The sequence below is a fragment of the Oleiphilus sp. HI0043 genome (genome assembly GCF_001634935.1).
This window is the reverse complement of sequence record NZ_LWEY01001345.1, coordinates 1-44,587: the sequence shown is the minus strand read 5'-3', so window position 1 is coordinate 44,587 and position 44,587 is coordinate 1. Positions and strand designations below refer to the sequence as shown.

The 44,587-nt window shown below is 44.6% G+C and carries 43 protein-coding genes; 25 read left to right on the top strand and 18 right to left on the bottom strand.

Going from position 1 to position 44,587, the window contains the following annotated elements:
• The coding region (locus tag A3729_RS34665; RefSeq protein ID WP_156498001.1) for a transposase at positions 1 to 146 on the bottom strand (146 nt) is incomplete at its 3' end.
• 38 nt (positions 147 to 184) lie between these two features.
• Positions 185 to 1,045 (bottom strand): hypothetical protein, encoded by an 861-nt coding sequence (locus A3729_RS18175; protein ID WP_068634165.1) that lies wholly within the window; start codon positions 1,043 to 1,045, stop codon positions 185 to 187.
• Positions 1,046 to 1,150: 105 nt separating this feature from the next.
• Between A3729_RS18175 and A3729_RS18170 the strand changes: the two genes are divergently transcribed.
• The gene (locus A3729_RS18170) at positions 1,151 to 4,171 is read left to right on the top strand and encodes a Tn3 family transposase (RefSeq protein WP_060994423.1); all 3,021 of its coding nucleotides are present in this window, start codon (positions 1,151 to 1,153) and stop codon (positions 4,169 to 4,171) included.
• A gap of 378 nt (positions 4,172 to 4,549) precedes the next feature.
• Here the strand turns inward: A3729_RS18170 and A3729_RS18165 are convergent, their stop codons facing one another.
• Positions 4,550 to 4,897, bottom strand: a complete 348-nt coding sequence (locus tag A3729_RS18165; RefSeq protein WP_068508599.1) for a hypothetical protein — start codon at positions 4,895 to 4,897, stop codon at positions 4,550 to 4,552.
• A 671-nt stretch (positions 4,898 to 5,568) separates the two neighbouring features.
• Here A3729_RS18165 and A3729_RS18160 point away from each other — a divergent pair.
• Positions 5,569 to 5,937: a hypothetical protein gene (locus tag A3729_RS18160; RefSeq protein ID WP_068553808.1), complete on the top strand. Its 369-nt coding sequence runs from the start codon at positions 5,569 to 5,571 to the stop codon at positions 5,935 to 5,937.
• A 193-nt stretch (positions 5,938 to 6,130) separates the two neighbouring features.
• On the opposite strand, the gene A3729_RS18155 is transcribed toward A3729_RS18160, so the two are convergent.
• From A3729_RS18155 to A3729_RS18145, 3 genes are all read right to left on the bottom strand, one after another.
• Complete coding sequence (locus A3729_RS18155; RefSeq protein WP_068515468.1) at positions 6,131 to 6,565, bottom strand: phosphate-starvation-inducible PsiE family protein; 435 nt, start codon at positions 6,563 to 6,565, stop codon at positions 6,131 to 6,133.
• 37 nt (positions 6,566 to 6,602) lie between these two features.
• Positions 6,603 to 7,544: a universal stress protein gene (locus tag A3729_RS18150; protein ID WP_068508639.1), complete on the bottom strand. Its 942-nt coding sequence runs from the start codon at positions 7,542 to 7,544 to the stop codon at positions 6,603 to 6,605.
• Between the two features lie 399 nt (positions 7,545 to 7,943).
• Positions 7,944 to 8,582, bottom strand: coding sequence for an HPP family protein (locus tag A3729_RS18145; protein WP_068554077.1), 639 nt, complete (start codon positions 8,580 to 8,582; stop codon positions 7,944 to 7,946).
• A gap of 256 nt (positions 8,583 to 8,838) precedes the next feature.
• On the opposite strand from A3729_RS18145, the gene nhaR reads away from it, so the two are divergent.
• On the top strand, positions 8,839 to 9,753 hold the full coding sequence (gene nhaR, locus A3729_RS18140) for a transcriptional activator NhaR (RefSeq protein ID WP_068554078.1): 915 nt from the start codon (positions 8,839 to 8,841) through the stop codon (positions 9,751 to 9,753).
• Here nhaR and A3729_RS18135 read toward each other — a convergent pair.
• A complete protein-coding gene (locus tag A3729_RS18135; protein WP_068515457.1) occupies positions 9,737 to 10,063 on the bottom strand; it encodes a hypothetical protein in 327 nt (108 codons plus the stop codon). The genes nhaR and A3729_RS18135 overlap by 17 nt on opposite strands.
• Positions 10,064 to 10,324: 261 nt before the next feature.
• Between A3729_RS18135 and nhaA the strand changes: the two genes are divergently transcribed.
• From nhaA to A3729_RS18115, 4 genes are all read left to right on the top strand, one after another.
• Positions 10,325 to 11,500, top strand: a complete 1,176-nt coding sequence (gene nhaA / locus A3729_RS18130) for a Na+/H+ antiporter NhaA (RefSeq protein ID WP_068554918.1) — start codon at positions 10,325 to 10,327, stop codon at positions 11,498 to 11,500.
• A gap of 175 nt (positions 11,501 to 11,675) precedes the next feature.
• Positions 11,676 to 12,350, top strand: a complete 675-nt coding sequence (locus A3729_RS18125) for a heme-binding protein (protein WP_068515449.1) — start codon at positions 11,676 to 11,678, stop codon at positions 12,348 to 12,350.
• Positions 12,351 to 12,390: 40 nt separating this feature from the next.
• Entirely contained in the window at positions 12,391 to 13,134 is a 744-nt protein-coding gene (locus tag A3729_RS18120; protein ID WP_197470016.1) for a MipA/OmpV family protein, read from the top strand.
• A gap of 87 nt (positions 13,135 to 13,221) precedes the next feature.
• Positions 13,222 to 13,965 (top strand): SDR family NAD(P)-dependent oxidoreductase, encoded by a 744-nt coding sequence (locus A3729_RS18115; RefSeq protein ID WP_068515443.1) that lies wholly within the window; start codon positions 13,222 to 13,224, stop codon positions 13,963 to 13,965.
• 348 nt (positions 13,966 to 14,313) lie between these two features.
• Here the strand turns inward: A3729_RS18115 and A3729_RS18110 are convergent, their stop codons facing one another.
• Positions 14,314 to 15,732: a fasciclin domain-containing protein gene (locus A3729_RS18110; RefSeq protein ID WP_068554920.1), complete on the bottom strand. Its 1,419-nt coding sequence runs from the start codon at positions 15,730 to 15,732 to the stop codon at positions 14,314 to 14,316.
• A 248-nt stretch (positions 15,733 to 15,980) separates the two neighbouring features.
• Between A3729_RS18110 and A3729_RS18105 the strand changes: the two genes are divergently transcribed.
• From A3729_RS18105 to folE, 3 genes are read left to right on the top strand one after another with little or no spacing between them, the layout of a single operon-like run.
• Positions 15,981 to 17,195, top strand: a complete 1,215-nt coding sequence (locus tag A3729_RS18105; protein WP_068515439.1) for a sigma-70 family RNA polymerase sigma factor — start codon at positions 15,981 to 15,983, stop codon at positions 17,193 to 17,195.
• Positions 17,196 to 17,247: 52 nt separating this feature from the next.
• Positions 17,248 to 17,643 carry a dihydroneopterin triphosphate 2'-epimerase gene (folX, locus tag A3729_RS18100; RefSeq protein ID WP_068515436.1) on the top strand — a complete coding sequence of 132 codons (396 nt, stop codon included), beginning with the start codon at positions 17,248 to 17,250 and terminating at the stop codon, positions 17,641 to 17,643.
• Positions 17,636 to 18,286, top strand: a complete 651-nt coding sequence (gene folE, locus A3729_RS18095; protein WP_068515433.1) for a GTP cyclohydrolase I FolE — start codon at positions 17,636 to 17,638, stop codon at positions 18,284 to 18,286. Before folX ends, folE begins: the two co-directional genes overlap by 8 nt.
• 86 nt (positions 18,287 to 18,372) lie before the next feature.
• Here the strand turns inward: folE and A3729_RS18090 are convergent, their stop codons facing one another.
• Positions 18,373 to 20,055, bottom strand: a complete 1,683-nt coding sequence (locus A3729_RS18090; protein ID WP_068515429.1) for an NAD(P)/FAD-dependent oxidoreductase — start codon at positions 20,053 to 20,055, stop codon at positions 18,373 to 18,375.
• Positions 20,056 to 20,387: 332 nt separating this feature from the next.
• Between A3729_RS18090 and A3729_RS18085 the strand changes: the two genes are divergently transcribed.
• Positions 20,388 to 21,584 carry a PQQ-binding-like beta-propeller repeat protein gene (locus A3729_RS18085; protein WP_068554924.1) on the top strand — a complete coding sequence of 399 codons (1,197 nt, stop codon included), beginning with the start codon at positions 20,388 to 20,390 and terminating at the stop codon, positions 21,582 to 21,584.
• A 232-nt stretch (positions 21,585 to 21,816) separates the two neighbouring features.
• On the opposite strand, the gene A3729_RS18080 is transcribed toward A3729_RS18085, so the two are convergent.
• Together A3729_RS18080 and A3729_RS18075 are read right to left on the bottom strand one after the other, a co-directional pair.
• Positions 21,817 to 22,461: a ChrR family anti-sigma-E factor gene (locus A3729_RS18080; protein ID WP_068515424.1), complete on the bottom strand. Its 645-nt coding sequence runs from the start codon at positions 22,459 to 22,461 to the stop codon at positions 21,817 to 21,819.
• Positions 22,428 to 23,021, bottom strand: coding sequence for a sigma-70 family RNA polymerase sigma factor (locus A3729_RS18075; RefSeq protein WP_082880582.1), 594 nt, complete (start codon positions 23,019 to 23,021; stop codon positions 22,428 to 22,430). Before A3729_RS18075 ends, A3729_RS18080 begins: the two co-directional genes overlap by 34 nt.
• 135 nt (positions 23,022 to 23,156) lie before the next feature.
• Between A3729_RS18075 and A3729_RS18070 the strand changes: the two genes are divergently transcribed.
• The 11 genes from A3729_RS18070 (at position 23,157) to zapE (ending at position 34,670) form a co-directional block, all read left to right on the top strand.
• The gene (locus A3729_RS18070) at positions 23,157 to 24,146 is read left to right on the top strand and encodes an NAD(P)/FAD-dependent oxidoreductase (protein ID WP_068515418.1); all 990 of its coding nucleotides are present in this window, start codon (positions 23,157 to 23,159) and stop codon (positions 24,144 to 24,146) included.
• Positions 24,147 to 24,231: 85 nt separating this feature from the next.
• The gene (gene phrB, locus A3729_RS18065) at positions 24,232 to 25,695 is read left to right on the top strand and encodes a deoxyribodipyrimidine photo-lyase (protein ID WP_068515415.1); all 1,464 of its coding nucleotides are present in this window, start codon (positions 24,232 to 24,234) and stop codon (positions 25,693 to 25,695) included.
• Complete coding sequence (locus A3729_RS18060; protein WP_068515410.1) at positions 25,692 to 26,684, top strand: acyl-CoA desaturase; 993 nt, start codon at positions 25,692 to 25,694, stop codon at positions 26,682 to 26,684. Before phrB ends, A3729_RS18060 begins: the two co-directional genes overlap by 4 nt.
• A 15-nt stretch (positions 26,685 to 26,699) precedes the next feature.
• On the top strand, positions 26,700 to 27,155 hold the full coding sequence (locus A3729_RS18055) for a nuclear transport factor 2 family protein (RefSeq protein WP_082880545.1): 456 nt from the start codon (positions 26,700 to 26,702) through the stop codon (positions 27,153 to 27,155).
• A 12-nt stretch (positions 27,156 to 27,167) separates the two neighbouring features.
• Complete coding sequence (locus tag A3729_RS18050; protein WP_068515403.1) at positions 27,168 to 28,007, top strand: SDR family oxidoreductase; 840 nt, start codon at positions 27,168 to 27,170, stop codon at positions 28,005 to 28,007.
• Positions 28,004 to 29,308, top strand: coding sequence for an NAD(P)/FAD-dependent oxidoreductase (locus A3729_RS18045; protein WP_068515401.1), 1,305 nt, complete (start codon positions 28,004 to 28,006; stop codon positions 29,306 to 29,308). The genes A3729_RS18050 and A3729_RS18045 overlap by 4 nt, the downstream gene beginning before the upstream one ends.
• A complete protein-coding gene (locus tag A3729_RS18040) occupies positions 29,308 to 30,114 on the top strand; it encodes a DUF1365 domain-containing protein (RefSeq protein WP_068634162.1) in 807 nt (268 codons plus the stop codon). Before A3729_RS18045 ends, A3729_RS18040 begins: the two co-directional genes overlap by 1 nt.
• 34 nt (positions 30,115 to 30,148) lie before the next feature.
• The gene (locus A3729_RS18035) at positions 30,149 to 31,417 is read left to right on the top strand and encodes a cyclopropane-fatty-acyl-phospholipid synthase family protein (RefSeq protein ID WP_068515394.1); all 1,269 of its coding nucleotides are present in this window, start codon (positions 30,149 to 30,151) and stop codon (positions 31,415 to 31,417) included.
• Between the two features lie 48 nt (positions 31,418 to 31,465).
• On the top strand, positions 31,466 to 32,011 hold the full coding sequence (locus A3729_RS34660) for a DUF2878 domain-containing protein (RefSeq protein ID WP_068515392.1): 546 nt from the start codon (positions 31,466 to 31,468) through the stop codon (positions 32,009 to 32,011).
• A complete protein-coding gene (locus tag A3729_RS18025) occupies positions 31,998 to 32,738 on the top strand; it encodes a hypothetical protein (RefSeq protein ID WP_068553425.1) in 741 nt (246 codons plus the stop codon). Before A3729_RS34660 ends, A3729_RS18025 begins: the two co-directional genes overlap by 14 nt.
• A gap of 438 nt (positions 32,739 to 33,176) precedes the next feature.
• Positions 33,177 to 34,670, top strand: coding sequence for a cell division protein ZapE (gene zapE, locus A3729_RS18020; RefSeq protein WP_197475904.1), 1,494 nt, complete (start codon positions 33,177 to 33,179; stop codon positions 34,668 to 34,670).
• 212 nt (positions 34,671 to 34,882) lie between these two features.
• Here the strand turns inward: zapE and A3729_RS18015 are convergent, their stop codons facing one another.
• Positions 34,883 to 35,611, bottom strand: coding sequence for an ABC transporter substrate-binding protein (locus A3729_RS18015; RefSeq protein ID WP_068634160.1), 729 nt, complete (start codon positions 35,609 to 35,611; stop codon positions 34,883 to 34,885).
• Between the two features lie 377 nt (positions 35,612 to 35,988).
• Between A3729_RS18015 and A3729_RS34265 the strand changes: the two genes are divergently transcribed.
• Positions 35,989 to 36,117, top strand: a complete 129-nt coding sequence (locus A3729_RS34265; protein ID WP_255374950.1) for a hypothetical protein — start codon at positions 35,989 to 35,991, stop codon at positions 36,115 to 36,117.
• Positions 36,118 to 36,727: 610 nt separating this feature from the next.
• Here the strand turns inward: A3729_RS34265 and A3729_RS18010 are convergent.
• Together A3729_RS18010 and A3729_RS34655 are read right to left on the bottom strand one after the other, a co-directional pair.
• Positions 36,728 to 37,711 carry a sphingomyelin phosphodiesterase gene (locus tag A3729_RS18010; RefSeq protein ID WP_068553477.1) on the bottom strand — a complete coding sequence of 328 codons (984 nt, stop codon included), beginning with the start codon at positions 37,709 to 37,711 and terminating at the stop codon, positions 36,728 to 36,730.
• The gene (locus A3729_RS34655) at positions 37,621 to 37,836 is read right to left on the bottom strand and encodes a CBS domain-containing protein (RefSeq protein ID WP_197475903.1); all 216 of its coding nucleotides are present in this window, start codon (positions 37,834 to 37,836) and stop codon (positions 37,621 to 37,623) included. Before A3729_RS34655 ends, A3729_RS18010 begins: the two co-directional genes overlap by 91 nt.
• A 229-nt stretch (positions 37,837 to 38,065) precedes the next feature.
• Between A3729_RS34655 and A3729_RS18005 the strand changes: the two genes are divergently transcribed.
• A complete protein-coding gene (locus A3729_RS18005) occupies positions 38,066 to 38,443 on the top strand; it encodes a PilZ domain-containing protein (protein ID WP_068553478.1) in 378 nt (125 codons plus the stop codon).
• A gap of 118 nt (positions 38,444 to 38,561) precedes the next feature.
• Here A3729_RS18005 and ccoG read toward each other — a convergent pair whose 3' ends face one another.
• Positions 38,562 to 40,034 carry a cytochrome c oxidase accessory protein CcoG gene (ccoG, locus tag A3729_RS18000; protein WP_231872288.1) on the bottom strand — a complete coding sequence of 491 codons (1,473 nt, stop codon included), beginning with the start codon at positions 40,032 to 40,034 and terminating at the stop codon, positions 38,562 to 38,564.
• A 211-nt stretch (positions 40,035 to 40,245) separates the two neighbouring features.
• Positions 40,246 to 41,691, bottom strand: a complete 1,446-nt coding sequence (locus tag A3729_RS17995; protein ID WP_231875519.1) for a sigma-54-dependent Fis family transcriptional regulator — start codon at positions 41,689 to 41,691, stop codon at positions 40,246 to 40,248.
• 213 nt (positions 41,692 to 41,904) lie between these two features.
• Between A3729_RS17995 and A3729_RS17990 the strand changes: the two genes are divergently transcribed.
• Positions 41,905 to 42,924, top strand: a complete 1,020-nt coding sequence (locus A3729_RS17990) for a putative solute-binding protein (protein ID WP_068553479.1) — start codon at positions 41,905 to 41,907, stop codon at positions 42,922 to 42,924.
• Positions 42,925 to 42,944: 20 nt separating this feature from the next.
• Here the strand turns inward: A3729_RS17990 and A3729_RS17985 are convergent, their stop codons facing one another.
• Together A3729_RS17985 and A3729_RS17980 are read right to left on the bottom strand one after the other, a co-directional pair.
• Positions 42,945 to 43,538: a class GN sortase gene (locus tag A3729_RS17985; protein ID WP_068634159.1), complete on the bottom strand. Its 594-nt coding sequence runs from the start codon at positions 43,536 to 43,538 to the stop codon at positions 42,945 to 42,947.
• Positions 43,532 to 44,587, bottom strand: a 1,056-nt coding sequence (locus A3729_RS17980; RefSeq protein ID WP_231877463.1) for a hypothetical protein, incomplete at its 5' end; no start/stop codon positions are given. The genes A3729_RS17985 and A3729_RS17980, both read right to left, overlap by 7 nt.

The following is a 44,587-nucleotide window of genomic DNA, read 5'->3' as shown; positions in this document are numbered from 1 at the left end:
GAACCTGGTAATTGAAATTTATCTCGCCAGGAATACAAGGTGGATAGGTTTATGTTTTCCTGGGCTGAAAACGTTCTTAATGATAACCCACTTTCAAGCCACTTCTTAACAATGGCTTCTTTAAACTCTTTTGAATAATGCTTCACTCATATTCTCTTACCGCCTCCTATTCAATTATTAAAAATTAACAGAGGCGACAACTATCCTGACACAGGGGGTTATTAATCCCTAACACATATTTAGCAGCGTCACTTATTGCAGTAAACGCCTCTTTATCAAATTCTTCAAGAGAATCTGGTAATCCTACTCTAATAATATCAGTAATTTCGCTCATTGCTTCCAATCTCCTTTCATAAGCGGGTCTGTTTTCGTCTGTCACCTGTGAATCGACATCTACAAACACCTCAGATTCGCCAGATTTAACAACGAGAGAAGGTAATACGGGCCGCTCAGAAGCCGGAGATATATAAGGGTATAAAGGACGAATGAACTGAATTTTTCTCCCCTTGGTAGCGTTATATTGAAAATTTGATATCGCTTTCGCAATCAGTACTCGTTCTAACTCACTACTAACCGGAATTAGAGTATCGGCAGAATGAATTGGAGTTACAAATACCTTTTGAGCTTCGCAGATAACTTCTTCATCTGGATCAGCGGTATTTATCACTGTATAAAGAGCAAAATATGGCCCTGACAGCTCCAGGCCTTGTTTTCCGTTAATCTCTATACTCGCATTACGTGGTAACGAAACTACATCATCATCATGCTTTAGTAGAATATTTTTCTTATCATCAACATGGATAGAGTCAACGATAGAAAACATTATGCCGTGTGGCGCTCCCTTTGGCATACTGGATGTTTCAGTAATGCGAGTAATTATCTCACAAAGCTCATCATGCTTACTCAAGCCCCACCGACTAACCTTAGCCATCGACACGCCACCAAGTCGCAGATCTCTTATTGTCTTTAGCGCTTCTCGTTTTCTAACTCCGTGACCAATTGCTAAACGATCACCAATCGGGGGTCCTAAGGATTTTGCCTCCATATATCGCAAAACCCTCTGAAGCTCCCGTCTGCCGTGGCCTGTAGAGGGCTATTAATTTCTAATTCACCAAAAATTTGTTATCTTCTTTGACCTTTAGGTCAAAGAATGAGCAGAGACAAACGGCTATCAATTCTCACTGCCGCGGAAATCGAGGATTTATACAGCGTTCCTTCCTTCAACGAGTCTTATCAGCGGTTTTACTTCGCGCTAAATGATAAAGAACTTGCGGAGCTATCCAGAATACGGCAACGCAAGTACCGTTGTGTTGCCGTTGCATTGTTGGGCTACTTCAAATGCAAACCGATCCTGCTCAACCCGAGTTATAAATCCATGCAGGATGACTTGGCATTTATTGCGCGATTTCACTTTAAAGACCTCAAGTTTCGGCGCTTTAGTTTGAAAGCGGACCAAAAATCCCGCATCTATGAGCGTGTTTTATCAATTGCTGGAGTCAACAGCTGGAAAGATAAGCAACATCAACCCCGGCTTGTTGAACATTTGCTGGTCTGCGCTGAAAGCTGGGTGGCACCCCGCGCACTCTTTGACGCAGCAATCGAGTACCTGGCCCACCAGAAGATCGCCATTCCTGCCTATAGTACCCTGCAGAAGATCGTCAGTCAGGTGATTAATCAACATCAGCAACGATTGTATGATCAGATCAATGCCGCTTGCAGCCAAAGCTTAAAGAATATGCTGCAGACACTGGTTTCCGATGAAGACCACTTTACATTGAAGCAGCTGCGCGGGAGCGCTCGCAACTTCACCGGTACCGAGCTGCAGAAAGAGCTGGCGGTGTATAACCATATTCAACCGCTAATGGAGGATGTGACGACTGTACTCGACTCGCTTTCTCTGTCCCAGAAAAACCAGCATCACTATGCCGAACGGGTTGATTATTACGGTGCTAAACTTAAGCGTCAGTCGCCTGCTAACCAATGCTTGTACCTGCTGTGCTATCTGCAGTCTCGGTACCAGCAGGGCTTGGAGCGCATTGCGGAAGGGTTCATCCATCACACTCGACAGGTGAAGCAACGAGCGCATCAGATGGCGCAGGAACGGGTTTATCAAGACTGGCAAAAGGCAGCCCGCAACGTGAGTAAAGCCGCTGAGATCCTGCACCTGTTCGTGGATGACCGCATCGACCCTAATACTTCCTTCCACGCGGTACAGCAACAGGCTTTCCAGTTTCTCAGTGCCAACGACCTGAACTCGGTCTGCCGATACCTGAGCAATCAGAAACAGTCAGCGGAGGAAGCGTTCTGGCAACACCTGGACACGGAATCCACATTGCGAACCGGCCTGTTACGGTCGCTCTTTTGCTGTCTGCGCATGGAAGGCACCGACAAAACGCAACGGTTAGCCCGGATCTTAGACCAAGCTCGGTTGGATCTGGTCGCCGGCAATATGCTCGGCGATGCCTGCATTGATCAGCGTCTACCGCCGAAAGCCACACGACCACTATTGCTAAAACCCGATGGCAGTATAGATAAAGCCAGGTATGAATGGTTCCTGTACCTGCAGATTCCCAACCGGTTAAACGGCCAGCTAATGCTGCCGGAAGTCATTCGATATCGGGCGTTAGAGGATGATCTGGTGAAGCCACAGACCTGGAAAAACCAGAAGCAGGTCTTGGTCGAGGGTACGCAGCAACCGAAAATCTCCAAGGATCCGACGCGACTGATCCCGCGTATGGCGGATGAGCTGACCCTTCGGTTACACGAGGTCAGCGAATACTTGGAACGTTCGGACAATCGGGACGTGATACTGCGCCCGAAAGGCGGCAAACACCTTTGGCGGTTGCCTACAGCCAGTAAGAAACACCTGGTGAATAATCCGTTCTTCCAACAAATGAGAGCGATCAGCGTTGCCGATGTCTTGCGCGTGGTGGATCAGGATACCGGATTCATTGACGACTTCGAGCATGTGCTGGGCATGAACTCGAAAAGCCGTCAATACGAAGTGGACCTGTTGGCGATCTTGATCGCCAATGCCACTAATCAGGGCATCTATGGCATCGCTCAGATCTCCGATCGGACCTATGATCAGCTCAGCACTATCCAGGCGAACTACCTTCGGCTGGAAACCCTGAATGCGGCCAATGACCGTATCAACAACGCTACCACACGACTGAGCATCTTCAAGCACTACAACATCCAGGATGACAGTCTGCATGCCAGTGCCGATGGTCAGAAGTTCGAAGCCAAGCGCGAGACGTTCCGTACACGGTATTCCTCAAAATACTTCGGTACCAGCAAAGGCGTCTCGGCGGTCAGTCTGAATGCCAATCATATGGCCATCAATGCCCGGGTTATCGGCGCCAACGAACATGAATCCCATTACATCTTTGACCTGTTGATGAACAACAGTACTGAGATTATCCCGGACATGCTCTCAACTGACACTCATGGGGTAAATCATGTGAACTTTGCCTTGCTCGATCTGTTCGGTTATCGGTTCGCCCCCCGATATGCCCGGGTTGGCAAGGTCATCAATGAGCTGTTCAACATCACCGAAGACGAAAATCAGCGCGTGAAACTATCGTTGCGCAAGCCGATCAACACGAAACGCATCATAGACCACTGGGACACCATCCAGCGGATCGCAGTCTCTCTAGCCCAGCGGAAAACCAGCCAAGCTACGTTGGTGCGTAAACTCTCCGGCTACAAGCACAACCACCCGTTACTGGAGGCTCTGACTGAATACAACCGGTTACTGAAGGCCCAGTATCTGCTGAACTACATCGATGACGCCAGCCTTAGAAACCATGTGCAGCGAGCGCTGAACCGGGGTGAAGCTTATCACCAGTTGCGTCGGGCGATCAGCAACGTCAACGGCGACCGGTTCCGAGGCAATAGCGATGAGGAGATCCAAATCTGGAACGAAAGTGCCCGACTGGTGGCTAATGCCATCATCTACTTCAACTCGAAAGTACTCAGTAACCTGCTGGACAGCTTCGAGGAACAGCGCAATGACAGATACCAGGAAACAGTCAAGCGGGCCTCACCGGTAGCTTGGGAGAACATCAACTTCCGGGGTACATACACGTTCGCGCCGACGGGCGAACTGCCAAAACTGGAGGACTTAATGGCACCGATTGAGGGCTATCGACCTAGAAATGAAAGTTGATACCCCTCTACAAGCCACGGCAGACGGGGGCTTCAGAGGTTTTTGCAATATATGGAGGCAAAATCCCTAGGCCCCCTATAAAAACCTAGAGATATTTTCTTTATATAACAGCACGTTATGGACAAAAATGTAAAATCTGCTCCCTATATTGTTGGGGAGCCAAGGTATAGCTATTCAAAGTAAACAGGCTTTGTACCTAACCACTTATGCTGTATTGCAGTAAAAGATCCGTCAGTTTTCATACTCTGAAACGCTCCCTTAAGTTGTTGATATCTAATCATGTCCAATTCTTTTGAAATGCCAATATAAGCCCCCGTACAGGAGCCTTCAACACGATAAGAAAGCAACGCCAAGCCTTGGTATTCATGGCCATACGTTTTAGGACCTAAGCATCTCAAACTCGTAGTCATCGTAGAAATACCCAACAATTCGACCGAGTTTCAGCATCTTACGATACTGTTCACTTCTCGGTAGGAAGTAGAGAATAGCATTCAAAGCCTCCTCATTTTTTAGGCGATCATCGAAGTACTCCGAATAACTCGCGCCCGAGAGGTAGCCTACTTTTTGCTGCCTTTGTTGCGCCAGCTTTACTAGATCATCCAATGCTTTGATCGGAAGGTATGCGTCTTGATCTCTCACAACCAAACCAATACATGTCGTTCGGATTGGGCTTAGCCAATGCATATTTAGAACGCACATTACTTTTAGTAAGGTTAGGAATAACATGAATCTCTCCACGTTCCATTTCGATCAAACTTCTTTTAAAAGGTTTAAAGACCACATCGTAGCTTAAATCGGCGCGAGCAAAGATTTCCTGTAGCACCTCCGTGTCCATACCATACCAGTGGTTTCCTTCTTTATACGTAACTGGGTAGTAGCCAGGATTGGCTTTTACTATGATTGAGTCCGCAAATGCATAAAAGGGAGGAACAAACCCCAGCAACGTCACACAAATTGTAAGCAGAAAACTCCGTCTAAAAAACAAATTCATATACTCACTAATTTTTAAAATTTCATCAGTATAAAACAGCCCTTTCCAAAGCTATCCATATAAGCCTTCAAATTAATTATGACTTTAAAAGTAATAATTCAATACTTTGATTAGATATTGGCCTCTTATATTAAACGCTAGTATTTCCCTTAAACAGTATAGGTGAGAAATACTTACCATGAGCACCAATATACCAGCAAATATCTACTTCAACCTTTCCGTCAACCACAAGATGCTGGGATCTATGACCTATAAAAAATATCTGAATTTCAAATAGTATGTTTTTAACGAGCATCCAGTAAATTTTTATCTGCTTTTTATATCACCAATTTTATTCAAAATAGATCGTGCATATATGGTCATACCGATTTTGGTAGGCATCTATTCAAGCTTATAGGAGAGTAATATGAACATCTCAGTCAACACACGAACAGCTTTTATTAGCCCTGGCGTTAGATTCGACCTTGAGCGAAGATTAGGACGAATGTATCGAAAGGCTGCAGGGTCTATTCAACGAATCAACGTTAACCTAGAAGATGTGAATGGCCCAAAAGGCGGCGTTGATAAACAATGCAAAGTTAAGGTTACACTGTTCGGGCTCCCGTCGATTCTTATTACTACTAAACGAGACAGCACAGAGAAAGCATTTGTAGATGCATTACAAAAAGTAAACCAGACCTTGTTTCGTAAGCTCAAAAAACATAATCGAGTTCGCAGAGCTACTCCCTTGCTCGACGTTACTGAAGAGGCCAATGAAGCCAAACTGGTTGTTTAACCTCTAGCAACAACAGGCTGCAGATCGATCAACCCTGACTGGGTGAATCGCTGACGCAGTCTGCTTTTGACGCTGCAACAAAACCTTTAATCAAGACACCGTATCCTCTCTCCGCGAAAACACCTTTAAAAATCAGGTCACAAAATAACTATACGAATTTACCCCTCCGCTCAGGATAGTTAGAGTCAATGATCTACTGTGATTTTTCAGGTAGTTTATGAACTACCCAGTATCCCACACTCATCGCGAAGACTAGTACTGCGGTGGCATAAACATACTCTGGTTGAACCTCTTTGTAATCCAGAATAATCACCTTTCGCGCTACCGCCATTAGGGCAGTAGCCATCACAATCTTTACATGAATCACATCATCACGTAGATAGACGGTAATATTGATAAGGATCTCAATGGCAATCAAGACTGCCATGAACGCCCCAAACGTTGCCAACATATCAGAGATAGTGAGTATAAACAGCGGCGGTGTTATGAGCTTTTGATACAGTGTCCAGCCAACATCAATAACGCCCATCACAATAACGACAGCCATCAATATTGAGAGTAACCGGACGCAGTACCGAACCAAGACATAAATACGAGAAATCAAAATACTTTCAGTGTCATTTTTCATCTTAAGTGTCCTATCTAATAAGGTATTGAATCACTCACTATTTAACAACAGGAGACTCAAACCCTTCTGGCTTCAAAGTCAGCACTGAGCAATTGACCTTACCCAAAATAGACTCTGCGGTATTGCCTATGATCATGCCAGCAACATTTGAACGGCACACAGTCCCCATCACCAAGATATCAATTGACTGATCATCGACGAATTTGGGTATTTCATTCTTGGGCTGCCCCTCAACTAAATGTATCTCTCGAATACGCCGCTTAGCATGCCCCGTTAGGGCGTCAACTCTCTCTTTCCTAGAGTGCTTTTCTTCTCTTGCCATAGCTCCGACCTCGAAGTCACTGCGCCGCCCCCAAGTACTAAGATACCCTTCACCCGCAAGGTGCCAGATATGAACAATATGCAGCTCTGCGCGATATAACTCCGCCAGGCTCAAAGCTGCATCAAGTATCTGCTGATTCAAGCCGCTATCAACATCAATGTTACTTACATCGATAGCTGCGGCTATTTTCATTTCAGGGCACATTTTTTGGTGGCCAATCGCGAAAGTTGGCGTGGGTGACTTACGCATCAGGTGCATCAAAGTGCTTCCCATAACACTACTATCTTTCTTGTTGGTACTAGGCTTAGAGATGGCAATACAATCATAGTGGCCCCGCAACGCACTTAATATAAGATTGATAAATGCCACGCCTGTTACAACTTCGCGCTCAAATAACACATCAGGAAGCTTTTTTTCTAAGAGCGCAATCATGGCATCCAGCCGCTCAAGCTCAACATTGATTGCGTGCTCTAGGAGTGTCGCAGGAGAGGCTCTCATATAACCCGAGATTCTAGAAAAGTCAGCGTCTTCGATTACAGTAATAAACTTAACCTCTAGCGGTTCATCATTGTCACTCCTCAAGCCGATAAGCTCACCCAAGCTTGGAGCAATTCCACCTCCTGGAGAAATAGGTACCATAATATGATTCAATTTCATTTTTAGTCCCTCTCATAATTTGGAAAATATAATCCAACACTTGACAGCACTAATCATCAACTAAAACGATTAAAAGCTAAGCCATTATTTCAACTATTAATGCTCGTAAAAATCAGATTTTAGCTAAATGATTACTCGATTTTAACGAACATAAAGTTATGCTAAGAGTATTGCAGAATATAAAAAAACCCCGCAATGCGGGGTGTCTCGAAAGTTCGCTCGAGCAAGGGAGTTAGAATGGTTTGTATTCGATAGCTTCATACAGCTACTTAATATAGCCTCAGTTTCTCAATGAACATTCCCTTAAAAAAGCAGTTTAATTCGTTCATTTAATAAGGAATTTTCTGACACAGATAAATCTTCGCCTAGATCTCTTTGGGGGCTTAAGTCTCTTTCGCGCTAACACCACATTGAAAGAGGAGGGTTGGCAGTCACACACCTTAAAATATCAGTGCGGGAGACAATCCCCACTAAACGATGCTCAGCATCCACAATAGGGATTGCATCCAAGCTATACATGACTAAGGCCTTGGCCACTCTACGAACATCTGTCACAGGATCCGCTGAAACAACAGATTTCCCCCTTGTTTGGATAACACTCGATAATGAAGTGTCCCGCCCCATTTGAACCGACGATTGAGACAAGAGCTTAGCGTATATTTGTTGGCGAGAGATTACTGAAACTAGCTGCCCTTTATTATCCAGAACAGGAACTACCTGATAATGCACCTGTTCGAATAACTCAAGTACGTATCCCCATGTATCGCTTAGCTGAACACTAACGACCGGTTGGCTCATAACTTGGTAAGCATGATAAACAGCTTCTTGCTGTGAGTTTTTCTTAAGCAAATTCTGATATTCAGAAATCGCTTTGACGGGCACATCATAGGAACTTCTGGCTTGCTCATTCTCTTCAAGCTCTACTTCTGTATAATTTAAACTCGGTATTGTCGAGGTATTGGCGGGTTTCTCAACCTTCCTAAGCTTTTCCAACGGCCCAGCGAAGGCCCGTCCACTCGGTGAATATACATAGAACATAGCAAAATCCCCCAATACAATTTATACGACTTAGATCATCCCGCCTTTCTGGGATCGATAAAAGTAGCTTTTTACTTACTAAACGGTCGCTTTTTTCGATCATAAGGAAAGCTTCTACAATACTGAAAATAAACATTAAGCTGACACTAAACAAACCATCATCGAAAAAACCGATCTAAAATCACATTATCTTCGTATATAACTTGCAATATTGATGAATTACGATTGTCAGTCAATACACCTTAGGGGGCTTAGCATGAGACATATCAATTACAACCACCTGCTATATTTTTGGACCGTCGCTCGAGAAGGCTCCGTCGCAAAAGCAGCTGAGTCTCTTCATTTAACGCCTCAAACAATCAGCGGTCAGCTGAAAATGCTTGAAGAAACTATCGGTGAGCCTCTGTTTCAAAGAGTGGGTCGCGGCCTAGTTATCACCGAGATGGGGCGCATGGTTGAGCAATACGCCGATGAAATATTCAGCCTGGGCGCTGAGCTTACTCAACGAGTCAAAAGCAAGCAGCCCGGAGCACCAATTACTTTCAATGTTGGAATCGTAAACTCCATTCCCAAACTCATCGCTTATAAACTTCTCGAAGCAGCTATGAAACTAGATGATCCGGTAAAAATCGTCTGTATGGAGAGCGACCTAGATAGCTTGCTTGGAGATTTAGCCGTTCACAAACTTGATTTGGTGCTATCTGATCGCAGTATTCCTACCGGGCTCAATGTTAAAGCCTTTAGCCATGAGCTAGGTTCTAGTAGCTTATCTTTCTTTGGCACAGACGAATTGCGGCACCAACATTCAGGAGAGTTCCCTGAATTGCTAAATGAGGCACCCGTTCTTCTCCCTCTGAATGATCATGCTTTACGTAGAAGCTTGGATGATTGGTTTGATCAGGTAGACATATCACCAAATGTCATCGCAGAGTTTGACGATAGTGCATTGCTAAAAGCATTTGGCGAAGGCGGTGCAGGTTTTTTTCCTGCGCCATCAGCCATGGCAAGCCAAGTTGAGCGCATGTATAACGTTAAGTCGATTGGTGAGATAAACAATGTTAGCGAACACTTCTTTGTTATTTCACCAGAGCGAAAATTGAAACATCCGGCTGTCGTTGCAATTACCGATGCAGCACGACGAAGCTTTTCATCTATTAGCCAAGCATCTTAGCTGCCGCTTCATCTGAAATTCCGCGCATGCGGCGCAGCATATAACGTTTTGCTTTGGCAAAGCTCTGTTCAATCGCGACACCACAATTTTCGCTCTCTACCGCTAGCTGTAAGTGCTCCCCTACACATGGGTGAATATTCAGCTCACAGTAGTAAAGAGCTCTATTATCATGTTCTTGTTGGCGTTCCTCTATCAACAGATTTACTGATTCAATATCAGTGTTAATGCCACTCAGGTGAAAGGAATAGTAAAGATCGACTGTTCTGCTCCAGTTACGCATTACGTGCTCACTTACATTTAGGTACAGCATAATTTCAACTCCGTGTTTTTTTACTATGCTAACGACCAACTACCCTAGGTATCCATAAGTTATTCACTCATAAATACTTCGAAGTATCCGAAGTATTTATGAGTGGCAATTTAAATCCATGCTTTCCCCCAGCCGTTTGGTTAAAGATCCAAAAAAAATTGATCAGTTTTTTTCGATCATATTGAGCTGAATATTCGACTTTTTCATAGCTAGGTAAAAGCATATAAATGTCTTCTCATCATTTAAAGCAAGGACCTACCTATGACAAAAGTTTTTCGAGAAATGGTTGAGCATGACGCAGCAGGGGGAATTCTATTAATTCTCGCGGCTTTGGCGGCACTCATCATGGCGAATACAGCTTTCAATGGTTTCTACCAAGGTGTGCTTAACTTACCCGTCACCATTCAATTCGGCTCCTTTGAAATTGCTAAACCGCTATTGCTTTGGGTCAATGATGGCTTGATGGCACTGTTCTTTTTCTTGGTCGGCCTAGAAGTTAAACGAGAAATTATTGAAGGCCACTTATCTTCAAAAGACCAGATAATACTACCTGCTATTGCCGCTGTGGCGGGCATCATTGCTCCCGCTTTAGTTTATGTTAGCTTAAATCAACAAAATCCGGCGGCACTTCAAGGCTGGGCTATTCCATCGGCAACTGATATCGCCTTTGCTTTAGGTATATTTAGTCTGTTCGGCAAAAGCCTACCACTGACCCTCAAGCTATTCCTGCTCTCGGTTGCTATATTTGATGATATCGGTGCGATAGTCATTATTGCCATTTTTTACTCACAAGACCTATCAACAGCCTCTCTTGCCGTTGCCATTTCAGGTCTGTTTGTTCTAGGCCTGTTGAACCGATTCAAGGTGAGCAAACAAGCGGCTTACATTATTGTCGGTATCGTTGTGTGGGCAGCCGTACTCAAGTCAGGTGTTCATGCTACGCTAGCGGGTTTCATCGTGGCTTGGTTTATACCAATTAACGTGGCCACTGAAGACGGACACCCAATGTTAAAGCAAATGGAACACAGCATTCAGCCTTGGGTTGCCTTTATGATACTGCCTGTGTTCGCATTCGCGAATGCCGGTGTCAACTTAATCGGGATCGGCACTGATGATCTATTTAACTCAATTACATTAGGTATCGCGCTTGGGCTGTTTTTAGGCAAACAACTGGGAATCTTTGGCGCTTGCTGGCTGGCGGTGAGATCAGGTATCGCAAGCCTGCCAAAAGATACCACATGGCCTCAATTATATGGTGTATGCGTACTGTGCGGAATTGGTTTTACCATGAGCTTATTCATCGGCACACTCGCTTTTGAGAGCCATGACCCAAGCTATCACGACAGCGTCAAACTAGGTGTTCTGTTAGGGTCAGTTATGTCAGCTGTGATGGGGGCCATCATTATTATAAGAAGCCGAAACAATAAAGCTGTATAAAGCGGCACACTCTAATGCACCAACCTGCGCCAAAGAGGGCTGACTCGTTAAATAAATAGCACTCTTTGGTACAAAATTTCGTTTATATAGATCCACTAAGCAAAATTCAGCGTACAAACACTAGGTAGATATTATTTTTTATTTCCCTGATTTTTAAGACGAGGTGATTTCTGATATGTGGAATAAAGCACGAAGCAGTGCCCCCTTGCTCATCATAATAACTTTGCTGAGCCTCATATTGGAAGGCTGCTCACTACTTGGTATACGCACTACAGATGAGGCTCGCTATACCGTTGAAAAGAAGGTCGGCAATATCGAAATAAGACGATACGAACCTGTCATGATAGTTGAAACCTACGTAAATGAGCCCAACTTTCGTGATGCAACCGACCAATCCTTTAGACGTTTGTTTGACTATATTTCTGGGGCCAATGTTTCTGCCAATGACATTTCGATGACAGCACCAGTCATCGCTGAACCACAGGAAGAAAAAGGTAAAATAGTTGCGATGACCAGCCCTGTTATTGCGAGTCCGAGCAAGACTGAGAACGAACGGCAAGGCTGGATTTTGAAATTTGTGCTACCAGACAAGTTCACTATTAACAATTCTCCTCAACCTACAGACCCGCTTGTTTGTCTTCGTGAGGTTCCTGAGAAACGAGTTGCAGCGATTAGCTATTCAGGATTATGGAGTGAAAGCAATTATCAAAAACATGTCAATCAACTGAGTGACTGGCTCAACAGCAATAATTACTCTTCAATTTCACTAGCTAGTTATGCAGGGTACGATCCACCCTGGGCACTACCATTTCTGCGACGCAATGAGATATTAATTGATGTTCTACCTTAGGTTGATAATTGTGCTCGCCTTAGTGTCGAGCTCTGTTTCATTGAATGCTGAGCCATATCAAACCGGCAGTAAGGAAACGTCGCTAGTAAAAAAAAGCCAGGCTAGAAAACAACAGACTGGCTGGTTTTACGGTGCTTTTACAAGCATCAATTCCTCTTATTATGCCGGCGTAGGAGCTGACACGGTTGCCCTGCCTATTATAGGTTATATAGGTACTAGGTTTAGCTTTTTGGGGCCTCGTGCCAGCTATATCATACATCAGAGTGCTGAACTGGAAGCTTTGGCACTCATCACCTATAAGTCGGTCGGTTACAAACCGAACGACTCAAAGCATCTTGACGGAATGACGAGGCGCCAGAACTCATTGTTTGGCGGTCTGAGTACAAGCCTCAAAAAAGACAGACTGTCGTACACACTTAGCTATCTTCATGATTTACAGAACCATTCAGGCGGACAAGATTTCACCCTTGCAATGTCATACCGTTACAATTACGGGCCATTTTTTTTGACTCCAAAGATCTCTTTAAACTATTTGGATAGCGCGTACAGTAACTACTATTTTGGCGTGCGCGATCACGAATCCAATTCAGATAGACAAGCTTACACTCCCAACACGTCGATCAATCCGTCTGTTAGCCTTAACTTTGCAACGCCAATTTTTCTCAAAGGCTTTACCCGTGCCAGCGTGACACATTCCTGGCTGGACTCCTCGCTATATAACAGCCCTATTGTTAACAACAAAAACCATTGGAAGGTAAATCTTTCTTTCACCCGATTCTTTTGATTTCAAACCTGAATCAAGCTGATGCACCCTTCCAATAAGCCATTACTCCCTGCACTCAGTTTTCAATAACCATTGAGGTCACACAAAATGAACCAATCCAAGGCTGCAGCAATTATCATCGGCGCTAACGGGGGTATTGGGAGCGCAATCCTTAAACGTATGCAATCAGATAGAAGCATCACGACTATTTTTGCGCTGTCTAGGAACGAGCCCCAGAGAAATGAAAGTCAAAAAACAAAAACCGAATGGCTACAAACCGACGCCAAGCTTAGTTCGATTCAGGCTTGCTGCAAACAAATAGCGGACAGTCATATACCTATTCGATATATCGTGATCGCCAGCGGTTTACTACATAGTAAAGAACTCAACATAAAGCCTGAGAAACGTATCGAAGATATCAACTATGAAAGTCTGCATAGCGTTTTTGAGACCAACACGTTCATGCCGATTGTCTGGTTAAAAGAGCTGACCGGGTTACTGAATAAAAATTCAGCGACCACGATTGCTGTATTATCAGCAAGAGTGGGTAGCATTAAAGATAATCGGCTCGGCGGCTGGTATAGCTATCGAGCCTCTAAAGCAGCACTAAACATGCTTCTCAAGAATGCTTCTATTGAATACAGTCGTCGCTTTCCAAAAGCAAAAGTCATTTCATTCCACCCTGGAACCACAGACACCGAACTTTCAAAGCCATACCAAGCGGGCGTTCCAGAAGAAAAACTATTCAAGACCGACTTTGTCGCAGATCGGCTGCATCAACTCTTAGTTGAGTCAAAAGCAGATGGAAAGTTAAGTTTTAAAGATTGGAACAATATGGATATTGAGTGGTAGTAGGCCAGCTCTTGGCTTACTCAGAAACCTAAACCGAACCAAGCTACTAAGGTAACAATTGTTTTACTCAGCCTTTTCTACACGAGCCGTGTCGATTTCTAACTCATGAGTCAATGGCTATCATTGTTCTCCACGGGCGTCCATCACACACTGTATAGTTTGAGCATGTTTTTAGGCAGCCCCTGCAAGGTAATCTTAGGGTAGTGCTTTGTTTGCTGCGATGCTCTGTATCTACATTTTTACTTGTATTGGTAGCCATAAAATAACGCTCTCCTAGACTCGCTCTAATTCGAAAAAAAAGTCCCGCAAAGCGGGACAAAGGTAGATCGATTTAGATAACCACTTCTACTAAGGGGCTGTGATTACCGCATCGACTACATGAATAACACCATTTGAGGTTTCAACATCTGTAATCAACACCGTGGCATTTCCAACCATCAGCATACCCATATCGATATCTACTGTAAGATCTGTATCTGCACGCAATGTCGGTACAGCCGTGCCATTTGCTGCATAGGCAGCTATGGAGTCAATTTCTGTGCCGCTGATTACGTGTTGGCTCAAGATATCTGCCAAGCCACCTAAAGCAAGCACTTCACTAGGTGTACCCACTGCTGCGAACGCTGCATCAGTCGGTGCAAACACGGTGAACGGCCCATCCCCCACCAACGCAGCATCTAAGCCTTCTTGCTGAAGCGCGGCGAGCAAGGTTGTGAACTCTGCATCCACCTCAGCCCCTGCCAAATTAGTCACCAGCTCACCAATGGTAATACTGTCATCTGATAAAGCATCAGCTGATGGTGGCAATAGGACTTTATCAATCGCATGGATTATTCCATTTGATGTATCGACATCGGCAACAATGACCTTAGATGTGTTAATGAATAAGTCTGGGTCATCATAAGAAATTGCCAGATCTTTTGCGGTATATAACGGCGTTGTTGTATTGCCTGACAGGCTGATTGCGGTCAAAGCATCAACTTCAGAGTCCAATACATGATATTGCAGAATATCCCCAAGATTCGTTAGTGCAAGAATATCACCGGCACTATCAAACGCGTCATTATTTGCCACCAAGTCTGCAAAGGCATCATCAGTCGGTGCAAAAACGGTTAGGTCTGGCGTTGTCGCTAAAGTGCTTACTAAGCCAGCCTCAACGACGGCAGCCACCAATGTATCAAAGCGACCATCTGCTTGTGCCGTTTCAACAACATTGAAATAATTTGGTGGAATAAGAACCTTATCTATTGCGTGAATGATACCGTTGTCCGCAACAACGTCAGCGATCACAACTTGAGAGCGGTTAACAAATAGATCATCGCCAGAGACAGATACTTCAATACTCGACGTCTCAACAGTGGGTGTTGTGTTATCCATCATTCCAGCTAAGGATGTAGCTGCTGTCGCGTCAACCGTTCCAGATAAAACATGGTAAGTCAGGATATTAGCTAGGTCTGAACGCGCCAGGAACTCATCTGGCGTCACACCCAATGCTGTAAACAATGCATCGAAGGCATCGTCCGTCGGCGCAAATACTGTAAACTCTCCACCACTTAGGGTTTCACCTAAGCCTGCCGCCGCCACCGCAGCATAAAGTGTATCGAAGCTATCGTTGCAGTCAGCGATGTCTGCGATTGAACCCGTGCAAGACGCTGCGCTATCGTTATCGCTGTCACTACATGCTGACAATAATAGTGTTGAACTGGCAAACAACAATACGGATAAACTTTTGGCCCAAGAAAGCCTGTCTAAAAGTCGAGTGGACATAATGTGTACCTTCCCTAAATCATTCTTCAATTTCGTTTTGAGTTAATACCGACATCATTCTTACAAATTAAACATGCGTCGGTGACATTCATCTTGAGCGCTTAAACCAGTTTACGGGGAGGTTGTAAATTCGGATCACAATTAAGTTCTGTTTTCTAAAACGAAACGACATGAAAACACAAAATTATGATCCGTTTTCGCATTCTTCGAGTAAAGGTAATTAAACAGTGTCCGGAGAATAAGCACCTATGCTCGCTAAAGAATATGCTGAAACCAAGATTAGCAATACGAGTGGAAACCCTTATGACCTTGAGAATAATCAGCTGCCACAACTGCCTATCGCAACGCAAATGAAGCTCTATAAATCTATGGAGTCTTACGCCCTGTCACAGCTGGTTTTATTTGCTCAGTTTCCCAGACTACTGAGCTCTTTGAAGTCATTGGTCGAACTAATCGAGAACGAAACTCAAAAATACTTAAGAACCCAGATCTATAACGATGGAAGTGTCTATTTAAAAATCATTTCTCTCATCGATTCTCTTGAGGTAATCGACCATATCGAAGGTTCAAAGCAGCAGAGGAAAGCAGTAAGCAGAAAGCTGAAAAAAAACCTTTCACTTTGGAAAGTCCCTCGCCACCTAGTGATAAAAGTTATCAACGAACACATCAATCAAGAAAACACAGCAGACCAATTTCTTCTGTGTGATCAGGTCCACACGCTGGAAAAACTAAGTAAACAATATAAGAGCGAACGTAATGAACTAATAACTGCAAATTTGAAGCTTGTTTTTAGCGTAGCTGGCAAATTTAGATTCCTCGGAATGCCTTACAACGATTTAGTGCAGGAAGGCAGTATCGGCTTACTTAAAGCCATTGAGCGCTTTGATCCCAGTAAGGGGTTCCTCTTTTCGACTTATGCTTATACTGCCATTAGTCATCACATACATGCGGCTATCGAAAAGCAAGCAAGTGTCGTTCGTAAACCTTACGATCAACTCCGCGATAAAGCAATTGCCGACAAAACGAGGGCAAAGCTAGAACAGCAGCTATCACGACCTCCTAGAAGCCATGAGTTTAGAGCGAGTTTGCCAGATAACATCAGTAATAAAGCACCTTATGTCGAATTAAATACTCATGCGACCGCTAACACAGAATGGTATGCACAGTCTCCAGAACCTGAAGAACACGAACTCATTGGAAAAAACGAACAAGACCTAAAAACACAGGAGCTCCTGTACAAACGAGACCTAAAAAACATCCTAGGGAGCTTAGATCTACGAAAACAAACCATACTCCGAATGCGATATGGCATAGGAATCAACCGCACCTACACGCTAAAAGAGATCAGCGAGATACTCTTCATCTCATCTGAAAGGGTTCGCCAATTATCGCTTCAATCTGAAAAAGAGCTGAACACAATCTTAGAAAGTGAACCAGACACCGATCTGGGCAATGGCAATTGAGATCCATTATTCAATTTGATTCGTAATGATTAATAATGAGAGGAAACGGACTATGAATTTATCAAATGCGATTATTAAAATCGACAAACTACGCTTACGAACATTCATCGGCTTTAATGAAGAAGAAAAAATTAAACAACAAGATATCGTCGTGAATGTCGAACTACATTATTCTGCCAATAAAGCCGCGCAATCAGATCAGGTGAAAGACGCGCTGGACTATAAGATCATTACCAAGCGAATCATTCAACTTGTTGAAGAAGGCAGATTCTTATTACTCGAGCGACTTGTAAAAGAAATTTTGCAAATTTGCACCACGAGTCCCCACACCACCTTCGCCAAAGTAAACGTTGAGAAACCACACGCGCTCCGGTTTGCTGATTCAGTATCACTGACAATGCAGGCCTCAATCCTACCTGAAACTTTGGAGAACTATGCCCATGCTTAGCCCTGAAGCCCAATTAGTTAAAAGCACCTTAGTTGAAATGGGACTTGAAACGCCTCTTGTTCAGACGCCATACACTGACGAACAAAAATATCAGCGAATTAAGGGTTTATTAGCCGAGGTCGTGGCAACTTTGGGGCTAGACCTTCAAGACGATAGCCTGGCTGAAACTCCACACAGAATCGCAAAAATGTACTTGGAGGAGATATTCTCTGGCCTGGACTATCAGAACTTTCCCAAAATAGCGGTTATCGAAAACAAAATGAATGTCGATGAAATGGTTAAAGTCAGTCGCATTAACCTGATAAGTACTTGCGAACACCACTTCGTCACGATCGATGGTTTAGCTAAAGTCGCGTATATTCCCGCAGAAAAAATCATCGGCTTATCCAAGATAAATCGTATCGTAAAGTTTTTTTCACAGCGCCCTCAAGTTCAGGAACGATTAACAAAGCAAATTTTAGTTGCGCTGCAAGTCTTACTCAATACCGACAACGTCGCAGTATCAATTAACGCAACACATTATTGCGTTAAATCCCGAGGTATTATGGATGCAAACTCTGAAACATCAACGACAGCCTTAGGAGGTTCCTTTAAAACCAACCCACAGACACGCGCTGAGTTTCTACAAGAGGCCCATCAATAATTGATTGCTACACAATCAATGGCGGGGACAAACACCATCGCTGTTTATCCCCAGAGCTATCGGCGTGATAGCAAGCAGCGCTGCGCCTAAACAGGCACAGCCAAACCAATCCTATCGCGCAAGCCAAAGCGATTAAGTAGCTTGTAGCTTTTCCAACCCAGCACACTAACCGATGTCATCACTCCTGCCATCATCGCGCCACCAATGCCACAGCTAAGCACATCCTGGCCAGTTAGATACAAGCCGGGAATTCGCGTCTCAGGTCGCAGCCAGTCTTGCTCAAAACGAGAAGGGTCATGATTAAGTCCATAGAGCTCACATTTTTTGTAGGCGCAGAAGAAGTTTGTCGACAAGGGCGTACTGGTTTCGTGATAGTCGATTTTACCTTCTAAGTGAGGCATTTTTTCATAGAGTGCTTTCAGCATACGCTCGGTAAACATGTCTTTGAGTGCTTCGTAGTCCGTGCCTCGTTTCCCCCATGGCTGGTCTTCCCACTTTTCAAACCATTCATAAGGACAAGGCGCAACGATTTCTATCGTCGACTTGCTAGGGTTCTTTCGCTGCCATTCAGGGTCTTTTGCAGACGGAAATGAAATATACACCGCAGGCAAAGGCTTATCTTTGTCATTCTCAAACGCATCCAAAGCACTATCGGCGTCATAATCAGGAAAGATCCAGAAGTTCGTCTTGGGTAGCTTCAATTCTTCAGTGCTGCCCTTCAAACCAATATACATTCCCAAGTGCGCTTTTGATGATTCAACTTCTTGCAGCTTTTTATCATAAGAGAACTTTTTGCTCAGCGCCTGCGGAACCAGGTCTTGAAAGGTATTCATTACGCCTGCAGCACTAATAACCTTATCTGCGTGAATGATATGACCATCAGACATCTCGACACCCAACGCGACGCCCTTTTCAACGACTATTTTTTCGACGCTTGCATAAGTAAGCAAGTCACCACCTGACTGTTGGATAACAGGAATAATCGTATCGGCTATTTTCCAGGCACCACCTTCTGGGTAGTAAGCACCCGATAAGTAATGTCGAGCGATCAGTGCATGAATTAAAAAGCTCGACTGCTTAGGAGGTAAACCACAATCGCCCCACTGCCCTGTTAAGACGCCAATTAACTTTTCATTTGAGGTCAGTCCACTTAAGACTTCATAAGTCGTCTTGTTGAAGTAGTCAGGCAGGCCGAAACGCTTGAGCAGCTTATAGGGCCGAGAAAGTAAGGTTGGCATCAACTTATCCATAACCTTAAGGGGCATGCACCGCGTAATGGCATCTAGCATTTTCAGATAGGAATCAATCGCTAGCTCTTCTTCGGGAAAGTGTTTTAACAAGTCTTGTTTGAAACAATCTCTACCCGCGCGCAAATTGTAAACATCCTCGCCAAAGTGGAAGCGATCGTAATTGCTATTTAGTGGCGCCCATTTCAATTCACCGTCAGTGATAAAGTCGAAAATTCTGCGCATTTGTGATTTAGGGTTGCCCATCTCACCGATATAGTGAACACCTACATCCCATTCGTAGCCATTGCGCGAGTAGCTGTGAGTGTATCCTCCAGCGGTGTAGTGTTGCTCTAATACCAAGACCTTTAACCCAGCCTTAGACAGCATAGCTGCGCTGGTCATACCGCCAATACCCGAGCCAATGACAACGGCATCATAATGACCGTCGACACGCGATGAGCGATAGCGTTTGCCCACTCTTAGCGTACTGGGTTTGAGTGTTTTCTTATTCGTGAGAGGCTGAACGGATTCCTTAGTCATAAGAGCAATTCCTACATGGATAATTAATGGTTAAATCACATAATCCAATTATTACGATTTATTTTAAGTATTGAATCATCACATACAGCAAAAAACTTACATCGTAAAGATTATAGGTAGTTGGCTCAGGAAGATAGTGTCAGTATCAAAATAGTTTTTGTGTGCTCCCGACACCTTAAGTGGGCTAAGAACACCTTATTAAACAAAAAACCGTTAACCAGATAACATTTTAGTATGCTTATACTAAATTTTATCACTATATTCCAACACCTAATGTTGTTTTTAAAACATTACAACCTCTTTTCATACACACATGGAGTTTTATTAAACGTATGAACCTACACCTTAAAACATTATCTTTATTGCTTCCGCTTACCCTACTGACTGCCTGTAAGAATGAAATCACACCAGAATGGGAGCAATATTACTCTCATGCCAGTAGCAATGAATCTCGAGTTGAGTGGCTATCAAATGTCGCCGTCGATGGTTATGGAGAAATAATCAGCGGCGGATCAACGATCCGAACAGGCACGGACCGCCAACAAAATATTTTGCTGGTTAAGCGAAGCAGTGATGGTGAATTAATCTGGTCAACCGATATTGACCTTGCGAAAGGCAACTATCGAAGTGACGATAAGATAACTGATCTCACCCTAGATAGTGACGGTAACAGCTATGCCATTGGTGTTAGCTATATTGTCGAAAATGACATTCAACGCTATGGCTCTTTCCTCGTTAAAGTAGATACTTATGGAGAACTAGTGTGGTCTATTGAGCTATCTAAACACGATGATGCGCGCGATCTAGAGATCCATCAAGACCAGTTATATGTTACAGGTTTTGCCACCCAAGTGTTTAACTTAGATGGCGTCAAACAACTTAAAATTGAACATGAGAAAGCATGGGATATCGAGGTTAATGATGCCGGCGACATCCATATTGTCGGCGCAGAAAAAGCAGCGAAATACAATGCTGCAGGGCAACTGGCCTGGGCTGTTGATTTACCTGCAGACCTTTACCTTCAAGCCGCTCTCGCAGTCCTATCTGATGACAGCATTGTTATCGCGCACAATCAACAAGATGATTCAACACGCATAGCCGGTATCAGTCCAAACGGTCAACCATCCTGGAGTAAAACCTACTACCCGCCACAACAAAGTTATGGACTACCGGGCCCGGCTTTACTGAAGGCAGATTGGCGAGACAATGTAGTGCTCAGCCTTTCTAACGACAAGTCCAGACGCCTAGTTAAATTGAATGAGCAAGGGCAAGAGCTGTGGCAAACCACGAGCCAAAATATTGTTCAAGACTTAGCGCTTGATGAAGACAGTGCAGTGTATGTTGTCGGTGGTGGTAACAACGAGAAATTTGATTCAAGTGGCCAGTTCATCGGTGCAACCGTAGCGACCTCAGGCACTCAAATCACGACAGGCTCCATCGCATTAGAAGGCAATAATATGTACATTGGATATAGCGCAGTCAAGGACGGTGAAATTCAACATTATTTAGCGAAGTTCTTGAACCAATAGAAATACCCAGTCTCACCCTTAAAACAGATTGAACAGGTTTAAATATGAGGTGTTAAGCGAAGGCCTAGATGGAATAGGCCTTCGCGATGAAATCTAGGTTATGCCTTGAGGCTTTGTAAGAACGCGGAAACCATGGAAAGAAAACCCCGCAATTGTCGCAATGCATGACCCTAAACGACGGCACTTCAATTTACTTAAGGTAAGTGCTAAGAGGCTAATCCGAAATACTCTGTCAACGAAGGAATGGGTTCAACATTCGACCAAAAAAGCCCGTCATTTTCAAAGGAGCATCCATCACAGCAAAGCATATACAGTCTTCTTCCATATGCGCTCTTGGCTGGTGAACAGTCTGGGTGTCGGCCAAAATGAAATCATCTTTATGATAATCACCTGCTTTATCGCAAAAACTACCACGCATCACTAAGGTAAATTCATTGCCCTCATGTGTATGCTCTGGGAGTTCTTTGCCTGCAGCGATTCGATAAAACTTAGCGGTGTAGCGTTCATCGGAAATAGGTAATACAAACTCTTTTATGCTGCTTGAAAAGCCTGACCACGATAACTGGTCGAAGTCTTTATCAACAAACCGCCTCAGTGGCGGTGGAATCTCGACCTGCTGATTCGCTGAGTTCAAAGGTTTGTCATTCGCGACAGGATCATCAAGCCGCGCGAGAATATTGTCTAGTACGTTCGCGCCAACCGGCTCAGGCTCCAGGCTAGATAATATATCACCGCCTAAGCTTTCGTAACGTCGTACTTTTGCGGCACACGAACCGCAAGTTTCGATATGACAAGCAACGATAATACCCAAAGCATTAGGTGCCTGCCCAGCAGCGAACTGCATTAAAAGGTCATCGGAAGGATGATAATTAGCCATGTCATATGCTCTTTTGCCAAGTTATCTAGCTTTTTCATTGCTAGTCTGAGTCTCGATTTAATCGTGCCAAGGGGCAAGTCCAATTCCCCTGCAATTTCACTGTGTGATTTCCCTTCAAAGTAAACCTTGTAGACAATCTGTTTTTGCTCGTCAGGTAAGGCTGTGATTAAGTTACGAACAATCAGCGCATTTAGATCACTTTCGACTTCACTTTCTAGAGATTCACCACCCTCTTCATAAAACAAGTCATCAGATTGGACCAAATCAGGGCGACCCTTACGTGCAATATCAATACGTTTGTTACGAACAATCGTATATAACCAGGTAATCGCAGTGCCGGATTCTGGCTTAAAGGTATGCGCTTTTCGCCATGCGGTTAACATGCACTCTTGTAATAGCTCCTCGGCATCTGCTGAGTTCGAACCACACTTAATGGCATACGCTTTCAAGCGTGCAGAGCTTAAGTTAAATAGTTCTATAAACGAACTACGGTCTTGATTTTGAGCAATACTCATTAACAAGGCGTTTAACTTTTGGTTTTCTGGAGTGATGGTAGCCACCGGGCCTTCCTGCAAGAAATCTACGTTTGAATCATTCCTGAAATGTAAAGCATATTACTATTTGGGTAAACCCATAAATCCAATATCTGAGCTATGCCGTATAGTTAGTAGAATCTTTTAATACTTAGGTGAGACATGAAATCAGACGTAGTTATGGACACAGTTATGGACGTAGTCATAATTGGTGCAGGCATGGCAGGATTAACGGCTGCTAAGCAGTTACAACATAGAGGCAAAAAGGTAGCGGTGGTCGAAAAGTCACGCGGAACTGGCGGCAGGCTCTCATCAAAGCGCTTACCACTACCTGACGACCAAAGCCTTACGTTTGACCTCGGCTGCCCTAGTTTCTCTAGCGAAACACCACAATTTAAAGCTCAACTTGATAAGTGGCTGGCCGATGAGCTTATCGTTCCCTGCGCCAATCAGCCAGAGTACTATGTTGGCCGAGAGCGAAACTCCAGCATCACGCGCCACATTGCTAAAGACCTGAACATTCACTTTTCCACCCGGGTTTGTCGCCTCGAAAAGGAACGTGAGCTTTGGCAGGTTTACACTGAATCACCTACTGGCGAGCAGCTGTTCTGCACAGCAGAGCACATTGTAATCGCAACGCCACCTCAACAAGCTTACGACCTATTACCCAAAGGCAATAGTCTCTGCCCTCTAATCGAGCACATTAAAATGGAACCACAATGGGTACTTCTCTTGGCCGTTCGTAGCAGTACAGAACTAAAAATAGATTCTGCACAGCACCCAAATATTAAGTCAATTTCGCCAGAGCACGTTAAACGAGGTGCTAAGCCAGACGATTCAGTGCAGTACTATCAAGTCCAAGCTGGCGAAGAGTGGAGCCAAGAAACAATTAATTGGGAACGAACACGCGTTGAAAGCTATCTATTGAGTGAGTTCGAAGCACTATGCGAACAAAAAATAGATATCATCGTTTCACACTTACATCGCTGGCTATATTCTCTGCCGAGTAATACCCCCATCGACAATAAAGAGAACTACCTTACATGTAGTGAAAAAATACACCTCAGTGGAGACTATCTTGCCACGAATCAATCCCGCCACGGACTTGAGTGCGCCTATTTAAGTGGCATATCGGTAGCAAAACAGATCTAATTTCATTCGGCCTGCGTATGATATACAAGGTTCGTAGTATAAGATATTGGCAACATAAAATAGCAACAAAAAGGGATAATATAAGATGACGCAAGAACATTTACTCAACCTAATCTGGTTTAGAAGTGATCTAAGGGTTTATGATAACCCGGCGCTTTCGGCTGCCATGTCATCCGGGCCTAGCATTGCTGTTTATGTGATATCTGAAGAAACCTGGGATGCCCACAATGAGTCGCCAGCTAAACGATCTCTTATCCTGCGCCAACTAGAAATACTCTCTGGCGCTCTCAGCGAGCTTAACGTTCCCTTTTATGTTCTTACAGCAGAATCCATGCAAAAACTGGAATCGAGTATTTCTGAGTTTGCCAGCCAGCTGAAAGTTTCTCACCTTTTCTACAATGAAGATTATGGACTGAACGAGCGCCGACTCGCCAAGTCGGTATCTGAAAACTTACGTAATCACGGCATTATCAGCCAATCTTTTCATGATCAATGCATCGTTTCTCCGGGCACCTTGAGGAACCAGAAGGGAAGCTACTATCATGTATTCTCGGCATTTAAACGTGCATTTTTAAAGCAGTCGAAGACTTTATCCAGGCACCTGGTCAACAAACCCTCGCCACAACCGCCCTTAACAGTCAAAGCACCAAACTTGAATGTTGCGACGTTTCAAGTCGATTCTCGGTGGGACCATCATTGGCCCGCAGGAGAAGATCACGCTCACGAGCTACTTAATAACTTCATGGAAGAACGCGCAGCCTCTTACCATAAGGCCAGAGATATTCCCTCGCTCGACGCGACAAGTTCACTGTCTCCTTATCTTGCAACGGGTATCGTAAGCACATCACAGTGTTTAAGATCAGCACTAAGCTATAATCAAGGCGAGTTTGAAGGGCGTAATGAAGGCGTCAACACCTGGATAAACGAACTACTATGGAGAGAATTCTATCGCCACCTCTTGTACGCTTATCCGAGGTTGAGCATGCATAAGCCGTTTAAGAAAGAAACAGATCAGCTACCTTGGCGTAAAGACCATCGTTTGTTTGAACAATGGAAGGCTGGAAAAACAGGCTACCCCATCGTTGATGCTGCCATGCGCCAATTAAAAGAAAAAGCCTGGATGCACAATCGACTACGCATGATTACCGCGATGTTTTTAACAAAGCACTTATTAATTGATTGGCGACTCGGTGAAGCGTACTTTATGGAAATGCTAGTCGATGGTGATTTGGCGTCCAACAATGGTGGATGGCAATGGTCAGCCTCGACAGGCGTCGACGCGGTTCCCTACTTCAGAATTTTTAACCCCACACGCCAGTCTGAACGCTTTGACCCCCAAGGACAGTTTATAAGACGCTATGTTCCTGAACTACAAACCTTGGATAGCAAGTCAATACACCAACCAACTAAAGAACAGAGAGCTGCATGCGCTTACCCCGCAGAAATAGTCGAACACGCCCTGGCAACGTCACAAACGAAAGCGGCATTTAAATCGCTTCACAAACAAGCTGATACTGAACAGCTTCCTCTTTTGGACTATTACTCATGAACGATACACCGAGCAGTAAGACTAAAGCGGGTCACTCAACAAGGCTAATAGGTAACCTTATTAGCTGGTTTGACTCTGAGTCTTACTCACCTGACCCCAAAAGGGAGCACGCTACCAACACCGTAAACTGGATGCGTTGCATGCCATTTATTGCCGTCCACTTAGGCTGCCTAGGTGTCATCTGGACAGGCTGGAGCCCCGTCGCCATTGCGATCTGTTTAGCCGCTTTTTGGCTAAGGATGTTTGCGGTCACCGCGTTTTATCACCGCTTTTTTTCTCACAAGAGTTACAAGGCCAACCGCTTTTGGCAGTTTTGTTTTGCCGTGCTAGGCAATTCAGCGTCTCAAAGAGGCCCGCTTTGGTGGGCCGCTCATCACCGGAATCATCATAAGCACTCAGATGAAGAGTCAGACTTACACTCTCCCATTGCTCATGGTTTTTGGTGGAGTCACGTCGGATGGTTCATGAGCGATGAAGGGTTTAAAACCGATTACAGTGTCATAAAAGACCTAGCGAAGTTCCCTGAACTCCGCTTTCTAAATCGCTTTGATAGCCTAGTGCCCGTTCTCTTCGCAATCGGCATGTACATGCTGGGTGAATACTTGGCTTATGCTTTACCAAACTCAGGCGTTAATGGTTTACAAATTCTGGTTTGGGGCTTCTTTATCTCTACAGTATTTTTGTTTCACGCCACCTTCACCATTAACTCTCTTGGTCACGTATGGGGATCAAGGCGCTTTGAGACAAAAGACCAAAGTCGGAATAATGCTTTCCTTGCACTGCTTACCCTGGGAGAAGGCTGGCACAACAATCATCACCGCTTTGCCGTCTCTGCAAGGCAGGGTTTCTACTGGTGGGAGATTGATATTTCTTACTTGATACTGCGTCTATTGAGCTTTTTTAGAATTATTTCTGATCTGAACCCTGTGCCTTCTCGTATCCTAGAAGAAGGTAGACAAAAACGTTCAAGCATAAACGTTCATACTTAAAAAGGCACAATCATCATGTCAGTCGTCGTTATAAAGTCAGAAACACCCGCTAATGTTGTAGAGCGATTCAAGCACCTCTTCCACACGCTCGATGCGAATAACTGCGATAGTGGAATCATTGAAGCAGTCTACGAACCAGACGTATTATTCGAAGATAGCTTTCATCGGATAGAAGGCGTAGCTAACTTTCAAGGGTACTGCGCGTCACTGTATCAGAACTTACTTTCCTGCCAGTTCACCTTCCATGACCAGTGGGTTACAGACAATGATGCCATGTTAAATTGGACCATGAAATATGCTCACCCGAAGCTAAATAAAGGCAGAATAATCACGATTGAAGGGGCAAGCCTAATACGTTTCAACGACAAAGTGCACTACCACAGAGACTACTTTGATGGCGGGCAATTGCTCTATGAGCACATACCGGTCATGGGGAAACTTATCCAAACTCTAAAATATTTTATGAAGTAGCAGGAGCCGACAATGCTGAATGATATTGAACGTATTTGGGTAATTGGTGCTAGCACCGGGATTGGAAAAGCGCTCGTCACCGCCTTGGCGAAGTTTGATAAATCAATCATAGCAAGCGCTCGCTCAGAAGATAAACTAGACGCGTTGTGCGGACAGACACCATCAAAGTGCGAGCCACAAACGCTAGATATCACCAATGATAGTGCTTGCCAAGCCGTCGTAGAAAAGCTGCAAAGCACTTATCCGTCGATTGATATGGTCGTCGTGAACGCGGGTACGTGTGAGTATATCGATTCAGACGAAATTGATATGAGCAGTATCAAACGCGTGATGGACACCAATTTCACGGCCGCTGTTTCGACCATCAATGCAGCGCTGCCCCTGTTGCGCGAATCCGCCAAACAAGGAAAAACGCCAAAACTGGTCGTGATGTCGAGCAGCGTCACCTATCAAGCGCTTCCCAGAGCACATGTCTACGGCGCTTCAAAAGCGGCACTACGATATTTTACCGAGTGCTTAAAAATAGATTTACAGCAAGAAGGCATTGACGTTCATCTAGTGAGTCCGGGGTTTGTCAAAACACCTTTAACCGATCTCAATGATTTTCCAATGCCACTACTCATGGAACCCGAAGAAGCTGCCAGTCGAATTATTTCCGGACTTGAAAGAGGCATTTTCGACATACATTTTCCGCAACGATTTACTCGAACATTGAAGCTGATCTCTTTGTTACCTGATCATCTTCGCTTTTCTTTACTTGCCAAGTTATCGCGCAATGCATCTCAGGCCGATTCTTCTACAAGAACAACTCAGTCAATCGCGACGACAAACCCTCAGGATCACCAGCAATGAATCAGAACCCTTCTCACCAGCACCTTACAAACCAACGCATTGCGGTCATCGGATCAGGCATCGCGGGCCTGACGTCTGCCTATCTTTTGAGTAAGCGTCATGACGTTAGCTTATTCGAATCGAACGACTATATTGGCGGCCATACCCACACCGAACACGTACAATGCCAAGGCAAAAGCTACCCGGTGAATACAGGTTTTATCGTTTTTAATGACTGGACCTACCCTAACTTCATCAAACTAATGGACCAGCTAGGCGTTACAAGCGAAGATTCAGACATGAGCTTCAGTGTACGATGTGAAAACACTGACCTTGAATACAATGGCACCAACCTAAACAGCTTATTCGCGCAACGAAGTAACCTGTTCCGCCCTAAGTTTCTGAGGATGATAAGCGACATACTTAAATTCAACAAACAAACGGTTGAGAGCTTGGAAGCGGGTACACTCGACACTGAGCAAAGCCTAGGTGAATTCATTGAACAAAATGGCTATTCCGACGCGTTTAAAAACTATTATATTGTTCCAATGGGAGCGGCTATCTGGTCTGCATCTGTCGATGTAATGCTATCGTTTCCCTTAAAATTCTTTATTCAGTTTTTTAAGAATCACGGCATGTTAAGTGTCGATGATCGACCGCAGTGGAGGGTACTAACGAATGGTTCAGAGTCTTACATAGCACCGATTACACAGCGTTTTAAAGACAACATTCACCTTAACAGCAATATCATAAAGGTAACACGAAGCCCTAGCGAGGCGGCCATTACCTTTAGCGACCATTCTGTGCAGACCTTTGATCAGGTCATCTTTGCCTGCCATAGCGATCAAGCCTTACGGCTACTCGGCGATGTGTCTGAAAAAGAGAGCGAGATTCTTGGCGCAATCCCCTATCAGGACAACAGCGTCACTCTGCATACAGATACTCGCCTCATGCCTAAGAAAAAACTGGCCTGGGCGGCTTGGAATTATCATATTCCTCAGCGCGCTAATGATTGTGCCATGGTGACTTACAACATGAACATCCTGCAGAACTTCGACGACGCTCCCGAAACATTTCTAGTTACTCTAAACAGGACCAATGAAATAGACCCCAGCAAGATCATTCGCACGTTCAACTACAGCCACCCGGTCTTTAGCCAAGACGGCGTCAAAGCACAGGCGCGTCATCATGAAATAAGTGGTAACCCTGAGTCTGGTCATGGACGCACACACTATTGTGGTGCCTATTGGTTCAACGGCTTTCATGAAGATGGGGTCAATAGCGGACTTCGCGTCGCAGAGGCTTTCGGAGAAACACTCTAGTGAGCAAAATAAAGCACAGCTCAATATATAGAGGATCGATACGGCATCGTCGTTTCTTGCCCAAGAAACACCAGTTTCGCTACCCCTTGTTTATGCTCTATCTTGACTTAGACGAGTTAGAATCGCTGTGTAAATCGAAGTGGTACTGTTCACTCGAAAAGTTCAATATTGTCTCGTTTCGTCGCGATGATTATTACTCACCCGAATCGGGCGATTTAAAACAAGCCGTCATTAACAAAGTGACGAACAATCTCACCGAACAAGGTTTATCTGCGCCGGAAATTGAACACGTCAGAATGCTGTGCCACGCCCGCTATTTCAATGCAGTCTTTAACCCTGTCACCTTCTACTACTGTTTTGACAAAGCTAACAAGCTGGTTTCTATTTTGGCTGAAATCACCAACACCCCATGGGGTGAACGGCATGCTTATGTGCTACCCGTAGGTCAATCGGGAGAGTATGGCTCGTATGCCCTGAAAGCACAAAAATATCACCACTATGAGTTTCCCAAAGTTTTTCATGTTTCGCCGTTCAACCCTATGGATATGACCTATCACTGGACCTTTGATGAGCCAAACCAAGGGCTAAGAGTGCATATGGATAACACCCAGCGCGACGAACAAAACGAAAAGCACTTTGACGCCACGTTAGTGATGGAGCGATACGATTTCACAAACTATTTAGCCAGCACACTGATCCGATTTCCGTTTATGACCGTAAGAGTAAGCATGGGGATATATTGGCAAGCGTTAAAGCTATGGCTAAAGCGCATACAATTTTACGATCACCCTAACTTAAGCAAATAAGATAACAACGAATGCCCGTAAAGGAGACATCGAGATGAGTCCCACAAGCCTAGTGAGTCACGCCAAAAAGCAATCAAAATTCAGTGTAAGTAGCGTCGCCCGAAAACTCGTACATAAGCAGCTACAAAAACTGCACACGGGGACAATTGTCATTGTTGAACCAGGCGCACGTACACTCTTCGGAGAACCACTTTCTCCCAATGACCCGCTTTATTCCGAGCTACATATTCTTGATGAAAATTGTTATCTAGATATTATGACGGGCGGCAGCATAGGCGCGGCAGAAGCCTATATGTCAGAAGACTGGAGCTCACCGGATCTAACTAAACTAGTGCAAGTCATGGTCCAGAACCGTGATATTCTAGATCAAATGGAAGGCGGCTTCGCCCTGCTATCCCGGCCCTTAACTAAAGCCTTTCACCTCTGGAACCAAAATACCGAAAAAGGCTCCAAGCGAAATATCGCTGCGCATTACGACCTGGGTAATGATTTATTTAAGACCTTCCTGGACCCGACAATGATGTATTCCTCTGGCATCTTCCCTAGCGAACAGGCAAGCATGGAAGAGGCATCACAATACAAGCTTAAGACTATCTGTGAAAAACTAAACCTATCTGAATCTGACCATGTGGTTGAAATTGGCTCTGGCTGGGGCGGGTTTGCCATCTATGCTGCCAAGCACTATGGCTGCAAAGTCACCACCACCACGATCTCTGATAAACAACATGAGTTAGCACAAACACGGATCAGCGAAGCAGGCTTAAGCGATAAAATCACACTTCTAAAGCAAGACTATCGTGAGCTAGAGGGGCAATTCGACAAGCTCGTTTCAATAGAAATGATCGAAGCGGTTGGCTGGCAATACTATGACACCTTTTTCGCGACTTGCGCCTCACTGTTGAAACCAAATGGCGCGATGCTGATTCAAGCCATCACAATTGAAGACCAGCGTTTCGAGTACGCCAAACGCAACGTCGATTTTATTCAGCGTTATATCTTTCCTGGTAGTTGTATTCCTTCAATTCAGGCTCTCACTAGCTCATCGATGAAGGCCAGCGACCTACGACTCGTTTATCAAGAGGACTTTGCGGAACACTACGCTAGAACACTGCTAGCATGGTTGGATTCATTTAATAAAGCCTCAGCGACCATCACAGAGCTAGGCTATAGCAAAGAATTTAAACGTATGTGGGAGTTCTACCTCTGCTACTGCGCAGGAGGTTTCAAAGAGCGCTCTATCGGCGTATCTCATATGTTATTCGCTAAACCAGGTTATAGAAACGAGCCCCTGTCTCGCATATAAGGCAGTGATAAGCGATATAGCCAACCACACCATTAAGGAGTCTACTCAATGTCTCGGGAACAACTAAATAGGCTCCTCAATGCGGTGTTATTCCAAAGCTGTTGGTTTCTGGCAATTTTATCAGATTGGTACCTGGCGCTCTGCGCATTCGCCTTGCTATTAGTGCATTTCGTTCGAACAAACGCATCGACTCACAACTCATTAAAACTCTTGTATATCGCGTGTATCGGCATTCTGATCGACAGCTTGCTTATGCATCTAGGCGTTTACCAGTTTCCGAACCCCGAGTTAAGAACCAACGATTTTATAATTCCCTTGTGGTTAATCATAATGTGGTGTGCGTTTACGCTCACACTGCTTTCGTCGCTGCAATGGTTTTTAGCCAAGCCATATTTTTTCATCTGCTTATGTTGCATTTCCGGACCCGCTTCATACCTGGCAGGCCGTCACTTCGGCGCGCTTCACTTTGCAGACGCCTCCCTTATTTTCATCATCCTAGAATGGTTCGTAGTCGGAGTTCTGTGTACTGCAATCTTCCCCTCTTCACCAAAGGAGGATCTGCCAGCCCAAGGAGGCAAATATGCAAGCTATTAGCAGTTTCTCAATTGCCAGTTTCTTTGTGCTCTCTTCGCTTTGCGCTCAGCTACAAGCTGCGCCAAGCGATATCAAAGTCGTTCAGTTTGAGGGCAAAGCGTATTCGCTAGACAGTGACGAGTTGCTGTACTCAGAGCACCACTATATAAACCTCAATCGATCAAATCAGTATGACAATGCATATGTCGAATACAAGGCGCCAGACGGAGAGGTCTTTGCGAAGAAAGATCTGGATTTCTCGAAGCATAAATTAATACCCGACATGAGCTTTATCGACCTCCGCTCGAATCAAACAAGTCTTCTGACCAAAACTGACAATCAGGTAAAGATTGAACACATCAAAAAGAAAGACCTGCAGCATGAAACGATAAGCATTGATAACAGCAAGCGCATTGTCGCCGATGCAGGCTTTGATCGTTTGGTCATCAAATATTGGCAGCACTTGCTAGCGGGAAAGAAGATCAAATTTGAAATCCTGTCGCTTGATCGGTCTGAGTTAATTGGTTTCAAACTAGAGACTGTTGATATTAATGAAGAGCGCTTGCAACTATCCATTAAGCCGCAAAGCTGGCTAATCGGACTAGTGATGGACCCGATTTACCTGCACTATGAACGGTCCTCAAAACGTTTATTGGAATACAAAGGGCTGACCAACATCCTAAGAGAAAAGAACGGCGAGTTAAAAACAGATAATTATGTGGCGCATATTAAATACCATTACTTCTGAGTTCAATTCTTCTATTGGTTGGCAAGCGCTGCTTGACGTCCGCTAAGTGCCAAAAGCAGGCCTTGGTACTTCTCTCAGCTTTGGCTGAATATTACTGATACGAACTTTTATCCCAGTATCAAAAAATGGTGAATAGCGGTCATAAGAATCGAGCCTATTTTCCTCGAAACCTTACATTACTTAAAACAGGAAAGCAGACCTTTAGCTTTTGATGGTGCCTAGGTCAGGTTCTAAAAAATAGCTACCTCGAGCGTTTTATTAGTATCCTTTAACTCCAAAGGCATGATTCGCAGCACGGATCGACAATGGAAAATGACCGCTCTGCCCAAACTCCAGCCCTAGATTTGAGATAGTTATGCTAATTTTGTACAAGTTGAACTCCGAAATTTTAGTCTCTAATACAAATCCATTTGATACCCATACATCGTATTAAACCTTTTGGTTGATAAACTCATTAACTCCATGACGAAGAAGATGATGATAGAAAAGCATCGCGTCGCTCGGCGGAGCTTTTCGACAGGTCCCGTGGTAGCGGCTTATGAACTCAAGGTGGACGCGGGGGAGGTGCGGAGAGATAACGCTCAAGTCGCTCTGGCGGCAAAATTGGATGCCCTGCACGAGTCTCTTGTCTCGCTCCCACCAGTACCTTTGCTTACCGACGATCCGACAGAGAGCAGCCGTAAAAGCAGCAGTCCACTGTTACTGGCACGATCCATGGCATCCGCCCAGTCCTTTCTTCGAAAGAAGTTCCATTTGTGGTCTTTTGGTCCACCACCGCGGGGCATTTACATTCATGGACCGGTCGGGGTCGGTAAGAGTTTTCTAATGGATCTCTTTTACGCGTCGGTTAATGTTCCTGATGATGATTCTCGCTGTAATAATTCCAGCCACAAACACGCAAAAATTACCAAACGCCGCGTCCACTTTCATGAATTCATGCTAGACGTCCATCATCGAATCTTTGTCTACAAAAAGAAGCACCCACGGGGTGATGCTATTCCCATCATTGCGAAACAATTGGCACAAGAAGCCCAACTCCTCTGTTTCGATGAATTTCAAGTGACAGACGTTGCCGATGCCATGATTTTGAAAAGACTGTTTTTATTATTATTGGATTGGAATGTCGTGGTAGTGGCCACCTCGAATCGCTCCCCCGATGCCTTGTATAAGGGAGGCATTAACCGATCCCTTTTTATGCCATTCATAGACATGTTAAAACACACGTTCGACATTTTTTCCATGGAGGGTTCCACTAAGGATTATCGACTCGAAACTCGAGCGGATGGTCAATCCTATTTTTGGTCAAACAAGGATGTTCATGGCGATAATAATAGTAATAACAACACGCAGGCGAAGTTGGAAGAAATATTTGGTGGCACTGCATCCGGAACTGAGGCTGAGGTCATTCAAGTTCGCTTCGGTCGCACCGTCCAGGTCGCCCGATTGAATGACCGGTGCGCCTGGTTTGACTTTTCCGAGTTGTGCTACCAACCGCTCGGCGCGGCCGATTATCTTTCCCTCTGCGACCGATTTCCGGTCCTCATTATGGACAGCGTCCCCCAATTGGGCGCCAACCACCTCAACGAAGCGCGACGATTCGTGAACCTCATTGACGCGTGTTATGAATCTCGCACCCGCTTGGTGCTAGCGGCACAAGTCCCGCTCGACGAATTATTTGTCGATTTTGAAGCGCAAGTCGAAAGCAGAGATGGAGATGTAGAATTGTTTGTCAGTGAGAAGGGGGGAAACTCGAGTTCCTTTGCGACGACCATGATTCGCACCAAAGAGGGGGAACATTTGGAGTGGTCGGCGACGGGTCTAATTGGCGTGTCACTGGCACAATTCTCGTCCGCCAATGATCTCGCCTTTTCCTTTCGACGAGCCGCGTCTCGATTGGTAGAAATGGGTGGAAAGAAATGGGGGCGGCAATGACGACTGTGGAGAGGCTGAATTAAGTGGCTAAAGACCTTGTGAATGTCAGCTTCGCGGACGTTTAGGCCCTTAGAACTGACTTCTTGTGTTGATGTCGTGTCGAGGCAGCATTGTGCCTGGGCCTACTATTGAAGATTGATGCCAGTTTGACCTGATTGTCATAGAAATTCAGACACTGATTATTCTAGCTTTGGAGTTAAAGCAGTCATTCCTTATAGTATATTCTCTAAGAATCGAGTGCGTATTTGGTCTATATCACCATTTTTTTGCATTTTACGAAGCACTTTATCTAAAGGTTCAACTATATTGAGATTATTTTTATGCAAGTAATGATAAAGCTTTTCTGAATATAAGACTGGGCTGACAATTTTAACGTTCTCGAAGGGTTCGGTTAGGAGAGCCTTCAACGCGTTAGTTTCAGGCAGTAAAGTGTATTTAACTCTCCCCAGAGCGACCATACTGAGAGCTTGATTGGTGTTAACAACAAAAGTGCACTGGATTTTATTATCTTCAACCAGCTTTTCTACTAACTTGACTCCTTTTACGCAAACAACGTCATGCCCAAGATCTTTAATCTTGCTTACTCTTTCGCTACTGTGTTTTCCAAGAGCAATTATATTAATCATATTGATTGCGGTAGGTACTGCATTTAAGTTGGGGTAGCTTGAATGCAGGTTGCCAATACGTGATACCTCCCCATCGAACATACCCATATTCGCAGACAATAAAGAGCGAACATTTGGAAGTCTATGGATTTCTACTTGATAACCGATCTTGTTGTATGCTTTTTTCAATACTTGGACTGATATGTCCTGAACAAAGGCATTTTCTGGAGCAGTCAATGCAATCACAGATTGAGGGTGCGCATTCGTGAACCCTAACGAAAATATGGCAAACAATAATAGCTTGGCAGCCAAATTCTTAATGATTTGATATTTCATAAGAAATGATATCCTTTCGCTTCAGGCATCCTCTAAGGTTAGCAATGTAATATGAAACCTGCCAATAACCAATCAATTCAAATGATCTGCAGATGAAACAAGTCAATTATGATCTGCCCATCACTTAGCGGTATCTGTTTATACGAAAGAGTTGCTTTTGCTTATTTTGAATCATTTAGCCAACGATCAAACTGGCTGTTTTATCCGTATCTAAATTGCGCACCTGAAAGGTGACTTAGCGGACTATAAGGAATCACGAGAGTTCAGCTCCTCCTTCCAAGCAGACAAACTTAGATATCCGTTAGCGGGAAATTTTAGATCTCAATAAGATATTCTGAGCCCTCATGAGATACCAATACCGCCAAAGCAGCACAGCAATGAGCGCTTCAAGAACAGCCATTCCTAACAAGCTTGTGTCTGAGCTGAAAAGCGGCAAAGCGATCAACCTAAAGCCTATTAGCCCTGTCGATACTATCGCTGCGAAAAAGACGGCGCCTTCCAAGTAAGGCTTGTAAAATGATGACAGTATCATTGCACAACCGATCCCTACTTGAAGCCCTCCATAGACAGAAAAGAATTCGGCAAGCCCCATCTCACTCTGAAAGTTTATCCCCAAGAAACTGGCGGACAATGTGGGATTTATCGCACACCACAGGCCCGAGGCAAGATATAAGATGCCAACGATTCGATAAGATGTATCGTAAAGTCGGGTAGATAACTTAGTTGTGGTCACTTAGAGTCCTCCATGGACGGCCTTCACAAACCATATAGTTTCCACAGTTTTTTGTACAGCCACGGCAAGGTAAGCGCGCCGCCTTATTTCCTTTATGTGTGCCGGGTTTAACCTGAAACTTACGCTCTTTCATCATATTGCCCTATATGGATTCATTAGAGTTCAAGACAAGACATTGGAATAGTGGTCAAAACGATTTACGAGCAGAACGCCTCAATAGATCACAATTGGCTTAGATTAAGCTCAATAGAGATTAGATATATACCGGCGCGATGTCTCAGCCGGGAGAAAGCGAGTCGTGCGTCTTTTGCCTCGCTCAAAACGAAAAAAACCCACACTAAACAGTGTGGGTATCAATACGCAACTAGGGTAGAAAAAGTGGCTTACTCAGCGAATACAAACTCACTCGCTACAGGGTAGTGATCTGACAAGTCCCAAGTGGTCCAGTGATCCCATTCAATACTACGAGGCGTCAGCATCTTGTTATGAGAATAAACTGGCGCTTGATGCTCGTTTGAATACAACACATAGTCTAAGTACTCATTGTATTGATCATCCGCATAAACATTCACAGGGCCTGCGTAAGAGTAAGGGTACTCGCCTAACGCTGTAGGTTCTGTTGCATTCATAAGCGATAAAAAGTCTACGTGCTCTTGTGGGAAGTTCACCTTATCGACGTTGAAATCTCCCGCCATCAGTACAGGTTGATCTGATGGGATGTTCTTGCTATCTACAAAACCTTTTAGCTGCGCTAGCTGAGAAAATCGAACCGCAATATCATCTGCTGTCGTGTAGGCATGCGTGTGGGTTCCAAACAGGTTATAGATTTTCCCACCCTTATCAATTTTCGCATAGTTCATGCCCTTAGACGCTAAGCAACCATCTGCTCGACATGCATCATAGACAACATCATCGTGATCAATAATCGGGTGACGACTCGCAATGAAAGAGCCACCTGTCAGTAACTTACCAAGCTTGAATGGAATGTCTGTCAGGTAAGGATATTCCTCACTGATCTTGCTTCTAAAATGTGCTGTCAGAACCGGGTCAAAAAGCTCCTGAAATACAACTGCATCGTAGCCTTTTACAAGCTCTGCGATGGTATCCAGGCGAGGATGTGTATTCTTTGAGGTAATACCGGGTAGCAGGTTCCAAACGTTATAGGTCAAAACCTTGAAGTTGTTATTGCTCTCTTCGCGCGTTTCTAGCTCAAAGTCGTTATCAATGACGTAGTGAATGTCATCACCTGAAACACGTGCGTATTCAGAACGATACGCTAGCGTAGAGGCCTTGCCATCGAAGTCTCGTGCAATCGTATGAATGTCACGATCATATTGCCAAGGGTCGTTCTCTGCAGACAACCACATGTAGCTGAAATTCCAATCCCTTGTGCATCAGTAATTGGGATATGGCGAATCCCCTTGTTACTCATAAGTTCCCTAGCATCCAACACTGAATGATGTTTACTTAGGGTGGTCACCTCTGTCGTCATAATATCTTCAAGACTAATCATTTAATGCTCCTGACTTAAATACGATTGTTTTGTTAGGAGCATAGTTCACTGCTATCAGAAGTGGCACTGTCAAATCCTTAGCGTTTGATATGGATCAATTTGAGCACCTTACATTTGATAGAGACCTTGATAGTGGCTGAACCTTAAATTCTCTCCTAAACTGAAAGCAAGGGATTGTCAGACAGTTTAAGCAAATAGAGAGGCAAGTATGAATAAGAAAGCTGGTCGACAAGCACAAGAACGAAGACGTTGTCATCGCTATGATTCATCTAATATTTCTATCACCTTGAAATCTCAATCATCCTCAGCACCAAGCGACAATAATAAATTGAACATAGTCGACTTTAATCGATATGGTCTCGCCCTATGCAGTGACCATAGTTTTAGAGTTGGCGATACATTGAGCTTGATGCTGTCTGACCAGTCAGGCCATGAGGTAAATGTAGAAGGTTTTGTTTGTAATCGCGCAACAAGTGATGAAGGGTTTCGTTGTGGATTACGCTTTGTTGAAAGCAATGCTCAAGGCCAAACTCTCATCACCGCTCTACTTGAAATGGAGCAAAAACTCGACAAGCTCGCATCTTAGAAAGCAAAAAAAAGCGTGCTTATTGACCCGCCACAGGTTCAATAAGCACGAAAAGAGGCATTACAAGTTCACTCACAACCAGGAACAACTTGCCTCTTGAAAAGGAGGTAGTCACTCATTAATAAGCAACCGGCCCTAAAAACTTACTGCTAGCATCAGCATGCAAATCAGGATTCGATGCAGACTGAACCTTAAAAGTGATGGCATTGTTAGCCGTCTTAATTACATCGGGTGATACTTCAACAGTTACAGGCACTTCCTTTAACTCTCCTGGCCCCGCTTCCACTGTGTTCACTGACATATTCAGCGCGATATCACCTTCAACTGACAGGCGGTAGCTCACTGGCGTCTCAAGCTTATTCACCAGTTTCAAGGTGTAGTTATTCTCAATCATCCCCATACCGTTTTCGTAATATAATGCACCCCGATCCCTTAACACTGAAAGCTCAGCTAAAGGCCGAGTGATCAGGAAGGATGAGAACACCCCAACAACCACCAGCATCAGAACACCATAGCCTATTGAACGGCTATCAATCATTTTCGGGCGCTCACCTTGTTCAAATTCTTTTTCAGAAGCGTAGCGAATTAGCCCGGTCTCATACTTAAGCTTGTTCATCACACTGTCGCAAGCATCCACACACAAGGCACAGCCAATGCATTCATACTGAAGACCATCACGAATATCGATACCGGTCGGGCAAACCTGCACACATAAACTGCAGTCGACACAGGCTCCCAGGCTCGACTTTGGCTGCGCCCGAGAAGGCTTGCCTCTCGGTTCTCCGCGCGCCTTGTCGTAGCCGACGATCATGGTATTCTCATTAAACATTACGGACTGAAAGCGTGCATAAGGGCACATATAGATACACACTTGCTCACGCATCCAACCAGCATTGATGTAGGTTGCTACCGTAAAAAAGCCAACCCAGAATATCGCCCACCCGCTGACAACAGACAGCGTAAAAACATCAGCAATCAATTCTCTAATCGGATAAAAATAACCAACAAAGGTAAGCCCGGTCGCAAAAGCTAATGCCAGCCAGCTTAAGTGCTTAGCGCTTTTCTTAATCAGTTTTTCAAGATCCCACTTGTTTTTATCCAACTTGATTCGCTTGTTTCGGCTTCCTTCAAACAAATCCTCAAGCCACATAAACATAAATGACCAAACCGTTTGCGGGCAACTATAGCCACACCAAACACGACCAAAAAGAGAGGTAATAAAGAACAGACCAAAGGCGCAAATAATTAATGCAAAAGCCAGTAAGGTAAAGTCCTGAGGCCAGAAGACGGCACCAAATAAATGAAATTTACGCTCACTCAAATCAAACAAGATAAGCGGTTTGCCATCATAATTTACCCAAGCTAGAACAAAGTACATTGCTAACAGCAAGGTAAGCGAACGCTTACGCACTGTTTGGAAAAAACCGGTGATCTTTCGAACATAAATCTTTTCACGCGAAGCATAAAGCTCATGTTCGACAGTCTTATCTTTCTGTTTCGCTTCACTATCAGAGACATCCACAACCGGGATAGTTGAAGTCATATAGCTACCTTTTGTTTGCCTCTCTTCAGGCTGATTAATTACTGACAATCAAAACACTTTAGAGAATTTATAGTTCAATTTAAGAAAACTATTGCAACACTTAGGCCAAGCACCTAAAAAACAAATAAAGCTTTGTTTTTATTAAAAATTTACAGAGGAACAGGTGTTCAAAAGAAGGATTAAAAAACGACATTAAGACACGATATTTCGCCATAAAGCGATATATCGCGCCCACATTTAAATTTAGAAAAACTAAACCTTAAGCACTAACACCAAGCTTTTTCATCTTGGAACGAAGGGTACTTGGTGGCAAATCAAGCAATTCAGCAGCTCCTTGCTTTCCCGCTATCATACCGCCAGTCTGTCTCAGCGCCTCTTTAATATGGTTTGCTTCCGCCTCTTTAAGCGTCACCAAGACGGCTGCATGGGAGTTTCTTCGTTTTTTAGGTGCAGAAGGGATGGGGGCAACATCAAGAATAGGTGGCGTACAAACAATCGCAGCCCGCTCGATGACGTTTTGAAGCTCTCTGATATTGCCAGGCCAATCATAATCACACAACTGCTGTAAGGCCGCTGGGGAAATATGCGTGAAATTTTTTGCTAACCTTAAATTCAGAGCATTCAGAATATGCTCTACAAGTAAAGGAATGTCCTCTTTTCGCTGGCGTAAACTAGGTGCCTGAATAGGAAAAACGCTAAGCCGATAATACAGGTCATTACGAAATTCACCCTGCTCTAGCATATCAGCCATATTACGATTGGTCGCGGCGATAACCCGAACATCAACATGCAAAGTTTCACTACTGCCTAAGCGTTCAAACTCTCCCTCCTGGAGAACCCTTAGCAATTTTACTTGAATATCCAAAGGCAGCTCGCCCACCTCATCAAGAAAAATTGTACCGCCATCAGCCAATTCAAAACGGCCAATGCGCTGTTTCACTGCGCCAGTAAAGGCCCCTTTTTCATGGCCAAACAACTCGCTTTCAACCAGGTTCGGCGCAATAGCACCACAGTTAACTTTTACTAAAGGACGGTCTCGACGACGGCTAGCGCCGTGAATAGACCTCGCGATCAACTCTTTACCCGTGCCGCTTTCCCCTTGAATTAATACAGACGAGTCGGTGGGTGCAACATGCTCGATCTGCGTATGAATCTGATCAAGAGCAGGCCCCTGGCCAATCATCTTGGCGTAGTTATGCTGAGACTGGATCTCATCCATCAGGTAGCGATTCTCGGCCTGTAATTGCTCCTTCAATTCTTCTACCTGACGCAGCGCAGACTTTAACTCCCGCTCTGAGCGTTTCCGTTCCGAGATATCCTTAAACACAATCACAGCACCGACTATCTCACCCTCATGCTCAATAGCTGTTGCGATATACTCTACAGGAAACTGCGAACCGTCTTTGCGCCAAAAAACCTCATTATCGACTTCACGCTGAACACCGTCTTTTACTGTTTGATAGACAGGGCAAGTATGCACTGGGTAATGACGACCATCTTCATGGGAATGATGATGAAACTCATGAACTATTTTGCCAATAAGGTCTTCTTCCAGCCACCCGGTCATTCGTTCGGCGGCTGGATTCACGAAAGTGGTTAAACCGTTTTTATCAAGACCGTAAACACCTTCACCAATAGACGTCAGGATAAGCTCGTAGCGTTTTTTCAGTGCATCCGATTCATTAGACATTTCGGTGAATGCCATAACTAGCCTCTCAACTTGCTCAAGTAGAAAGCTTAGGTTAACCCAATTCAAGCCAGCCGTCTTCAGTCCACTCAATAAAGCTCAATTGATCTAAAGCAAGGCTCGCCTCTAGCAAGCCTGATACGCTCATAGTTATTAAAAAACAGCTATAAACAAAGTAGTTATAAGCAAGATAGTCAGTAGTAAAATAACAACGACAGAGGCTAGAGCTCTATGCGCTATTTCCATGCACCGCTTTCCTTCGTATTATTACTCTCATCAACATTCCTTGCGACCGTCACGCAAAGCAATGAATTGAAACCACTAACGATGTGCGTGTTTGACTTCGTCGGCAACGATGGCCCCATCCATAAAGAAATGAAAGAGTACAAGATTGACGCGGTTCGCTGGGGTGTTGACCTTTCATTCAAGCTCTATACCGATGACCGGGTCGCCTCAGAAGAATTCAAAAATGGCGTATGCGACATGCTCAACCTGCCAGGCATTCGGGCACGTGAATACAATGATTTTACCGGCTCTCTAAACGCTTTAGGCGCGCTGCCAACCTATGAACATCTAGGCATGGCTATTAAATCGATAAGCAGCCCGAGAGGTGCAAAGATTATGCGCAAAGGGGATTACGAAATCGTCGGTATTGCGCCCATTGGCGCTGTATTCTTATTTGTAAATGATAAGAACATTCATGCCCCGAAAGACCTGTCAGGAAAGCGTATTACCGTGCTCGATAACGCCCCGGAGACCGCACATATCGCAACTCGAATAGGTATGACACCCGTCGCATCTGGCATTCGTAATGCCCTGCAAAAATTTAACAACCGCGCCGTCGATGTCACCGGAGCACCTGCCCTGGCATATGAACCAATGGAGATGTACAAAGGCCTCGCGCCGAATGGAGGCATCATTAATTGGCCAAAGCTACAAATAACCATGCAACTGATCCTTCGCTGGAAAAAAGTACCTGAGGGCTTTGGTCAGAAATCTCGTGACCTGATGACAAATAAGTACCCGGCTCAAATTAAAAAAATTGTAGAAAGCGAGCAAACCATTCCTAAAAAGTACTGGATCAATATTTCCCAAGAAACCAAAGACAAATGGAACGAGTTCTTTAGAAAAAGCCGCATTGCGCTACGAGAAGAAGGCGTTTATAACCGCAAAGCCCTCACCTTGTTTAGAAAGATCCGCTGTAAGATGGATGCCAGCTTGGCGGAGTGTACATCCAAAGATAAGGAGTAAGCTCCCATTCGTTTGAGGCACTAGCTAACGGGCCTATTCTTAAGCGGTATCGCAAAAACTAAAAACCGCTCTTCAGCCCCGGCTGTTAAGGTATCAAACGGGTAGCAAGTCGCGAGTATCATCAAATTCTCAACCGATGGCTCCAATTCCGGGAGTAACCAATTCTGGTTAACCACCTCCGTATTAATAATTTGATAGTCACTGCGCTTGCCATCTGCAGTTGTAATCACAAACACATCATTTAACTTCAGATCTTTTAAAAACCTGAAATGGGTGTCTCGATGGCCACTCAAAATACTAAAATCTAAACCCAGGCCACCATCGACATAATCATTCATACCCGGCCCAAACGCTAATACTCGCCCGCTATCACCATGAAGTACGACTTGTTGAACACCAAGGCTGGGCACACTTAGCTCTGCAACCGGCCAGGTGTCAGCCCAGGGCCAGGGGCGAACTCGCTCTTCGCCTAGCAAAGTTCGCGACCAAGCCTGTTCGATCAAATACTGACTTAACCAGGCTTTAGCCGCTATTTTGGCACCACTACCAAGCTGAACAATTGCCGTGAGCGATAGGGCGATTAGCAATACAAACAGTAAAGATTTCTTTAGCATAGCGCCTTCCCTTTTCGCTTAGTCATGCCTTTCGATAGATATAACAACACCGTCACCAACAAAAGCGCCACCAAGCCGACATAAAGCTGAAACCAAAGACCACTAGAGGTCTGCGCGAGTCGTAGCGTTTGCGCCCTGTTAAGCCCCGCAAGCTTGCCCTGTGCCCAGCCTTCTGGAAGATTAGCGGGAATCTTTTGATGTTCCATCGCCACACCTGACCTTTGTGGAGTAACATCTACAGCAACCAGACTGGTAAACTTACTCACCAGACGATGCTCAAGTGCCAAGTCAGTCATCTCTTTCTGCAAGAGCGCTTTATGCTCAGGTTCAGACTCACGATAGAGCGTTAGTAAATGCTCAATCTTTCTTCGCGCCCACTCGATGGCGATACCTTTTTGTCTAGCATCCGCTATATCAGCCTCTAAAAACTGCCTCTGTAGCGATAGCCGCATATAGACATCGCGTCCGGCAATTTTCCCGGACAGCGTCGCATATTCAGGCATATGCTCTGCTCTAAATGCTGCATACAAAGGCTCACCTGCGTAGACATCGGGTAAGGGGCTCGGAAGCATCTCGACCTCATAACCCTGGAAGTCTATCGACACATCACTTAGGGCGGGTGCTGCCAGGCGAGTAAATAACTCGCTTATCCGATCTTCAACACTCTCTGGCTGAGAAATGTAAGTAAAAGAACCACGACCGGCCTGTGCTGCCTTGCGCATAAAGTAGCTGTTCGGGGCAGACCCTATACCCACCGTAAACAAACGACTATGGCCAAGCTCTTGCCGGATCATGGTAAACAGTTCCGCTTCGTTGCTGACAGCACCGTCGGTGATAAAGACAACTTGCCGAAGTGTCGACAGAGATTCCTCAGAACTTTGAAGCGCGATATTCAAGGCTGGTAGCATGTTAGTACCACCATTCGCATTGAGCTGATTCACTTTGTGTCTTGCGATTGATAAGTTACGAGCAGAAGCTTGCTGACTGATAGGAAACAAAGACATAGCACGATTGTTAAACCAGATCAGGTTAAAGAAGTCATCTTCTTC

Excerpts from the sequence above, each read along its gene's own strand:
- A3729_RS34655 (WP_197475903.1), bottom strand. The coding sequence starts at position 37,836 with ATGACGACAGAGGTGACCACCCTAAGTAAACATCATTCAGTGTTGGAT.
- A3729_RS18125 (WP_068515449.1), top strand. The coding sequence starts at position 11,676 with ATGTGGAATAAAGCACGAAGCAGTGCCCCCTTGCTCATCATAATAACT.
- A3729_RS18165 (WP_068508599.1), bottom strand. The coding sequence starts at position 4,897 with ATGTTATTCCTAACCTTACTAAAAGTAATGTGCGTTCTAAATATGCAT.
- A3729_RS18060 (WP_068515410.1), top strand. The coding sequence starts at position 25,692 with ATGAACGATACACCGAGCAGTAAGACTAAAGCGGGTCACTCAACAAGG.
- A3729_RS18035 (WP_068515394.1), top strand. The coding sequence starts at position 30,149 with ATGAGTCCCACAAGCCTAGTGAGTCACGCCAAAAAGCAATCAAAATTC.
- A3729_RS18070 (WP_068515418.1), top strand. The coding sequence starts at position 23,157 with ATGAAATCAGACGTAGTTATGGACACAGTTATGGACGTAGTCATAATT.
- A3729_RS17985 (WP_068634159.1), bottom strand. The coding sequence starts at position 43,538 with ATGCTAAAGAAATCTTTACTGTTTGTATTGCTAATCGCCCTATCGCTC.
- folX (WP_068515436.1), top strand. The coding sequence starts at position 17,248 with ATGAATTTATCAAATGCGATTATTAAAATCGACAAACTACGCTTACGA.
- folE (WP_068515433.1), top strand. The coding sequence starts at position 17,636 with ATGCTTAGCCCTGAAGCCCAATTAGTTAAAAGCACCTTAGTTGAAATG.
- A3729_RS18115 (WP_068515443.1), top strand. The coding sequence starts at position 13,222 with ATGAACCAATCCAAGGCTGCAGCAATTATCATCGGCGCTAACGGGGGT.
- A3729_RS18155 (WP_068515468.1), bottom strand. The coding sequence starts at position 6,565 with ATGAAAAATGACACTGAAAGTATTTTGATTTCTCGTATTTATGTCTTG.
- A3729_RS18055 (WP_082880545.1), top strand. The coding sequence starts at position 26,700 with ATGTCAGTCGTCGTTATAAAGTCAGAAACACCCGCTAATGTTGTAGAG.
- phrB (WP_068515415.1), top strand. The coding sequence starts at position 24,232 with ATGACGCAAGAACATTTACTCAACCTAATCTGGTTTAGAAGTGATCTA.
- nhaR (WP_068554078.1), top strand. The coding sequence starts at position 8,839 with ATGAGACATATCAATTACAACCACCTGCTATATTTTTGGACCGTCGCT.
- A3729_RS34265 (WP_255374950.1), top strand. The coding sequence starts at position 35,989 with ATGAGCGCTTCAAGAACAGCCATTCCTAACAAGCTTGTGTCTGAGCTG.
- A3729_RS18105 (WP_068515439.1), top strand. The coding sequence starts at position 15,981 with ATGCTCGCTAAAGAATATGCTGAAACCAAGATTAGCAATACGAGTGGA.
- nhaA (WP_068554918.1), top strand. The coding sequence starts at position 10,325 with ATGACAAAAGTTTTTCGAGAAATGGTTGAGCATGACGCAGCAGGGGGA.
- A3729_RS18110 (WP_068554920.1), bottom strand. The coding sequence starts at position 15,732 with ATGTCCACTCGACTTTTAGACAGGCTTTCTTGGGCCAAAAGTTTATCC.
- A3729_RS18160 (WP_068553808.1), top strand. The coding sequence starts at position 5,569 with ATGAACATCTCAGTCAACACACGAACAGCTTTTATTAGCCCTGGCGTT.
- A3729_RS18050 (WP_068515403.1), top strand. The coding sequence starts at position 27,168 with ATGCTGAATGATATTGAACGTATTTGGGTAATTGGTGCTAGCACCGGG.
- A3729_RS17995 (WP_231875519.1), bottom strand. The coding sequence starts at position 41,691 with ATGGCATTCACCGAAATGTCTAATGAATCGGATGCACTGAAAAAACGC.
- A3729_RS18090 (WP_068515429.1), bottom strand. The coding sequence starts at position 20,055 with ATGACTAAGGAATCCGTTCAGCCTCTCACGAATAAGAAAACACTCAAA.
- A3729_RS18175 (WP_068634165.1), bottom strand. The coding sequence starts at position 1,045 with ATGGAGGCAAAATCCTTAGGACCCCCGATTGGTGATCGTTTAGCAATT.
- A3729_RS34660 (WP_068515392.1), top strand. The coding sequence starts at position 31,466 with ATGTCTCGGGAACAACTAAATAGGCTCCTCAATGCGGTGTTATTCCAA.
- A3729_RS18080 (WP_068515424.1), bottom strand. The coding sequence starts at position 22,461 with ATGGCTAATTATCATCCTTCCGATGACCTTTTAATGCAGTTCGCTGCT.
- A3729_RS18005 (WP_068553478.1), top strand. The coding sequence starts at position 38,066 with ATGAATAAGAAAGCTGGTCGACAAGCACAAGAACGAAGACGTTGTCAT.
- A3729_RS18025 (WP_068553425.1), top strand. The coding sequence starts at position 31,998 with ATGCAAGCTATTAGCAGTTTCTCAATTGCCAGTTTCTTTGTGCTCTCT.
- A3729_RS17990 (WP_068553479.1), top strand. The coding sequence starts at position 41,905 with ATGCGCTATTTCCATGCACCGCTTTCCTTCGTATTATTACTCTCATCA.
- A3729_RS18045 (WP_068515401.1), top strand. The coding sequence starts at position 28,004 with ATGAATCAGAACCCTTCTCACCAGCACCTTACAAACCAACGCATTGCG.
- A3729_RS18145 (WP_068554077.1), bottom strand. The coding sequence starts at position 8,582 with ATGTTCTATGTATATTCACCGAGTGGACGGGCCTTCGCTGGGCCGTTG.
- A3729_RS18085 (WP_068554924.1), top strand. The coding sequence starts at position 20,388 with ATGAACCTACACCTTAAAACATTATCTTTATTGCTTCCGCTTACCCTA.
- A3729_RS18135 (WP_068515457.1), bottom strand. The coding sequence starts at position 10,063 with ATGCTGTACCTAAATGTAAGTGAGCACGTAATGCGTAACTGGAGCAGA.
- A3729_RS18015 (WP_068634160.1), bottom strand. The coding sequence starts at position 35,611 with ATGAAATATCAAATCATTAAGAATTTGGCTGCCAAGCTATTATTGTTT.
- A3729_RS18150 (WP_068508639.1), bottom strand. The coding sequence starts at position 7,544 with ATGAAATTGAATCATATTATGGTACCTATTTCTCCAGGAGGTGGAATT.
- A3729_RS18010 (WP_068553477.1), bottom strand. The coding sequence starts at position 37,711 with ATGTGGTTGTCTGCAGAGAACGACCCTTGGCAATATGATCGTGACATT.
- A3729_RS18170 (WP_060994423.1), top strand. The coding sequence starts at position 1,151 with ATGAGCAGAGACAAACGGCTATCAATTCTCACTGCCGCGGAAATCGAG.